Origin of the sequence: Sediminihabitans luteus, from assembly GCF_002797595.1 — a bacterium.
Lineage (GTDB): Bacteria > Actinomycetota > Actinomycetes > Actinomycetales > Cellulomonadaceae > Paraoerskovia > Paraoerskovia lutea.
Genome location: NZ_PGFE01000001.1, coordinates 629,316 through 685,448, shown reverse-complemented (window position 1 = coordinate 685,448; position 56,133 = coordinate 629,316). Strand labels below are relative to the sequence as shown.

At 73.7% G+C, this 56,133-nt stretch carries 51 protein-coding genes (2 of these 51 running past the window's edge); 28 read left to right on the top strand and 23 right to left on the bottom strand.

Annotated elements, in window-relative coordinates:
- The 3 genes from CLV28_RS03160 to CLV28_RS03150 form a co-directional block, all read left to right on the top strand.
- On the top strand, window positions 1-633 hold the 3' portion of the coding sequence (locus CLV28_RS03160) for an ABC transporter substrate-binding protein (RefSeq protein ID WP_100421803.1). 723 nt of this gene lie to the left of the window's left edge; the window shows 633 of its 1,356 coding nt (coding positions 724-1,356); its start codon lies beyond the left edge, outside the window; it ends in the stop codon at window positions 631-633.
- A 124-nt stretch (window positions 634-757) separates the two neighbouring features.
- Window positions 758-2,200 (top strand): Gfo/Idh/MocA family protein, encoded by a 1,443-nt coding sequence (locus CLV28_RS03155; protein WP_100421802.1) that lies wholly within the window; start codon window positions 758-760, stop codon window positions 2,198-2,200.
- Window positions 2,197-3,801, top strand: coding sequence for a UxaA family hydrolase (locus CLV28_RS03150; protein WP_100421801.1), 1,605 nt, complete (start codon window positions 2,197-2,199; stop codon window positions 3,799-3,801). The genes CLV28_RS03155 and CLV28_RS03150 overlap by 4 nt, the downstream gene beginning before the upstream one ends.
- A 115-nt stretch (window positions 3,802-3,916) precedes the next feature.
- On the opposite strand, the gene CLV28_RS03145 is transcribed toward CLV28_RS03150, so the two are convergent.
- The 5 genes from CLV28_RS03145 to CLV28_RS03125 form a co-directional block, all read right to left on the bottom strand.
- Window positions 3,917-4,708 carry an ABC transporter ATP-binding protein gene (locus CLV28_RS03145; RefSeq protein WP_100421800.1) on the bottom strand — a complete coding sequence of 264 codons (792 nt, stop codon included), beginning with the start codon at window positions 4,706-4,708 and terminating at the stop codon, window positions 3,917-3,919.
- Window positions 4,709-4,912: 204 nt separating this feature from the next.
- Entirely contained in the window at window positions 4,913-5,794 is an 882-nt protein-coding gene (locus CLV28_RS03140) for a sugar phosphate isomerase/epimerase family protein (protein ID WP_100421799.1), read from the bottom strand.
- A complete protein-coding gene (locus CLV28_RS03135) occupies window positions 5,791-6,999 on the bottom strand; it encodes a dihydrodipicolinate synthase family protein (RefSeq protein ID WP_100422366.1) in 1,209 nt (402 codons plus the stop codon). The genes CLV28_RS03140 and CLV28_RS03135 overlap by 4 nt, the downstream gene beginning before the upstream one ends.
- 92 nt (window positions 7,000-7,091) lie before the next feature.
- Entirely contained in the window at window positions 7,092-8,267 is a 1,176-nt protein-coding gene (locus CLV28_RS03130; RefSeq protein WP_100421798.1) for a Gfo/Idh/MocA family protein, read from the bottom strand.
- A gap of 182 nt (window positions 8,268-8,449) precedes the next feature.
- Entirely contained in the window at window positions 8,450-9,499 is a 1,050-nt protein-coding gene (locus CLV28_RS03125; RefSeq protein ID WP_100421797.1) for a LacI family DNA-binding transcriptional regulator, read from the bottom strand.
- Between the two features lie 120 nt (window positions 9,500-9,619).
- On the opposite strand from CLV28_RS03125, the gene CLV28_RS03120 reads away from it, so the two are divergent.
- Window positions 9,620-10,597: a beta-ketoacyl-ACP synthase III gene (locus tag CLV28_RS03120; RefSeq protein WP_100421796.1), complete on the top strand. Its 978-nt coding sequence runs from the start codon at window positions 9,620-9,622 to the stop codon at window positions 10,595-10,597.
- Window positions 10,598-10,717: 120 nt separating this feature from the next.
- Entirely contained in the window at window positions 10,718-11,125 is a 408-nt protein-coding gene (locus CLV28_RS03115) for a RidA family protein (RefSeq protein ID WP_100421795.1), read from the top strand.
- 31 nt (window positions 11,126-11,156) lie between these two features.
- On the opposite strand, the gene CLV28_RS03110 is transcribed toward CLV28_RS03115, so the two are convergent.
- Window positions 11,157-11,732 carry a DUF3887 domain-containing protein gene (locus tag CLV28_RS03110; protein WP_100421794.1) on the bottom strand — a complete coding sequence of 192 codons (576 nt, stop codon included), beginning with the start codon at window positions 11,730-11,732 and terminating at the stop codon, window positions 11,157-11,159.
- A 100-nt stretch (window positions 11,733-11,832) separates the two neighbouring features.
- On the opposite strand from CLV28_RS03110, the gene CLV28_RS03105 reads away from it, so the two are divergent.
- On the top strand, window positions 11,833-12,894 hold the full coding sequence (locus CLV28_RS03105) for an aldo/keto reductase (protein ID WP_100421793.1): 1,062 nt from the start codon (window positions 11,833-11,835) through the stop codon (window positions 12,892-12,894).
- A gap of 9 nt (window positions 12,895-12,903) precedes the next feature.
- On the opposite strand, the gene CLV28_RS03100 is transcribed toward CLV28_RS03105, so the two are convergent.
- The gene (locus CLV28_RS03100) at window positions 12,904-14,208 is read right to left on the bottom strand and encodes an ROK family transcriptional regulator (protein ID WP_100421792.1); all 1,305 of its coding nucleotides are present in this window, start codon (window positions 14,206-14,208) and stop codon (window positions 12,904-12,906) included.
- 87 nt (window positions 14,209-14,295) lie between these two features.
- Between CLV28_RS03100 and xylA the strand changes: the two genes are divergently transcribed.
- Window positions 14,296-15,465 (top strand): xylose isomerase, encoded by a 1,170-nt coding sequence (xylA, locus tag CLV28_RS03095; RefSeq protein WP_100421791.1) that lies wholly within the window; start codon window positions 14,296-14,298, stop codon window positions 15,463-15,465.
- 96 nt (window positions 15,466-15,561) lie between these two features.
- Window positions 15,562-17,061, top strand: coding sequence for a xylulokinase (locus CLV28_RS03090; protein WP_100421790.1), 1,500 nt, complete (start codon window positions 15,562-15,564; stop codon window positions 17,059-17,061).
- Window positions 17,062-17,198: 137 nt separating this feature from the next.
- Here CLV28_RS03090 and CLV28_RS03085 read toward each other — a convergent pair whose 3' ends face one another.
- Window positions 17,199-17,663: a tRNA (cytidine(34)-2'-O)-methyltransferase gene (locus CLV28_RS03085; RefSeq protein ID WP_100422365.1), complete on the bottom strand. Its 465-nt coding sequence runs from the start codon at window positions 17,661-17,663 to the stop codon at window positions 17,199-17,201.
- Between the two features lie 185 nt (window positions 17,664-17,848).
- On the bottom strand, window positions 17,849-19,771 hold the full coding sequence (locus CLV28_RS03080) for a phosphoenolpyruvate carboxykinase (GTP) (protein WP_100421789.1): 1,923 nt from the start codon (window positions 19,769-19,771) through the stop codon (window positions 17,849-17,851).
- Window positions 19,772-19,888: 117 nt separating this feature from the next.
- On the opposite strand from CLV28_RS03080, the gene CLV28_RS03075 reads away from it, so the two are divergent.
- A complete protein-coding gene (locus tag CLV28_RS03075; protein WP_100421788.1) occupies window positions 19,889-21,334 on the top strand; it encodes an XRE family transcriptional regulator in 1,446 nt (481 codons plus the stop codon).
- Here CLV28_RS03075 and CLV28_RS03070 read toward each other — a convergent pair.
- From CLV28_RS03070 to CLV28_RS03055, 4 genes are all read right to left on the bottom strand, one after another.
- Window positions 21,325-21,879: a TetR/AcrR family transcriptional regulator gene (locus CLV28_RS03070; RefSeq protein WP_100421787.1), complete on the bottom strand. Its 555-nt coding sequence runs from the start codon at window positions 21,877-21,879 to the stop codon at window positions 21,325-21,327. The two genes, CLV28_RS03075 and CLV28_RS03070, sit on opposite strands and share 10 nt — an antisense overlap.
- A 141-nt stretch (window positions 21,880-22,020) precedes the next feature.
- Entirely contained in the window at window positions 22,021-23,538 is a 1,518-nt protein-coding gene (gene glpK, locus CLV28_RS03065) for a glycerol kinase GlpK (protein WP_100421786.1), read from the bottom strand.
- 57 nt (window positions 23,539-23,595) lie between these two features.
- Window positions 23,596-24,342 carry an MIP/aquaporin family protein gene (locus CLV28_RS03060; protein ID WP_100421785.1) on the bottom strand — a complete coding sequence of 249 codons (747 nt, stop codon included), beginning with the start codon at window positions 24,340-24,342 and terminating at the stop codon, window positions 23,596-23,598.
- A 211-nt stretch (window positions 24,343-24,553) separates the two neighbouring features.
- The gene (locus CLV28_RS03055) at window positions 24,554-26,302 is read right to left on the bottom strand and encodes a glycerol-3-phosphate dehydrogenase/oxidase (RefSeq protein WP_100421784.1); all 1,749 of its coding nucleotides are present in this window, start codon (window positions 26,300-26,302) and stop codon (window positions 24,554-24,556) included.
- 181 nt (window positions 26,303-26,483) lie between these two features.
- On the opposite strand from CLV28_RS03055, the gene CLV28_RS03050 reads away from it, so the two are divergent.
- Together CLV28_RS03050 and CLV28_RS03045 are read left to right on the top strand one after the other, a co-directional pair.
- The gene (locus CLV28_RS03050; protein ID WP_100422364.1) at window positions 26,484-27,428 is read left to right on the top strand and encodes a sugar-binding transcriptional regulator; all 945 of its coding nucleotides are present in this window, start codon (window positions 26,484-26,486) and stop codon (window positions 27,426-27,428) included.
- A gap of 82 nt (window positions 27,429-27,510) precedes the next feature.
- Window positions 27,511-28,032, top strand: a complete 522-nt coding sequence (locus tag CLV28_RS03045) for an amino-acid N-acetyltransferase (RefSeq protein ID WP_100421783.1) — start codon at window positions 27,511-27,513, stop codon at window positions 28,030-28,032.
- Between the two features lie 3 nt (window positions 28,033-28,035).
- Here the strand turns inward: CLV28_RS03045 and CLV28_RS03040 are convergent, their stop codons facing one another.
- Window positions 28,036-28,944, bottom strand: a complete 909-nt coding sequence (locus CLV28_RS03040) for an HhH-GPD family protein (protein ID WP_100422363.1) — start codon at window positions 28,942-28,944, stop codon at window positions 28,036-28,038.
- Between the two features lie 115 nt (window positions 28,945-29,059).
- Between CLV28_RS03040 and CLV28_RS15355 the strand changes: the two genes are divergently transcribed.
- Entirely contained in the window at window positions 29,060-29,812 is a 753-nt protein-coding gene (locus CLV28_RS15355; RefSeq protein WP_157802462.1) for a hypothetical protein, read from the top strand.
- Between the two features lie 25 nt (window positions 29,813-29,837).
- Here CLV28_RS15355 and disA read toward each other — a convergent pair whose 3' ends face one another.
- Window positions 29,838-30,917 (bottom strand): DNA integrity scanning diadenylate cyclase DisA, encoded by a 1,080-nt coding sequence (gene disA, locus CLV28_RS03030; protein ID WP_373314262.1) that lies wholly within the window; start codon window positions 30,915-30,917, stop codon window positions 29,838-29,840.
- A gap of 98 nt (window positions 30,918-31,015) precedes the next feature.
- Window positions 31,016-32,413: a DNA repair protein RadA gene (radA, locus tag CLV28_RS03025; RefSeq protein ID WP_239073112.1), complete on the bottom strand. Its 1,398-nt coding sequence runs from the start codon at window positions 32,411-32,413 to the stop codon at window positions 31,016-31,018.
- Between the two features lie 121 nt (window positions 32,414-32,534).
- Between radA and CLV28_RS03020 the strand changes: the two genes are divergently transcribed.
- Both CLV28_RS03020 and proC read left to right on the top strand, forming a co-directional pair.
- Window positions 32,535-33,254, top strand: a complete 720-nt coding sequence (locus CLV28_RS03020; protein ID WP_100421780.1) for a hypothetical protein — start codon at window positions 32,535-32,537, stop codon at window positions 33,252-33,254.
- A gap of 39 nt (window positions 33,255-33,293) precedes the next feature.
- On the top strand, window positions 33,294-34,169 hold the full coding sequence (gene proC, locus CLV28_RS03015; RefSeq protein WP_100422362.1) for a pyrroline-5-carboxylate reductase: 876 nt from the start codon (window positions 33,294-33,296) through the stop codon (window positions 34,167-34,169).
- A gap of 45 nt (window positions 34,170-34,214) precedes the next feature.
- On the opposite strand, the gene CLV28_RS03010 is transcribed toward proC, so the two are convergent.
- The 3 genes from CLV28_RS03010 to CLV28_RS03000 all read right to left on the bottom strand — a co-directional run bounded on the left by CLV28_RS03010 (window position 34,215) and on the right by CLV28_RS03000 (window position 37,970).
- Window positions 34,215-35,777, bottom strand: a complete 1,563-nt coding sequence (locus tag CLV28_RS03010) for a Na+/H+ antiporter (RefSeq protein WP_100421779.1) — start codon at window positions 35,775-35,777, stop codon at window positions 34,215-34,217.
- 75 nt (window positions 35,778-35,852) lie between these two features.
- On the bottom strand, window positions 35,853-36,524 hold the full coding sequence (locus CLV28_RS03005; protein ID WP_100421778.1) for a potassium channel family protein: 672 nt from the start codon (window positions 36,522-36,524) through the stop codon (window positions 35,853-35,855).
- 69 nt (window positions 36,525-36,593) lie between these two features.
- The gene (locus CLV28_RS03000) at window positions 36,594-37,970 is read right to left on the bottom strand and encodes a TrkH family potassium uptake protein (protein WP_100421777.1); all 1,377 of its coding nucleotides are present in this window, start codon (window positions 37,968-37,970) and stop codon (window positions 36,594-36,596) included.
- A 147-nt stretch (window positions 37,971-38,117) separates the two neighbouring features.
- Here CLV28_RS03000 and CLV28_RS02995 point away from each other — a divergent pair, with 147 nt between their 5' ends.
- The 3 genes from CLV28_RS02995 to CLV28_RS02985 all read left to right on the top strand — a co-directional run bounded on the left by CLV28_RS02995 (window position 38,118) and on the right by CLV28_RS02985 (window position 40,187).
- Window positions 38,118-39,314 (top strand): acetoin utilization protein AcuC, encoded by a 1,197-nt coding sequence (locus tag CLV28_RS02995; protein ID WP_100421776.1) that lies wholly within the window; start codon window positions 38,118-38,120, stop codon window positions 39,312-39,314.
- A 252-nt stretch (window positions 39,315-39,566) separates the two neighbouring features.
- Window positions 39,567-39,665 (top strand): 30S ribosomal protein bS22, encoded by a 99-nt coding sequence (locus CLV28_RS02990; protein WP_003792170.1) that lies wholly within the window; start codon window positions 39,567-39,569, stop codon window positions 39,663-39,665.
- Window positions 39,666-39,908: 243 nt separating this feature from the next.
- Entirely contained in the window at window positions 39,909-40,187 is a 279-nt protein-coding gene (locus CLV28_RS02985; RefSeq protein WP_100421775.1) for a hypothetical protein, read from the top strand.
- 15 nt (window positions 40,188-40,202) lie between these two features.
- On the opposite strand, the gene CLV28_RS02980 is transcribed toward CLV28_RS02985, so the two are convergent.
- The gene (locus CLV28_RS02980; protein ID WP_100421774.1) at window positions 40,203-41,021 is read right to left on the bottom strand and encodes an HAD family hydrolase; all 819 of its coding nucleotides are present in this window, start codon (window positions 41,019-41,021) and stop codon (window positions 40,203-40,205) included.
- A gap of 70 nt (window positions 41,022-41,091) precedes the next feature.
- On the opposite strand from CLV28_RS02980, the gene CLV28_RS02975 reads away from it, so the two are divergent.
- Both CLV28_RS02975 and CLV28_RS02970 read left to right on the top strand, forming a co-directional pair.
- Window positions 41,092-41,406, top strand: a complete 315-nt coding sequence (locus CLV28_RS02975; RefSeq protein WP_308440373.1) for a glutaredoxin family protein — start codon at window positions 41,092-41,094, stop codon at window positions 41,404-41,406.
- Window positions 41,407-41,527: 121 nt separating this feature from the next.
- Window positions 41,528-42,175 carry a redox-sensing transcriptional repressor Rex gene (locus CLV28_RS02970; protein WP_373314261.1) on the top strand — a complete coding sequence of 216 codons (648 nt, stop codon included), beginning with the start codon at window positions 41,528-41,530 and terminating at the stop codon, window positions 42,173-42,175.
- Between the two features lie 247 nt (window positions 42,176-42,422).
- Here CLV28_RS02970 and CLV28_RS02965 read toward each other — a convergent pair whose 3' ends face one another.
- Window positions 42,423-42,971 carry a YceI family protein gene (locus CLV28_RS02965; protein ID WP_100421773.1) on the bottom strand — a complete coding sequence of 183 codons (549 nt, stop codon included), beginning with the start codon at window positions 42,969-42,971 and terminating at the stop codon, window positions 42,423-42,425.
- A 207-nt stretch (window positions 42,972-43,178) separates the two neighbouring features.
- Here CLV28_RS02965 and CLV28_RS02960 point away from each other — a divergent pair, with 207 nt between their 5' ends.
- The 8 genes from CLV28_RS02960 (at window position 43,179) to CLV28_RS02925 (ending at window position 52,387) form a co-directional block, all read left to right on the top strand.
- The gene (locus tag CLV28_RS02960) at window positions 43,179-43,670 is read left to right on the top strand and encodes a MarR family winged helix-turn-helix transcriptional regulator (RefSeq protein ID WP_100421772.1); all 492 of its coding nucleotides are present in this window, start codon (window positions 43,179-43,181) and stop codon (window positions 43,668-43,670) included.
- Window positions 43,671-43,722: 52 nt separating this feature from the next.
- Window positions 43,723-44,373, top strand: a complete 651-nt coding sequence (locus tag CLV28_RS02955) for a histidine phosphatase family protein (RefSeq protein ID WP_100421771.1) — start codon at window positions 43,723-43,725, stop codon at window positions 44,371-44,373.
- Window positions 44,374-44,421: 48 nt separating this feature from the next.
- Entirely contained in the window at window positions 44,422-45,054 is a 633-nt protein-coding gene (locus tag CLV28_RS02950; protein WP_100421770.1) for a TlpA family protein disulfide reductase, read from the top strand.
- Between the two features lies 1 nt (window position 45,055).
- The gene (locus tag CLV28_RS02945; RefSeq protein ID WP_100421769.1) at window positions 45,056-45,841 is read left to right on the top strand and encodes a cytochrome c biogenesis CcdA family protein; all 786 of its coding nucleotides are present in this window, start codon (window positions 45,056-45,058) and stop codon (window positions 45,839-45,841) included.
- Window positions 45,841-47,658, top strand: coding sequence for a cytochrome c biogenesis protein ResB (resB, locus tag CLV28_RS02940; RefSeq protein WP_100421768.1), 1,818 nt, complete (start codon window positions 45,841-45,843; stop codon window positions 47,656-47,658). The genes CLV28_RS02945 and resB overlap by 1 nt, the downstream gene beginning before the upstream one ends.
- A gap of 3 nt (window positions 47,659-47,661) precedes the next feature.
- Complete coding sequence (ccsB, locus tag CLV28_RS02935) at window positions 47,662-48,732, top strand: c-type cytochrome biogenesis protein CcsB (protein ID WP_100421767.1); 1,071 nt, start codon at window positions 47,662-47,664, stop codon at window positions 48,730-48,732.
- A gap of 150 nt (window positions 48,733-48,882) precedes the next feature.
- Window positions 48,883-50,307, top strand: a complete 1,425-nt coding sequence (locus CLV28_RS02930) for an aldehyde dehydrogenase family protein (RefSeq protein WP_100421766.1) — start codon at window positions 48,883-48,885, stop codon at window positions 50,305-50,307.
- A 118-nt stretch (window positions 50,308-50,425) separates the two neighbouring features.
- A complete protein-coding gene (locus CLV28_RS02925; protein WP_100421765.1) occupies window positions 50,426-52,387 on the top strand; it encodes an FAD-dependent oxidoreductase in 1,962 nt (653 codons plus the stop codon).
- Between the two features lie 67 nt (window positions 52,388-52,454).
- On the opposite strand, the gene CLV28_RS02920 is transcribed toward CLV28_RS02925, so the two are convergent.
- Entirely contained in the window at window positions 52,455-53,705 is a 1,251-nt protein-coding gene (locus CLV28_RS02920; RefSeq protein WP_100421764.1) for a PucR family transcriptional regulator, read from the bottom strand.
- Window positions 53,706-53,972: 267 nt separating this feature from the next.
- On the opposite strand from CLV28_RS02920, the gene CLV28_RS02915 reads away from it, so the two are divergent.
- Window positions 53,973-55,463: a class I adenylate-forming enzyme family protein gene (locus CLV28_RS02915; protein ID WP_239073110.1), complete on the top strand. Its 1,491-nt coding sequence runs from the start codon at window positions 53,973-53,975 to the stop codon at window positions 55,461-55,463.
- Window positions 55,464-55,822: 359 nt separating this feature from the next.
- Here the strand turns inward: CLV28_RS02915 and CLV28_RS02910 are convergent, their stop codons facing one another.
- Window positions 55,823-56,133, bottom strand: partial view of a hypothetical protein gene (locus CLV28_RS02910; RefSeq protein WP_100421762.1) — the 3' portion only. It continues 301 nt past the right edge of the window; 311 of the gene's 612 nt are visible here — the last part of the coding sequence; its start codon lies off the right edge, out of view; it ends in the stop codon at window positions 55,823-55,825.

The following is a 56,133-nucleotide window of genomic DNA, read 5'->3' as shown; positions in this document are numbered from 1 at the left end:
AAGCTCGGCTACAGCGAGCAGACGCTGACCGACTGGAACCAGATGATGCTCGACATCATCGACGGCGGTGGCGAGCCCGACGCGGCCCGCAGCGTCGAGATCGCCGAGGGTGGCCCGGAGCAGTCGCTGCTCGGCACCAACAAGGGCGCCATGGGCTTCTGGTGGTCGAACCAGCTGTCCGCGATCAGCGCGGCCGCGGGCCGTGACCTGGTCCTGCTGCGCGCCCCGGGCGAGTCCGAGGCCGAGCGCACCGGCATGTACTTCAAGCCGGCCATGTACTACTCGGTCTCGAAGACGACCGAGCACCCCGCGGCCGCCGCGAAGTTCGTCGACTTCCTCCTCAACGACCCCGAGGCCGGCGCTCTGATCCTCTCGGACCGTGGCCTCCCGGCCAACACGGACGTGCGTGAGGCCGTCGCGGGCGACCTGGCCCCGGCCGACCAGCAGGCGGCGGACTTCCTCGCCAGCCTGTCCGACGACATCGTCGACGGCCCGGCCGTGCCCCCGGAGGGCGCTGCCGACATCCCCGAGATCACCTCGCGCATCAACACCGAGCTGATCTTCGAGCGCATGAGCGCCGCGGACGCGGCGAAGCAGTTCACGCAGGAGGCCGCTGCGGCCATCGGTCAGTGACCCGACGGGCGGGCGGACGGCGCGACGCGTCGTCCGCCCGCCCCGCGTCGTCCGCGGTGGGTACTCCCGCCACGGACGACGAGACGCCCGCAGCACAGCCCGGTACAGACCCTGGAGACCTCGCATGACCGACACCCGCCCCGACCAGCCGAGCCCGCTGGGCTCGCGGACCCGCTACGCCGTCGTCGGCACCGGGCACCGGGCCCAGATGTACGTCGACGCCCTGTGCGGACCGCACGAGGACGTCGGGCGCATCGTCGCGTGGTGCGAGCCCAACCCCGAGCGCGTCGCGTACTACGACGAGCTCGTCGCACGGCACGCCCCCGAGTGGGCGGCCGGCCCGGACGGCGTCGCGCCGCAGGCCTACGCCCCCGAGGACCTCGAGCGCATGATCGCCGAGCAGCACGTCGACCGCGTGATCGTGACGACCCCCGACGCGCTGCACGCCGACGTCGTGGTGCGCGCGCTGCGCGCGGGCGCCGACGTCGTGCTCGAGAAGCCCATGACGACCTCGGTCGAGGGGTGCCGGGCGATCTCGGCGGCGCTCGCCGAGACAGGCCGCGACCTCGTGCTGACCTTCAACTACCGCTACTCGCCGCGCAACAGCGCGCTGCGTCGCGTGATCGCCTCGGGCGAGATCGGCGAGGTCACGGCGGTGCACCTCGAGTGGGTGCTCGACACCGTGCACGGCGCCGACTACTTCCGTCGGTGGCACCGCGACCGCGAGGTCTCGGGCGGCCTGCTCGTGCACAAGGCGTCGCACCACTTCGACCTCGTGAACTGGTGGGTCGGCGACGAGCCGGTCTCGGTGACCGCGCACGGCCGCCGCCGGTTCTACGGACCCGAGAACGCGCCGTCCGCCGACCGGCCCGTGCGGGGCACGCCCGGCGCGCCCGACGGCCCCGACGCAGGCGCCCCGGGCGACCCGTTCCTGCTCGACCTCACGGACGACCCGCGCCTCGCGGCGCTGTACCTCGGCGCCGAGCAGCACGACGGCTACCGCCGCGACCAGGACCCGTTCGCGCCCGGCGCGACGATCGACGACACGATGGCGGTGCTCGTCGGGTACCGGCGCGGGGCGATGCTCTCGTACTCGCTCACGGCGTACGGGCCGTGGGAGGGGTACCGCGTCTCGGTGACGGGCACGCGCGGGCGCGCCGAGCTCGAGGTCGTCGAGCGCGCGGCCGTCGAGCTGCGCGACGGCTCGCGGCCCGTGGTCGACCCGTCCGCGGTCGAGGATCTCGCGACCGACGCGGTGCGTCGGCGCGGCGACCGGCTCGTGGTGCAGCAGCACTGGGGCCCGGCGCGCGAGGTCGAGATCCCCGCGGGGGCCGGCGCGCACGGCGGCGGCGACGCCGAGATGCTGCGCGACCTGTTCCGCGGCGTGCGCGTCGACCCGCTCGGGCGCGCCGCCCGGTTCGTGGACGGTGTCGCGGCGACCGCGGTCGGCCTCGCCGCGAACGTGTCCGTCGCGCGCGGCTCCTCGGTGCGCGTGCGGGATCTCGCGCTCGACCGTCCGCCGTCGCTCGCCGCGGCGGGGGAGCGGACCCCCGAGGCCGCACGATGAGCCCCGAGAGCGCGACGCCCGTCGCTCACGCCCCCACGCCCCTTGACGGGTCGTGCACGCCCGGGACCGCGGCCGCGCCGCTGCTCGTGCTGCGCGCGGGCGACGACGTCGCGGTCGCGACGCGGGACCTCGCCCTGGGCGAGGTGCTCGACGCGGGGGACGCGGCGGGCGACGTCGTCCGCGTGCTGGACGACGTGCCGCGCGCCCACAAGGTCGCGCTGCGCGACGTGCCCGCCGGGGCGCAGGTGCGCAAGTACGGCCAGTCGATCGGCGTCGCGACGCAGGCGATCAGCGCGGGCCAGCACGTGCACGCGCACAACCTCGGCATGGACGACGCCGAGCGCGAGCACCCCGTCGCGACCGTGCACACCGAGCTGCCGGCACCGACCGGGCCGCGGCCCACGTTCCGCGGCTACCGCCGTGCGAACGGGAAGGTCGGCACGCGCAACTACGTCGCGATCCTGACCTCGGTGAACTGCTCCGCGACCACGGCGCGCATGATCGCGGACCAGTTCCGCGGGTTCGCGATGGACGCGTACGACGACGTGGACGGGGTGGTCGCGCTCACGCACGCGAGCGGCTGCGGGCTCGTGCCCACGAGCCCGGGCGCGCAGACGCTGCTGCGCACGCTGCGCGGCTACGCGCAGCACCCCAACGTCGCGGGCGTGCTCGTGCTCGGGCTCGGCTGCGAGATGATCGCGGTCGACACCGTGCTCGCCGGCGCGGATCTCTCGCCCGACACGCTGGTGCGCACCCTCACCATCCAGGACGAGGGCGGGATCCGGGCGACCGTGCGCGCGGGGGTCGAGGCGGTGCGCGAGATGCTCCCCGAGATCGACCGGTGGGAGCGCGAGGAGTGCGACGCGGGCGAGCTCGTGCTCGGGCTCAACTGCGGCGGCTCGGACGGCTACTCGGGCATCACCGCGAACCCGGCGCTCGGTCTCGCGTCCGACCGCCTCGTCGCGCTCGGCGGCACGTCGGTGCTCGCCGAGACGCCCGAGGTGTTCGGCGCCGAGCACCTGCTCACGGCCCGCGCGACGACGCCCGAGGTCGCGCAGCGGCTGCTCGACCGGCTCGACTGGTGGCAGGAGTACGCGGCGCAGGGCGGCGGGAGCCTCGACAACAACCCCTCGCCGGGCAACAAGGCGGGCGGTCTGACGACCATCCTCGAGAAGTCCCTCGGGGCGGTCGCCAAGGGCGGCCAGGCCGACCTCGCCGCGGTGCACGAGTACGCCGAGCCGCTCGACACCCCGGGCTTCGTGTTCATGGACACCCCGGGGTACGACCCGGTGTCGGTCACGGGCATCGTCGCGGGTGGCGCGACGGTGGTGTGCTTCACGACCGGCCGCGGCTCGGTGTTCGGCTGCAAGCCGACGCCGTCGATCAAGCTCGGCACGAACTCCGAGCTCTACGCGCGCATGGGCGACGACATCGACATCGACTGCGGTCGGATCGTCGACGGCGTCGCGAGCCTCGAGCAGGTGGGCGACGAGATCTTCGCGCGCATCCTCGCGGTCGCGTCGGGCGAGGCGACCGCGAGCGAGGACCTCGACGTGGGCGGCGAGGAGTTCGTGCCGTGGCAGCTCGGCACCGTCACGTGAGCTGAGCCCGGACGGAACGCGGCCGAGCACGGGGTTGCGCACACGATCAGCGTCGATCGTGTGCGCTGCCCCGTGCTCGGCCTTTCGCGTGCCCGCGTTCCGGGGGCGGACGCCGTCAGCTCCAGCGCTGGACGGCCAGCGGCGCGGCGTCCGCCAGGTCCTTGACCGCGGGGTGCGCAGGCTGCGCAAGGACGTCGCGCAGCGGGCCGGACTGCACGAACACGCCGTCGGCGAGGATGTGAACCGTGGGGCACAGGCGCTCGAGAAGCTCGAGGTCGTGCGACACGACGAGCAGCGCGATGCCCTCGGACTCGACGATCGCGCGCAGGCGGCCCACGACCTCTGCGCGCGTGTTCGGGTCGAGCGCGGTGAACGGCTCGTCGAGCAGCAGCACCTCGGGGCGGGTCGCGAGCGCGAACGCGAGCGCGAGGCGCTGCTTCTCGCCGCCCGAGAGGGTGCGCATCACGCGGTCGAGGTGACGGTCGGCGAGGCCCACGAGCTCGAGCAGCTCGACCGCGCTGCGCGACGACGAGCGGCCGGCCTTGCGGGCGTCGGCGAGCGCGCGCGCGACGGCCTTCTCGACGCTCTTGTGCGGGTCGACGCCGTCGGCGCCCTCGATCCCGTACTGGCGCACCGCGCGCACGTGCGCCTTGAACTGCTTCTTGGTCGCCCCGACGCGGCCGATCCGCGAGACGGTCTGGCCGCCCCAGCTGACGTTCCCGCGCGAGGGCTTGATCGTGCCGAGCAGCGCCTGGACGATCGTCGTCTTGCCCGAGCCCGACTCGCCGGCGATGCCGACCGGCGCGGCGCCCGGCACGAGCTCGAGGTCGACCCCGCGCACCACGTCGCGGCCGACGTGCCCCGCCCAGAGGTCGCGGGCGCGCAGCGGGGTGGGTTCCTTGGCCATGCTCTGCCTTCCGTCGGTCGCGGGACCGTGCGCCCCACGCCTCTCCAACGTCCGACGGTACGGCACGCGTTCCCCGGTCCGCCCGGCCGCCCGGCCCTCCGGACCGCGGCGTCCCGGCAGACGGACGTGCCGCCGCCCGGGGGAGGAAGGCACCCTTCCCGGGCGGCGGCACGGTGGTCCGACGCCGTCGTCGGCCCCGGCGCGTCAGCCGACGTACGGCTGGACGTGCCGGAGGTAGCGGTCCGCGATCGTCGCGACGGTGTCGTCGAACGGTGCGTCCCAGATCTCCTGGTTGAACAGCTCGGTCTCGACGTCGCCGCGGTACCCCGCGGCGGCGACCCACCGGCTGATGGTCGGGAAGTCGACGTAGCCGTCCCCGACGTGCCCGCGCGAGTTGAGCGCGAGAGGTGCGAAGGGCAGCGCCCAGTCGCACACCTGGTACGAGGCGATGCGCTGCTCGGCGCCGGCCCGCGCGATCGACGCCTCGAGCGCCGGGTCCCACCACACGTGGTACGTGTCGACGACGACGCCCACGACGTCCGCGGGGTGCGGCGCGGCCAGGTCGAGCGCCTGCCCGAGCGTCGAGATCACGGCACGGTCGGCCGCGAACATGGGGTGCAGCGGCTCGAGCACGATCCGCACGCCGTGCTCGGCCGCGAACGGCGCGAGGTCGGCGATGCGGTCCGCGACGCGTGCCCGCGCGGCGACGACGTCGCGGTCGGTGCCGGGGGCGGGCGCGGTCTCGGGCGCCGAGCCGGGCAGGCCGCCCACGACGAACACGAGCTCGCTCGTGCCGACGGTCGCGGCCTCGACGATCGCGGCGCGGTTGTCGTCGAGCGCCGCGGCGATCCCCGCCTCGTCGGACGCCGTGAGGAACCCGCCGCGGCACAGCGACGAGACCCGCAGGCCGGCGTCCGCCACGAGCTTGGCGGCCTTCTCGGCGCCGGTCTCCTGGACGCGGTCGCGCCACAGCCCGATCGCGCCGTAGCCGGCGCGTGCGGCGGCGTCGACGGCCTCGGGGAGAGTCGCGCGCTTGATGCTCGCGGTGTTGAGCGAGCACCGCGACAGGTCGCGGTCCGCGCTCATCGGGTCACCCCCGCGACCTCGAGCAGGCTGCGCATCCGGTGCGCGGCGAGCGGCGGGTCGAGCAGCAGGCCCGCGCGGTCGGCGAGCCGGAACAGCTCGACCAGGTGCGGCACGCTGCGGCCCGACTGCAGGCCGCCGACCATCTGGAACCCGGTCTGGTGGCCGTTGAGCCAGCTCAGGAACGCGATCCCGGTCTTGTAGTAGTACGTCGGCGCGGCGAAAATGTGCCGGCCGAGCGCCTCGGTCGACGCGAGGATCTCGTGGCCGCGCGCCGGGTCGCCCGCGTCGAACGCCTGGAGCGCGGTCGACGCGGCCGGGTAGATCGCCGCGAAGATGCCCAGGAGCGCGTCGGAGTGTCCCTGCTCGTCGCCCGCGATGAGCTCGGGGTAGTTGAAGTCGTCGCCCGTGTAGAGGCGGACAGCACCCCCGGCCTCGGGGTCGAGCGTCGCGAGCTCGCGCCGCAGCGCGATCTCGTGCGCGGCGTCGAGCAGCGAGACCTTGACGCCGTCGATCCGGCCCTGGTGGGCCCGGATCAGGTCGGTGAACGTGCGGGTCGCGGCCGCGACGTCGTCCGACCCCCAGTAGCCCTCGAGCGCCGGGTCGAACATCGTCCCCAGCCAGTGCAGGACGACGGGCCGGTCGGCCTCCGCGAGCACCGCGTCGTAGACCCGGGCGTAGTCGTCCGCGCCGCGGGCGACACGGGCGAGGGCGCGCGAGGCCATGACGATGACCTGCGAGCCCGCGTCCTGGACCGTGCGGACCTGCTCGCGGTACGCGTCGATCACGGCGGCCAGGCCGGCCTCGCCCTCGGGGAGGGTGTCGAGGTCGAGCTGGTCGGTGCCCGCGCCGCACGCGATGCGCGCGCCGACGCTCGCGGCTTCGGCGGACGAGCGGCGCACGAGCTCCTGGGTCGCGACCCAGTCGAGCCCCATGCCGCGCTGCGCGGTGTCCATCGCGTCCGCGACGCCGAGCCCGTGCTCCCAGATCCGGTGCCGGTACGCGAGCGTCGCGTCCCAGTCGACGACGGCGGGGCGGCCGGGCGTGCTGTCGGCACCGACCACGGGCACCACGTGCGCGGCGGCAAAGGCCACGCGCGAGGTGATCGGCGCGGTCGGCGTCGTCCACGGCCCGGGCTCGGCGAGCTCGAGGACCTCGGTGCCCGCGACGCGGCCCGCGTCGTCGAACCGCGGAAGGTGAGCGAGCACGCCCGAGGCGCCGAGGGGGAGGGCGACGTGCCGGCCGAGCGTGCCGGTCGTGGGGGTCGTGCCGGTCGTGGGGGTCGTGCCGGTCGTCGGGGTCACAGCGAGATCTCCGGCACGTCGAGGCGGCGGCCCTCGGCCGACGACTGCAGGCCGAGCTCGGCGAGCTGCACGCCGCGCGCGGCCGAGAGCAGGTCGAAGCGGTGCTCGCGCCCGGCGACGACGTCGCGCAGGAACTCCTCCCACTGGAGCTTGAACCCGTTGTCGAGGTCGGCGTTCGCGGGGACCTCCATCCACTGCTCGCGGAACGACTCGGTGACCGGCAGGTCCGGGTTCCACACGGGCTTGGGGGTGTGGGCGCGCTGCTGGGCGACGCACTTGTTGAGGCCCGCGACGGCCGAGCCGTGCGTGCCGTCGACCTGGAACTCGACGAGCTCGTCGCGGTACACGCGCACGGCCCAGGACGAGTTGATCTGCGCGACGACGGGGTCGCCGTCCGGCGTCTCGATGCCGAAGATCCCGTAGGCGGCGTCGTCGGCGGTCGCGTCGTACGCGTCGCCGTTCTCGTCCCAGCGGGTCGGGATGTGGGTCGCGGTCTGCGCCGAGACGGTCGTGACCTTGCCGAGGATGCCCTCGAGCACGTAGTTCCAGTGGCAGAACATGTCGGTCGTCATGCCGCCGCCGTCCTGCGCGCGGTAGTTCCAGCTGGGGCGCTGCGCGGCCTGGTGCTCGCCCTCGAACACCCAGTAGCCGAACTCGCCGCGCAGCGACAGGATGCGGCCGAAGAACCCCTCGTCGACGAGGCGGCGCAGCTTGACCAGGCCCGGCAGGTAGAGCTTGTCGTGCACGACGCCGGCGGTCACGCCGGTCTCCTCGCGCAGCCGTGCGAGCTCGACGGCCTCGGCGAGGGTCTCGGCGGTGGGCTTCTCGGTGTAGACGTGCTTGCCGGCCTCCATGGCCTTGGTGAGCGTCTTGGCGCGCAGGCTCGTCATCGAGGCGTCGAACACGATGTCGACGCTCGGGTCGGCGATCGCGCCGTCGAGGTCGGTGGTCCAGTGCTCGACGCCGTGCAGCGCGGCGAGCTCGCGGATCTTGGACTCGTTGCGGCCGATCAGGATGGGCTCGACCTGGACCTTGGTGCCGTCCTCGAGCGTGACGCCGCCAGCGTCGCGGATCGGGAGGATCGAGCGCACGAGGTGCTGGCGGTAGCCCATGCGGCCGGTGATGCCGTTCATGGCGATCCGCAACGTGCGGGTGGGGGCGGGGCTCGTCATCGTGCTCTCCTGCTCGTCGTCGGGCGCGCGGCCCGACGACTGCCGGAATGCGCTTTCCCACAGCGTAGGGAAAGTGCTTTCCGTTCGTCAAGGGGTGCGCGCGGGTCGGTACGTCAGGCGGCAGGCGTCGGTACGTCAGGCGTCGGACGGCGGACGTCGGGCGTCGGACGGCGGGGCGCGCGCTATCGCTGCGGCGTCGAGTCGCGCAGCACGACCTCGCCGCGCACGACGTCGCTCCCCGCGGTCCTGCCCTCGCCCGCGGTCCCGCCCTCGCCCGCGGTCCCCGGCTCCGCGAGCGCGAGCCGCGTGGCCCGTGCCCCGACCTCGGCGAGCGGGATGCGCACCGTCGTGAGCCCGGGCGACACGTCCCGCAGGGTCACGATGTCGTCGAACCCGGCCACCGCGACGTCGTCCGGCACCCGCAGGCCCGCGTCGCGCACCGCGGCCATCGCGCCCACGGCCATGACGTCGTTCGCGGCGAACACGAGCTCGGGCCGCTCGGGCAGGGTCAGCGCCTCCTGCATGCCTGCGTACCCGCCGTCACGCGTGAACGCCGAGCCGAGCACCACGGGCGGCAGGCAGCCGAGGGCCGCGAGCGCGTCGGCGAACCCCTCGCGCCGGTCGCGTCCCGTGAGGTGCCCGTCCGGCCCGCCGAGCACGGCGAACCGGCGGTACCCCCGGCCGTGCAGCGCCCGGGCGAGGTCGCCCGCCCCCGCGCGGTTCGCGATCTCGATGGTCGGCAGGTCGCTGATCCGCTGGCCGACGAACGCGACGCCCCCGCCGTGCGCGCGGTACGCCTCGAGCGCTGCGACGAGCGCCGGGGTCGACTCCCCGCCGTCGAGCCGTCCGCCCGCGACGATCACGGCCCGCGCGCGCTGGCGCTGCACGAGGTCGACGAACGCGAGCTCGCGCTCGGCGCTGTGCTGGGTCGAGGCGAGCGTGACGACGAGCCCGGCGGCGTCCGCGGCCTCGGTCACGCCCGCCGCGATCGACGAGAAGTACGGGTCGGTGATGTCGTGCACGATCAGCCCGACCGACGTCGTGCGGCCGCGCGCGACCGCCTGGGCGTTCGCGTCGGGCGTGTAGCGCAGCCGCCGCGCGGCCTCGAGCACGCGCTCGCGCAGGTCGGGCCGCACCACGCGGGTCGCGCTGCCGTTGATCGCGCGGGACGCGGTCGCGAGCGACACCCCCGCCTCGCGCGCCACCTGGCTCAGGGTCACGGGACCGGTCATGGCGACCACCGTAGCGGGAACGCCCTTTCCGCGGACGTCGCAGCCGGCCGCGCGTCGTCCGACCGGCCCGAGTCGTGGGCGGCGTTTGGCATCCACGCGCGCCGGGGGAATGATCGGGCCATGCAGATCCCCACCGGCGCCCCCGGCTCGCGCATCGTCGGCCTCGGCCACCACCAGCCCGAGCGCGTCATGACGAACGACGACGTCGCGCAGCTCGTCGAGACGAACGACGAGTGGATCCAGTCGCGCACCGGCATCGTGACGCGGCACGTCGCCGCGGACGACGTCACCGTCGCCGACATGGCCACCGCGGCCGCGCGGCACGCGCTCGACGACGCGGGCGTGGCCGCCGCCGACGTCGACCTCGTGGTCGTCGCGACCGCGACCGCCAAGGAGATCTCGCCGAACACCGCGGGTCGCGTCGCGTACGCGCTCGAGCTCGGCGACCCGGCCACGGGCCGCCCCGCGATCATCGACGTCAACACCGCGTGCTCTGGGTTCGCGCACGCCATGGGCATCGCCGACCAGGCGATCCGCGCCGGCTCGGCGCGCACCGCGCTCGTCATCGGGGCCGAGAAGCTCACGGCCGTGACCGACTGGACCGACCGCGCGACCTGCATCCTCACCGCGGACGGCGCGGGCGCAGCCGTCGTCCAGGCGTCCGAGACCCCGGGCATCGGTCCCGTCCACTGGGGGTCGGAGCGTGACATCACGCCGGCCGTGCGCATCGAGCCGCCGCACGGGACCTTCGAGCAGGACGGTCGCGCGGTGTTCCGCTGGGCCATCACGCGCGCCGCGGACCGTGCGCGCGAGATCGTGGCGCGCTCGGGCCTCGAGCTCTCGGACATCGAGGTGCTCGTCGCGCACCAGGCGAACCTGCGGATCATCGAGCCGCTCGCCAAGGCGCTCGGCATGGAGGACAAGGTCGTCGTCACCGACATCACCGAGTCGGGCAACACCTCGGCCGCGAGCATCCCGCTCGGGCTGTCGAAGTGGTGGCACGCGGGCAAGATCCCCGCGGGCGTCCCGGCGCTGCTGTTCGGGTTCGGCGGCGGCTTCGCCTGGGCCGGCCAGGTCGTGGAGACCCCGCAGCGCTGACTGTCTCCATGAGCGCCGCCCCGCACCGTCGCGACCGGTGTCGAGCGTCCACGCGCACGAGGCGCTCCCACCGGGGGAAATGCCTGGCGGGAGGCCGCCTGGGTGCGCCATCCTGCGGGCATGACCTCCTCCGTCGAGCTGATCCGCGCCGCCGCGCTGTCCGACGTCGCCCAGTACGCCTACGCGGCGACCGCCCCGAAGGAAGCCCGGCTGATCTTCCTCGCAGGGGCTTGCCCGCTCGACCCCGACGGGTCGACCGTCGCCGTCGGCGACTTCGCGGGCCAGGCGGCCGCGTGCATCGAGACGATGACCCGCGCTCTCGAGGCGGCCGGAGCGACGATCGAGGACGTCATCAGCACGCGTGTGCTCGTCGCGTCGAGCCGCCAGGCCGATCTCGTCGCAGCCTGGAACGTCGTGCGCGACGCGTTCGGCACGCACGACGTGCCCAGCACGCTCCTGGGCGTGACGGTGCTCGGTTACGTCGACCAGCTCGTCGAGATCGAGGCCGTGGCCGCCGTCGTCGACTGATGCCGCGAACGGGCGATCGCCGAGGCCAGGTCTACTCCGTCACCGGAACGAAGTAGAGGCCCGCGAGCGTTCCGTCGGTGTTCCACGCGGTCCGCAGCGTGACGGACCCCGCCTCGAGCTCGAGGCGCATCTCGCAGACCACGACCTCACCGGTCTGCAGCACCACGGGATCCCCGGTGCTCTCCAGGCGGCCGAAGGACCTGCCGATCCCGGTCCAGGCCTCGGCGAGCGCGTTCGCGTCCAGCGCGTCGGCGAGCGTGGGGTCGAACACCTCCCTGGCCGCGTCATACCGCTCGGCGACGAGCAGCTCGATCAACGCCTGTGCTCGTGCGGGCGCCTCCGTCAACATGTCCACCTGCATGGGTCCTGCCCTCTCGTCCGTCTTCCTGGTCCCAAACCTCTGGAACGCGGCCTGTCTCGTGACGCCCAGGACGCTTCCGATGGCCGCCCACGTGACGCCGCTCTGCCGCGCCGCTTCGACCTCGGCAGAGAGGAGGCTCTCCGACAGTGCGCGCAGGCGATCGAGGGTCGCGACGCGGGCGGTGCTCGCGGGCGTGGTGCGCGTGAGCTGCTCGAGGGCCTCGGCCAGCCGCTCCTCAGGGGTCATGTGTAAAGGTTCCCTTTACGCGGTCCTTCTGTCAAGACGCGGATGGTCCTGACGTCGCCCGCATTGTTCGGTCCCGTTCGCCGATGGCAGGATGTGTTGCATGCCCGCCACCCCGTACCTCGCTGCCGAGGACCGCTACGAGTCCATGACCTACCGTCGCTGCGGTCGCAGCGGCCTCGACCTGCCCGCCCTGTCGCTCGGGCTGTGGCACAACTTCGGTGACGTCGACCCGTTCGAGAACCAGCGTGCGACGCTGCGCCGCGCGTTCGACCTCGGGGTCACGCACATCGACCTCGCGAACAACTACGGGCCGCCCTACGGCTCGGCCGAGGAGAACTTCGGGCGGCACCTCGCGAAGGACTTCGCGCCGTACCGCGACGAGATGGTCATCTCGTCCAAGGCGGGCTACGACATGTGGCCCGGACCGTACGGCGACTTCGGGTCGCGCAAGTACCTGACGGCGTCGCTCGACCAGTCCCTGCAGCGCATGGGCCTCGACTACGTCGACATCTTCTACCACCACCGCCCGGACCCGGCGACGCCGCTCGAGGAGACGATGGGCGCGCTGCACTCGATCGTGCAGCAGGGCAAGGCGCTGTACGTGGGCGTCTCCAACTACTCGCCGGCCCGCACGCGCGAGGCGCACCGCATCCTCGCCGACCTCGGGACGCCGCTGACGATCCACCAGCCGAGCTACTCGATGTTCAACCGCCACGTCGAGGACCCGGCGCACCACGACGGCTACGACGGTCCGCAGTCCGAGTCGCTGCTCGACGTCGCGGGCGACCTCGGGGTCGGCGTCATCACGTTCTCGCCGCTGCAGCAGGGCCTGCTGACCGACCGTTACCTCTCGGGCAGCGCGCCCGAGGGGTCCCGCGCCGCGCGGTCGTCGTCGCCGTTCCTGTCGGGCGACAACCTCTCGGGCGAGTACCTCGAGCGTGCGCGGGCGCTGAACGAGATCGCGGCGGGTCGCGGGCAGTCGCTCGCGCAGCTCGCGCTCGCGTGGCTCCTGCGCGACGGCCGCGTGACGTCGGCGCTCGTGGGCGCGTCGAGCGCGCGTCAGCTCGAGAACAGCGTGCGGGCGCTCGAGGCGCCGCCGCTCACGGACGACGAGATCGCCGCGATCGAGCCGTTCGCGGTGGACGGCACGGGCCGCCGCTGACCCGTCGCGTCAGTCGGCGAGCAGCCGCGCGGGGTGGTCGACGACGCCCCGCAGCACGGTCCGGGCGGCGCCCGTGATCGCGGCCCAGGTCGCGACGGGTGCCGCCTCGACGCTCACGGGCGCCCACGGCCACCCGAGCACCCGGCCGGCGAGCTCGGCGCGCAGCTCGTCGACGAGCCAGGGCGCGAGCTCGGCGTAGGTGCCGCCGAGCAGCACGGCGTCGAGGTCGAGCATGTTGATGGCACCGGCCACGGCCGTGCCCAGCGCGCGACCGGCCGCGCGCACGGCGGCGAGGGCGGGGGCGTCGTCCGCGGCGAGGGCGTCGACGAGCGTGGCGAGCGGGGCGGACGGCGTGAGCCCGGCCGCGACCAGCACGGACTCCTTGCCCGCGACCTGCTCGAGGCACCCGTGCGCGCCGCACCGGCAGCGCGGCCCGGCGGGGTCGACGACGACGTGCCCGAGCTCGCCGCTCCAGCCGTGCCGCCCGAGGTAGGGCTCGTGGTCGAGGACGATCGCGGAGCCGATGCCGACGTCGCCGGAGACGTAGAGGTAGGACGTCGGGGCGTGCGGCGCGTCGTCGGCGCCGGCGGGGTGGTCGGCCGGGACGGTCGGGGGGCTCGTGCGCGGTAGCTGCGCGAGGCCCGCGTAGTTCGCCTCGTTGCCGATCTCGACCGTGATGCCGGCGGGCAGGCCGAGCAGCGGCACGGGGTCGAGCGTGGTCCAGCCGAGGTTGGGGGCGACCTGGAGGCGGCGCGCGTGGACGTCGACGAGCCCGGGGAGCGCGAGCGCGGCGCCCGTGACGGTCATGCCCTGGGCCTCGACCTCGGTGACGAGGGCGCGGGCGATCTCGCCGAGGCGTCCGAGGGCGTGCGCGGGCGGTGCGTCGTGCAGGCGTGCGGCCTCGACGTGCTCGGCGACGACGTCCCCGCGCAGGTCGACGACGCGCGCGCCGAGGTGTCCGACGTTGACCTCGAGCCCGAGCCCGACGAGCGTGCGGCCGGCGGGGGCGAGGGGGACGGCGGGGCGTCCGGCACCCGTGGGCGTGGCGGGTGCGAGCTCGGTGACGACGCGGGCGCGCACGAGCTGGTCGACCAGGGTCGAGACGGTCGCGCGGGTGATGCCGGTGCGCGCTGCGACCTGCGCGCGCGAGATCGGGACGGGGGAGTCCAGCACGGCGTGCGCGACGAGCGCGACGTTGTGCTCGCGCAGGGACTCCTGGCGCGCGGAGGCGCCGCGTGCGGTGCGGACCGTGGCGCGCGGCGGGCGCGCGGATCCGGGGTCGCCCGCGCGGAGGGGCTGCGGCGGCGTGGTCACGGGTTGACCCTACCGCCGTTGCGCTATAAATTCATCGGTACAACTAATAGGGCGCCCGACGGGCGCGTCTCGACGAGGAGAGCAGCCGTGGCTGGAAGCACCCAGGACATCAAGTACTCGTTCGGCCTCTGGACGGTCGGCTGGAACGCGGGCGACCCGTTCGGCACCCCGACGCGCCCCGAGCTCGACCCCGCGGAGTCGGTGCGCAAGCTCGCCGACCTCGGCGCGTGGGGCTTCACGTTCCACGACAACGACGTGTTCCCGTTCGGCTCGGGCGAGACCGAGCGCCGCGCGCACATCGACGCGGTCAAGAAGGCCGCCGCCGACACCGGCATGGTCTGCGAGATGGTCACGACCAACACGTTCACCCACCCCGTGTTCAAGGACGGCGCGTTCACGTCCAACAACCGCGAGGTGCGCCGCTACGGCCTGCGCAAGGTGCTCACCAACGTCGAGCTCGCCGCCGAGATGGGCGCCAGCACGTTCGTCATGTGGGGTGGCCGCGAGGGCACCGAGTACGACAACTCGAAGGACCTCAACGCCGCGCACGCGCGATACGCCGAGGGCATCGACACCGTCGCCGCCTACATCAAGGCCAAGGGCTACGACCTGCGGATCGCGCTCGAGCCCAAGCCCAACGAGCCCCGCGGCGACATCTTCCTGCCGACCATCGGGCACGCGATCGCGCTCATCGACTCGCTCGACAACGGCGACATCGTCGGCCTCAACCCCGAGACCGGGCACGAGCAGATGGCGGGCCTGAACTACACGCACGGCCTCGCGCTCGCGCTGCACCTCGGCAAGCTGTTCCACATCGACCTCAACGGCCAGCACGGCCCCCGCTACGACCAGGACCTCGTGTTCGGCCACGGCGACCTGCTCTCGGCGTTCTTCACGGTCGACCTGCTCGAGAACGGGTTCCCCAACGGCGGCCCGCGCTACGAGGGCCCCCGTCACTTCGACTACAAGCCCTCGCGCACCGAGTTCCTCGACGGCGTGTGGGAGTCGGCCAAGGCCAACATGGAGACGTACTCGATGCTCGCCGCCAAGGCCGCCGCGTACCGCGCGGACGCCGAGGTCCAGGCCGCGTTCGAGCACGCCGGGATCTTCGAGCTCGGCGAGTCGACCCTCGCCGAGGGCGAGACGCCCGAGGCGTTCCTCGCGTCGCAGGACACGTTCGACGTGACTGCCGCCGCCGAGCGCGACTACGGGCTGGTCAAGCTCCACCAGCTCGCGCTCAAGCACCTCATCGGCTGACCCGGCCGGGCGGGTGGCCGGGCGATCCCCGGCCGCCCGCCCGCCGTCGTCCGACACCCGCCCGCACCGCCGCCCGACCCGCACCCTGGAGCACCGATGCCCCTCGTCGCCGGCGTGGACTCGTCCACGCAGTCCTGCAAGATCGTCGTCCGCGACGCCGACACCGGAGCCCTCGTGCGCTCGGGCGCCGCGCAGCACCCGGACGGCACCGAGGTCGACCCCGCGGCCTGGTGGGCCGCGTTCCGCGAGGCGTCGGACGCCGCGGGCGGCCTCGACGACGTCGCCGCGATCGCGGTGGGCGGGCAGCAGCACGGCATGGTCGTGCTCGACGCGGACGGCGAGGTGATCCGCCCCGCGCTGCTGTGGAACGACACCCGGTCCGCGGACGCCGCAGCCGACCTGGTCCGGGAGCTCGGGGCACCCTCGGGCGAGGGCTCGTCGGACGCTGACGGCGCGCAGGCCTGGGCCGACGCGGTCGGCTCGGTGCTCGTCGCCTCCCTCACGGTCACCAAGCTGCGCTGGCTCGCCGACGCCGAGCCCGAGAACGCTGCTCGCGTCGCGGCGGTGGCGCTCCCGCACGACTGGCTCACCTGGCGCGTCGCAGGCTTCGGGCCGCGCAGCGAGGGCCTCGAGCCCGACCTCTCGGCGCTCGTGACCGACCGGTCGGACGCGTCCGGGACCGGGTACTTCGACGCCTCGGCCGCGGGTGGTGCGGGGGAGTACCGCCGCGACCTGCTCGCGCTCGCTCTGCGCGTGGACGTCGAGGCCGCCGAGCGGATCGTGCTGCCGCGCGTGCTCGCCCCGGGCGCCTCGGGCGGTGTCGCGGCGCAGGACGTCGCAGGGTCGGCCGTCGACGGCGGCGCGCTGATCGGCCCCGGCGCGGGCGACAACGCGGGTGCCGCGCTCGGCCTCGGCATGGTCACCGGCGACGTCGCGGTCTCGATCGGCACCTCGGGCGTGGTCTCGGCGATCGCCGCCGAGCAGACCGCGGACGGCTCGGGCATGGTCACCGGGTTCGCCGACGCGGCGGGCGCCTACCTGCCGCTCGCCTGCACGCTCAATGCCTCGCGCGTGCTCGACGCCGCGCGCCGCATGCTCGGCGTCGACCACGCGGGTCTGTCCCGGCTCGCGCTCAACGCCCCGGCGGGCGCCGAGGGGCTCGTGCTCGTGCCGTACCTCGAGGGCGAGCGCACCCCGAACCGCCCCGACGCGACCGGGACGTTGCACGGCCTGCGCCTGGCGACCACGCGGCCCGAGCACCTCGCCCGCGCGCACGTCGAGGGCATGCTGTGCGGGCTCGCGGACGGTCTCGACGCGCTGCGCGCGCAGGGCGTGCCCGTCGAGCGGCTGCTGCTGATCGGTGGCGGGGCGCAGTCCGAGGCCGTGCGGCGCATCGCCCCGCAGGTGCTCGGCATGCCCGTCACGGTGCCCGAGCCGGGCGAGTACGTGGCGGACGGCGCCGCCCGCCAGGCCGCGTGGGTGCTCTCGGGAGCCGACTCCGCGCCGTCCTGGAGCACGTCGCAGGCGCAGGTCTACGAGGCCGAGCCGGTCCCGGCGATCCGGGAGCAGTACGCCGCGGTCCGCGACCTCGTCTGACCCCCGCGACCGCCCCGTTCCCGGCCACCCAACCCCCACCGCCGACCGCGCCATCGGTCACGGATTTTCGCCGAAACCCGTGACAGATGGCGCGGTCGCCGGTGGAGCTGCGGCGGGCCGTGGAGCTGCGGCGGGCCTCAGGCGCCGCCCGCGAACCCTGTCTGGCGCCACGCCTCGTAGGCCACGATCGACGCGCTCGACGTGAGGTTGAGCGAGCGCCGTCCGGCGAGCATCGGGATGCGCACCTGGTCGGTGACGCGCGCGTGCCCGAGCACCTCGGGCGGCAGCCCCGTGGGCTCGGGGCCGAACAGCAGGACGTCGTCCGCCCGGTACTCGACGTCGGTGTACCGGGTGGTCGCCTGGGTCGTGAACGCGAGCACGCGCGAGGCGGGCAGCGCGGCGAGCAGCGCCTCGAGGTCGGGGTGCACGACGACGCTCGCGAGGTCGTGGTAGTCGAGCCCGGCCCGCTTGAGCTTGGGTTCCGACAGGTCGAACCCGAGCGGCTCGACGAGGTGCAGCGTGCTGCCCGTGACCGCGGCGAGGCGGATCGCGTTGCCCGTGTTGCCCGCGATCCGGGGTTCGAAGAACGCGAGGTGCGGCACGGGCGTGGCGCGGTCCGCGTCGTCCGGCAGGCGGGTCAGGTCGAGGACGGCGCGCGCGTCGTCGGCGGGGATCTCGGGGCTGCTCACCCGTCCATTCTCCCCGACGGCGGCCCGACGGACGGTCGGGCAGGCGGTCGGCGCCCGAGAACCCGTGTCCCTGGGCGCCGACCCTCTGCGCGGTGGGCTCAGCCGAGCCGCTCGCGCAGCGCGTCGAGCTCGGCGCGCAGCGCGGCCGGGACCCGGTCGCCGAACCGGTCGAAGAACTCCTGCGTCAGGTCGGCCTCGGCCCGCCACGACGCGACGGGCACGTCGAGCAGGGCGTCGAGCGCGCCGTCGGGCAGGTCGAGGCCGCCGACGTCGAGCGCGCCGGGCGCCGGGACGCGCCCCACGGGAGTGGCCGTGGCCGTGGCTGCCGACCCCGTCGTGGCGGACGACGCGCTCGGCCCCGCGCCGCGCGCCCGGTCCACCTGGTCGACGATCCACGCGACGACGCGCGCGTTCTCCCCGAACCCGGGCCACAGGAACGACCCGTCGGGGCCCTTGCGGAACCAGTTGACCTGGAAGATCTCGGGCCGCTTCGCGGCGTCGAGCGCGGCCCCGACGCGCAGCCAGTGCGCCCAGTGGTCGGCCATGTTGATGCCGCAGAACGGCAGCATCGCGAACGGGTCGCGGCGCAGCTCGCCGACGGTGCCCTCGGCGGCGGCGGTCTGCTCGGACGAGATGGTCGCGCCCATGAACACGCCGTGCTCCCAGCCGTAGGCCTGCGCGACGAGCGGCACGTTGCTCGCGCGGCGTCCGCCGAACACGATCGCGTCGATCGGCACGCCGGCCGGGTCGTCCCAGGTGTCGGCGATGGTGGGGCACTGCGACGCGGCGACGGTGAACCGCGAGTTGGGGTGCGCGGCCTTGCGTCCGTCGGCGCCGTCGGCGGGGGTCCAGTCCTGGCCCTGCCAGTCGACGAGGTGGGTCGGCGGCTCGGGCGTGAGCCCCTCCCACCACACGTCGCCGTCGTCGGTCAGCGCGACGTTGGTGAAGATCGTGTCGCGGTCGAACGTCGCGACGGCGTTCGGGTTGGTGTCGACGCCGGTGCCGGGCGCGACCCCGAAGAACCCGGCCTCGGGGTTGATCGCGCGCAGCGTCCCGTCGGGGCCCTGGCGCAGCCAGGCGATGTCGTCGCCGATGGTCTCGACGGTCCAGCCGGGCAGGGTGGGCCGCAGCATCGCGAGGTTCGTCTTGCCGCACGCCGACGGGAACGCGGCGGCGAGGTGGTAGCGGCGGCCCTCGGGCGACGTCACGCGGATCACGAGCATGTGCTCGGCGAGCCAGCCCTCGTCGCGTGCCATGGCCGAGGCGATGCGCAGCGCGAAGCACTTCTTGCCGAGCAGCGCGTTGCCGCCGTACCCGGAGCCGTACGACCAGATCTCGCGGCTCTCGGGGAAGTGCACGACGTACTTGGTGTCGTTGCACGGCCACGCGACGTCGTCCTGCCCGGGCGCGAGCGGCGCCCCGACCGAGTGCACGGCGGGCACGAACGGCGCGCCCGCGTCGATCAGATCCATGACCTCGCGGCCCACGCGCGTCATCACGCCCATGCTCACCACGACGTACGGGGAGTCGGTGACCTCGATGCCGACCTGCGAGATCGGCCCGCCGACCGGCCCCATGGAGAACGGCACGACGTACATGGTGCGCCCGCGCATCGACCCGGCGAACACCTCGCGCAGCTCGGCGCGCATCGCGCCCGGCTTGCGCCAGTTGTTGGTGGGGCCGGCGTCGGCCTCGTCCTTCGAGCAGATGAACGTCCGTGACTCGACGCGCGCGACGTCGGACGGCGCGGACCGGGCCAGGTAGCTTCCCGGCCTGCGCTCGGGGTCGAGGGGGAGCAGCGTGCCGGCCTCGACCAGCAGGTCGAGCAGCTCCTGCTTCTCGGCCGCCGAGCCGTCGCACCACACGATCCGGTCGGGCTGCGTGAGCGCGGCGACCTCGCGCACCCACTCGCTCGCGCGCCGGGCGCCCTCGAGCCGTGCCCCGGCCGTGAACGCGGACGGCGCGAGGTCGGCCTCGGCGGTCGTGGCTTGCCGGGTGCGGCGGGGGGTGGTGATGCTCATCGGGTCCTCCGGTGTCGGCGTACGGGAGCGGGTACCTCTTCACCGTCTCGTGCCAGAGGGCCCTCTGCGGCCCGATTCGCCCGTGAGGAATCGCTGATCTTCACATACAGTCAAGGAATGGCCGACGAACCGACCGACCTCATGACCCTCGGACGCCGGATCCGGCATCTGCGCACCGCGCGCGGCCTCACGCTCGACGCGCTGGGCGAGACGGTGGGGGCGGCACCGAGCCTGCTGTCGATGGTCGAGAACGGCCGCCGCGAACCGCGGCTGAGCCTGCTACAGCACCTCGCGGGCGCGCTCGGCACGAGCGTGGCCGACCTCCTGGCCCCCGAGGCCCCGTCGCGGCGTGCGGCTCTCGAGATCGAGCTCGAGCGCGCGCAGCGCGGACCGCTCTACGGCACGCTCGGGCTCGCGCCGGTCAAGGCCTCGACCCGGCTGCCGTTGCCGGTGCTCGAGAACCTCGTCGGCCTGCACCGCGAGCTCACGCGCCGGGCGACCGAGGCGATCGCGACGCCCGAGGAGGCGCGGCGCGCCAACACCGAGCTGCGTCTCGAACGGCAGGCGCGCGACAACTACCTGGGCGAGATCGAGGCGCTCGCCGAGCGCATGGTCCGCGACGCCGGGTACACCGTCGGGCCGCTCACGCACCGCACGGTCGCGCGCATGGCCGAGCAGCTCGGGTTCACGATCTACCACGTGACCGACCTGCCGCACTCGACGCGCACGGTCACGGACCTCAAGCACGGCCGCATCTACCTGCCGCCCGCGTCGATCCCGGGCGGGCACGGGCTGCGCTCGCTCGCGCTCCAGGCGATCGCGCACCGCGTGCTCGGGCACGAGCGGCCCACGTCGTACGCGGACTTCCTGCGCGAGCGCGTCGAGATCACCTACTTCGCGGCGTGCTGCCTGCTGCCCGAGTCGGCCGCGGTCGAGTTCCTCGAGGCGCGCAAGCGGGCCAAGGACCTCGCGGTCGAGGACTTCCGCGACGCGTTCGGCGTGACCCACGAGGCGGCGGCGCAGCGCATGACCAACCTGGTGACGCACCACCTCGGCATCCCCCTGCACTTCCTGCGCGTGGGCGACGACGGCGCGCTGTTCCGCGGCTACGCCAACGACGGCCTGCCGCTGCCGGCCGACGCGACCGGGGCGATCGAGGGGCAGCTCGTGTGCCGCCGGTGGGCCGCGCGCGAGGCGTTCGCCTACCGCGACCGCGCGACCGAGCAGTACCAGTACACCGACACCCCCGCGGGCACGTTCTGGTGCTCGACGCAGACCGGCACGACCGCGGGCGGGCAGTTCTCGATCACGGTCGGCGCGCCCTTCGCGCACGCCAAGTGGTTCCGGGGCCGTGAGACCACGACCCGGCGGGTGTCCACGTGCCCGGACGAGGCCTGCTGCCGCCGTCCGCCCGCGCAGGACGCCGCCCGCTGGGAGGATGCCGCGTGGCCGAGCGCGCGCATGCACCAGCAGGTCCTCGCGGCGCTACCGCGCGGCACGTTCCCCGGGGTCGACGACGCGGAGGTGTACCGGTTCCTGGCGCGTCACGCGCCTCAGGACTGACCGGTCAGGAGCTGCCACATCCAGCCGACCGCGACCTCGGCGGACGGCATCGGGTCCATCTCGAGCCAGGCGATCGCGACGCCCGTGACCGAGCCGGCGATCCCCGCGGCGGCGATCTCGACGGGCATGCCAGAGCGGACCACCGCGTGGCCGTGCATGCGGATCGACGCCTCGGCCGTGCGGCGCATGCGGGCGCGCAGGCGGGTCGTCGCGACGGGCGAGCCGGCCGGTCCGAGCGCCCGCCGGTAGACGCCGGCGTGCTCGGCGAGGTGCTCGAAGTACCGCACGAGCACGGGGAGCACGGCCGCCGGGTCGGCGGCGTCCTGGATCGCCGCGACGTCCGCGTCAGAGCGTGCCGCCTCGCGGTCGAGCGCGTCGGCGAGCAGCGTCTCGACGTCCGCGTAGTGCTGGTAGAACGTGCTGCGGTTGACGGTCGCGCGCTCGGTCACGTCGGCGACCGTGATGGTGCGCAGGTCCTGCTCGGCGGCGAGCGCGAAGATCGCGTCCTGGAGGAGGGCCTGGGTGCGGGCGGCGCGGGGGTCCATCGATCCATCGTCCCAGGTGGGCGCTGCGGAGGGTAGGTATCCGCCTGCGCGGGCCTTGCCCCCGGGGACGACGGACGGCCCCGCCGCGCGTGCGACGGGGCCGTCCGGTGGTGCCCGGGCGAGGGCTACGTGCGAGGTCGGCTACTGCTCGACGTCGTCGTCGACCCAGTCCATCGTCTTGGTCACGGCCTTCTTCCAGTTGCGGTAGAGGCGGTCGCGCTCGGTCTCGTCCATGGACGGCGACCAGCGCTTGCCCTCGTTCCAGTTGTCGATCACGTCCTGCTCGCCGTTCCAGAACCCGACCGCGATGCCGGCCGCGTACGCGGCGCCGAGCGCGGTGGTCTCCGCGATCTGCGGGCGCACGACGTCGACGCCGAGCTGGTCGGCCTGGAACTGCATGAGCAGCTCGTTGGCGATCATGCCGCCGTCGACGCGCAGCTCGGTGAGGTCGACCCCCGAGTCGGCGTTCATCGCGTCGAGCACCTCGCGCGTCTGGTAGGCCGTGGCCTCGAGAGCGGCGCGCGCGATGTGGTTGCGGTTGACGTACCGGGTCAGGCCGACGAGCGCACCGCGTGCGTCCGAGCGCCAGTACGGCGCGAACAGGCCCGAGAACGCAGGCACGAAGTACGCGCCGCCGTTGTCGTCGACCTTGCCCGCGAGCCACTCGACGTCCGGAGCGTCCTCGAACAGGCCCAGGTTGTCGCGCAGCCACTGGATGAGCGAGCCCGTGACGGCGATCGATCCCTCGAGCGCGTACACGGGGGCGTTGTCGCCGATCTTGTAGCAGACCGTCGTCAGGAGGCCGTTCTTGCTCATGACCTTCTCGGTGCCCGTGTTGATGAGCATGAAGTTGCCGGTGCCGTACGTGTTCTTGGCCTGGCCGACCTCGAAGCACGCCTGCCCGAACGTCGCCGCCTGCTGGTCGCCGAGGATGCCCGCGATGGGCACGCCGGGGACCGCCCCGCGGGGACGGCCGTGGCCGTACACCTCGGAGGACGACTTGATCTCGGGGAGCATCGACAGCGGGATGCCCATGTCCGCCGCGATGTCCTCGCGCCAGCTCAGCGTGTCGAGGTCCATGAGCATGGTCCGCGACGCGTTGGTCACGTCGGTCACGTGGACGCCGCCCTCGGGGCCGCCCGTCATGTTCCACAGCACCCAGGTGTCGGTGTTGCCGAACAGCAGGTCGCCCGCCTCGGCCTTCTCGCGCGCACCCTCGACGTTGTCGAGGATCCACTTGACCTTGGGGCCCGAGAAGTACGTCGCCAGCGGCAGGCCCACGATCGACTTGTACTTGTCGGCTCCCTCGTCGCCGCCGAGCTCGTCGACGATCTTCTGCGTGCGGGTGTCCTGCCACACGATCGCGTTGTAGACGGGCTTGCCGGTGTTCTTGTCCCAGACCACCGCGGTCTCGCGCTGGTTGGTGATCCCGACCGCGGCGACGTCGTCCGACGTCGCGTTGGCGCGGGTCAGGGCGAGGGTCACGACCTCGCGCACGTTGTTCCAGATCTGCTCGGGGTTGTGCTCGACCCAGCCCGCCTTCGGGAAGATCTGGTCGTGCTCGAGCTGACCGGTCGAGACGATCTCGCCGGAGTGGTTGAAGACGATCGCGCGGGAGCTCGTGGTTCCCTGGTCGATCGCGAGGACGTAGTCGGCCATGTGTGTCTCAGTCCTTCGTTCGTGTGTCGTGTCGTGCCTGCCGGGGTCGGGTCGCGGTCAGCTGATCGCCTGGAACAGCAGGCCGGCGATCGCACCACCGGCGAGGGGGCCGGCGATCGGGACCCACGAGTACGCCCAGTCGCTCGAGCCCTTGCCCTTGATCGGCAGCAGGGCGTGCGCGATGCGGGGGCCGAAGTCACGTGCGGGGTTGATCGCGTAGCCCGTGGGGCCACCGAGGCTCGCGCCGATACCGACGACGACCAGGGCGACCGCGAGGGGGCCGAGGCCCGAGGGCGTCCCGCCGAACATGAGCACCGCGAACACGAGCACGAAGGTCGCGATGACCTCGGTCACGAAGTTCCAGCCGTACGAGCGGATCTCGGGGCCGGTCGAGAACACGCCGAGCTTGACGGCCGGGTCGGCCTGCTCGTCGAAGTGCTTCTTGTAGGCGAGGTAGGCGAGCGCCGCACCGATCGCGGCACCGGCGATCTGTGCCGTGACGTAGTAGAAGCCGTTGGCGGCGGTCACCGGGATCGCGGCCTGGCCGTCGACCGCGGCGAAGTTCTCGGCGCCGGACGCCCAGATGCCGATGGTCACGGCGGGGTTCAGGTGGGCTCCGGACTTGAAGGCCACGTACACACCGGTGAAGACCGCGAGGCCCCAACCGAAGTTGATCATGAGCCATCCGCCGTTGAAGCCCTTGGTCTTCGGGAGGATCGCGTTGGCGACGACGCCTGCACCACCGAGGAGCAGGACCATCGTGCCGAGGAACTCGGGGACGATCAGATCGGACCAGACGTCCATCGTCGGACTCTCTTTCTGTTCGGGACTGCGCTGTCGCAAACCGTCGGCGCAACCGTGCGCCGAGTCGTGTGTCCGGTCACCGCGCCTGCCGCGTCCGCTGCCCCACGGGGTGCGTCGGCCGGTGCCGGGGATTCAGTTGTGCTCGGGCCCGCCCCGGGCGGGGCGGGCGGTGGGTGCTCGGTCGGTGGGTGGGCCGCGGGTGCGGCCCCGGTCAGGTGGTCCGCAGCGGCTGGAGGGGGCGGACGTCGTCCGCGGCCAGGCGCGTCTGCTCGGCCGAGACGTCGTCGGGCTCGTCCTCGGCCGCGGCCTCCGCCTCGGCGCGCGCGGTGTACGCGGCGATCTCGGCGGCCCTGGTCGCGTCGTCCCAGCCGAGGACGGGGGCGACGAGGTCGGCGATCTCGTCGAGCGCCGACAGGCCGCGGTCCGGCACCTCGTAGTTGAGGCGCGTGCGGTGCAGCAGCACGTCCTCGAGGTGCAGGGCGCCCTCGTGCGTCGCGCCGTAGACGATCTCGGCGCGCAGGTACGCGGACGTCGCGTCGAGCGGCTGCGCGAGGCTCGGGTCCTGCTGGCACAGCTCGACGATCTCGCGCAGGTTCGACCCGTACCGGTGCAGCAGGTGGTCGACCATCGAGGGCTTCCAGCCGTACTGCTGCGCCCAGGTGCGCGCCTGGCGCTGCACGGCCTTGAGGCCGACGGCGCCGAGCAGCGGGATCTGGTCGGTGATCGAGGGCAGCGCGGACGCGCGCTGGCCGATCGCGAAGTCGACGGCGTCCTTGGCCATGACGCGGTAGGTCGTGAGCTTGCCGCCCGCGATCACGGTCAGGCCGGGCGTGGGGCTCGCGACGGTGTGCTCGCGCGAGACCTTGGCGGACGACGTGCCCTCCTTGGTCCCGGGCTGCAGCAGCGGGCGCAGGCCGGCCCAGGTGCCGATGATGTCGTCACGGGTGAGCGGCTTGGCGAGCACCGCGTTGGCGTGCTCGAGCACGTAGTCGATGTCGGCGGCCGTGGCGACGGGGTGCGTGAGCTCCTGCTCCCAGGGCGTGTCGGTCGTGCCGATGACCCAGTACCGGGACCACGGGATCACGAACAGCACCGACTTCTCGGTCTGCAGGATGAGGCCGACCTGGCCCTTGATGCGCTCGCGCGGCACGACGATGTGGATGCCCTTGGACGCGAGCACGCGCAGGCCACCCTCGTCGCCCGCGAGCGCCTCGGTGTCCTCGGTCCAGACCCCGGTGGCGTTGATGACCGACCGTGCGCGCACGGTGATCTCCTTGCCGGTCTCGAGGTCGACGACGACGGCGCCGTTGACGGTCCCGGTCGCGCCCTTGGTGAGCTGGACGAGCTGGGTGCGGGTCGCGGCGTGCGCGCCGTAGGAGGTCGCGGTGCGCACGAGGGTCGCGGTGAGGCGGGCGTCGTCGACGTTGGCGTCCCAGTACTGCACGGCGCCGATCGCGGCGTCGTGCGCGAGGTCGGGGAACTTGCGCACCATCTGGGACTTGCTGAGGTGGCGGTGCAGGGGGAGTGCGCGCTTGCCGGGGGCGAGGCTCGCGAGGGTGTCGTAGAGCGCGATGCCGGCGCCGACGTAGCCGCGCTCCCAGACCCGGTGCTCGAGGGGGTAGAGGAACGGCACGGGGCGCACGAGGTGGGGCGCGATGGTCTTGAGCAGCAGGTCGCGCTCGGTGAGCGCCTCGTGCACGAGGTGGAAGTCGAGCATCTGCAGGTAGCGCAGCCCGCCGTGCACGAGCTTGGACGAGCGGGACGAGGTGCCGGACGCCCAGTCCTGGCCCTCGATGATGGCGGTCGACAGGCCGCGGGTCGCGGCGTCGAGGGCGATCCCGGCGCCGGTCACGCCGCCGCCGACGACGAGCACGTCGAGCTCGTTCTTGGGGTCGGCGCTCGCCTCGAGCGCCTCGAGCGCCTGGCGGCGGGTGTCCGCGGTGAGCCGGGTCGATGCCATGAGCTGCCTTCCGTCGTCGTCCACTTCCGTCCCCTCGCCCCATCCTTGACCGGATACGCACTTCGTGCAGGGCTACTGGTCGGTACGGGTCAACGGGACCACGAAGGGAACGTTCGCGCAACCTGGATGAACAAACGTGCAAGGATGGGTGGTCATCGTCGCCGACCGACCAGGGGGACCCGTGCAACGCGAGCAGGACGTGCTCACCGCAGCCTCGATGTACTACCTGCAGGACATGACGATGGAGGCGATCGCCAAGCACCTGCACACCTCGCGCAGCACAGTCTCGCGGCTCGTCAAGCGTGCGCGGGAGACGGGGGTCGTCGAGATCACGCTCCGCCCGCCGCAGGGTCGGGCCCCGGGCCTCGGGCAGCAGATCACCGCTCGGTACGGGATCGACGCGTGGGTCGTGCCCGTGCCCGACGTCACGTCCCAGATCGATCGTCTCGACCAGGTGTCCATGACCGCTGCACGTCTGCTCAGCACGTGGTTCGACTCCGAGATGGTGCTCGGGGTCGCCTGGGGCACGACGCTCGCCGCGGTCGCCCAGCACCTGACCCGTAAGCCCACGCGAGGCTCGGCGGTCGTGCAGCTCAACGGTGCCGCGAACACGCGCACCTCGGGCGTGCACTACGCGGGCGACCTCATCGCGGCGTTCGCCGACGCATACGGCGCGCACGCGCACTACTTCCCGGTGCCGGCGTTCTTCGACTACGCCGAGACCCGGAGCGCGATGTGGCGCGAGCGGTCGATCAGCCGGGTGCTCGACGTGCAGCGCCGGGCCGACGTCGCACTGTTCTCGGTCGGTGCGATCTCGGGCGGCCTGCCGAGCCACGTCTACTCCGCCGGATACCTCGAGCCCGGTGACATCGAGACGCTCGACGCCGAGGGGGTCGTGGGTGACGTGTGCACGGTGTTCCTGCGCGCCGACGGCACCTACAGCGACATCGCGCTCAACGACCGCGCGACCGGGCCCACGCCCGCCGAGCTGCGGCGCATCCCGCAGCGCGTGTGCGTCGTCGCCGGCGACAACAAGGTCGCGCCCCTGCACGCCGCGCTGCGCGCCGGGGTCGTGACGCACCTCGTGATCGACGAGGTCACCGCGCGGGCGCTCGTCGAGCGGTAGGTCGCGACGCGGACCGGCTCGTGCATGGATTATCGTTGGCTCGTATCAGTATGCGCATCAGCGCACGGCGCGAGGAGGCCGCATGTCGACGACGGGAACCATCACGCTGCGCCCCGCGCGCCCCGCGGACGTGCGTGCGATCAGCCGCCTCGTCGAGCCCTACGCGGTCGACCGCATCCTGCTGGCCAAGGAGATGGTCGGGTACTACGAGGCCGTGCAGGAGTTCGTCGTGGCCGAGGTCGTGCACGACGGCGTCCCCGCGGTCGTCGGGTGCGGTGCGCTGCACGTCATGTGGGAGGACCTCGCCGAGGTGCGCACCCTCGCGGTCGACCCGGCGTACCGCGGCCACGGCGTCGGGCACAAGCTCCTCGCCGCGCTGCTCGACCGGGCACGGGACCTGGGCCTCGCGCGGGTCTTCTGCCTGACGTTCGAGGTCGACTTCTTCGCGGCGCACGGCTTCGAGGAGATCGAGGGGACGCCCGTCACGACCGAGGTCTACGCGCAGCTCCTGCGCTCGCACGACGACGGCGTCGCGGAGTTCCTCGACCTCGCCCGGGTCAAGCCCAACACCCTCGGCAACACGCGCATGCTCGTGCGGCTCTGAGGCTCACGCGGGCAGCCGGTACACCTCGCCGTCCTGCTCGACGAGGCCGTCCTCGACGAGCGACGCGACGCACCGCTCGCGTTGGGCGGCGTCGGGCCACACCTCCTCGACGAGCGCCTGGTGCACCGGCCCGTCCGCGCCGCGCAGCAGCGCCATGACCCGGCCCCGGACCTGCCGGTCCGTGCCCTCCCAGGCCTGCGTGCGTCGTCGGGCACCGTGCTCGTCCGGGGGAGAGCCCGCGAGGCGCCACGCGCACGCCGCCCGCACCGGGCACACGTCGCAGCGCGGTGCCCGCGCGGTGCAGACGACGGCACCCAGCTCCATCGAGGCCGCGGCCCACCGCGCAGCGCCGGTGGCGTCGTCCGGCACGAGGGACGCCGCGAGCCGCAGCTCGGCCGCGCGCGGGGACGGCGGCGGGAGCGCGGTGCCGGCGACGGTGCGGGCGAGCACCCGGCGCACGTTGGTGTCGACCACGACGCTGCGCCCCCCGAACGCGAACGCCACCACGGCCGCCGCGGTGTACGTGCCGACGCCCGGCAGCGCGAGCAGCTCGGCCTCGGACGACGGGACCACGCCGCCGTGCCGCTCGACCACGGCGCGCGCGCACTCCTGCAGGCGCAGCGCGCGGCGCGGGTACCCGAGCCGGTCCCACGCGCGCAGCACGTCCGCGGTCGACGCCGCCGCGAGGTCGGCCGGCGTCGGCCAGCGCTCCATCCACGCACGCCAGCGCGGCTCGACCCGCACCACGGGCGTCTGCTGGAGCATGACCTCGCTCACGAGCACGCCCCACGGCGTGCGGTCCGCGGCCCGCCAGGGCAGGTCGCGCGCGGCGTCGTCGAACCAGGCCGTGACGTCGCGCCGCAGGCCCGCGTAGGTGTCGGACGCCGCAGCCGGCGTCGGGTGAACAGGCATCCGGGCCATTGTGCCCGGTGCGTGGCGAGGCTCCCGCACCGGGCGCCGCGCACGCCGTACCGTGACCTGGACGAGCCCGGCCGGGCACCGCACGACCCCAGCGAGGTACGCCGCAGTGAGCACCACGTCCAGCGCACGCCCGGGCCGCGGCACGTACGTCGCCCGCCGCATCGGGGTGCTCGTCGTGCTCCTGCTCGTGCTCGGCGGGATCGTCGCCGGCGTCGTCGTCGCGGTGGGGCTCGCGTCGCCCGCCCCCGCGACCGTGATGAGCGCGGCCGTGAAGTCGGCGCCCCCGACCCCGCTGCCGCCCGGCAGCCCCGAGCGCTGCGGCCCCGACGACCTCTCGCTCGAGCTCTCCACGAGCGAGGGCACCTACGTCGCCCCCGACAAGCCGCTGTTCTCGGTGACGATCACCGGGCAGGGGCGGCACGCGTGCATCGTCGACGGTGCCGACGCGACCCGCGCCGTGACCGTCGCGACCGCCGACGGCGAGCACGTGTGGTCGAGCGCCGACTGCGGCACGGGTCAGCGGCTCCTGCTCGTCGCGCACGGCGACGTCGACGCGCGCACCCTCCAGTGGGACCGGACCACCTCGACGCCCGGGTGCAAGGGCAAGCCCGCGGCGGCGCCCGCCGGGGACTACGTCGCGACGCTCACGGTCGCGGGCGTCGACGGGCTCACGAGCGACGCCGTGCGGTTCACGTTGAGCGACCCGGCGCCTGAGCCGACGGCGACACCGGAGCCCAGCGCGACGGCCGGCGAGACCGCGAAGGCCACCGAGACCGCGACGCCGACGGATGGCTCGACGGAGAAGGACGCGACGGAGAAGGGCGCGACGGAGAAGGACGCCGGGACGGCGAAGGACTGACGGCGAGACGGGTCAGGCGTACCGGTCAGACGTACCGCTCGAGGATGCTCGACTCGGCGAGGCGCGAGAGTCCCTCGCGCACCGCGCGGGCGCGCTGCTCGCCCACGCCGTCGACCGCCATGAGCTCCTCGACGCCGGCGGCGAGCATCTTCTGCAGGCTGCCGAAGTGCACCACGAGGCGGTCGAGGATCGCGCCGGGCAGGCGCGGCACCTTCGACAGCAGGCGGTAGCCGTGCGGCGCGACGGCCGCGTCGAGCGCGTCGCCGCCGCCCGGGAGCTCGAGCACGCGCCCGATGAGGCTGAGGTCGAGCAGCTGCGTCGAGCTGAGCACCGCGAGGGAGTTCTTGACGTCCGCGATCGAGCGGCTGTTCTTGCCGATGTCGACGTAGTCGCGGATCACGAAGTCACGGTCCGCGCCGATGCCGCCGATCAGCTCGTCGAGCTGGAGCGAGAGCAGGCGGCCGTCGGTGCCGAGCTCGGTCACGTACCCGGCGATCTCGTCGGAGATGCGGCTGACCATCTCGAGGCGCTGCACCACGGCGCACACGTCGCGCACCGTCACGAGGTCCTCGATCTCGAGGGCCGAGAGCGTCCCGCTGACCTCGTCGAGCCGCGAGCGGTAGCGCTCGAGCGTCGCGAGGGCCTGGTTGGCGCGGCCGAGGATCGTGTCGGAGTCCTCGAGCACGTAGCGCTGGTTCTCGAGGTACACCGCGACGATCTTCATCGACTGGCTGACCGAGATGACGGGCAGCCCGGTCTGCTTGGCGACGCGCTCCGCGGTGCGGTGGCGCGTGCCGGACTCGGTGGTCTCGATGGTCGGGTCGGGCAGCAGCTGCACGGCCGCGCGCAGGATCTTCGACGCGGCGGCGTCGACGACGACGGCGCCGTCCATCTTCGACAGCTCGCGCAGACGGGTCGCGGAGAACTCGACGTCGAGCACGAACCCGCCCGAGCAGATCTCCTCGACCACGCTGTCCAGGCCGAGCACGATGAGTGCGCCCGTGCGCCCGCGCAGGATGCGTTCGAGCCCGTCGCGCAGCTCGGTCCCGGGCGCGACAGCGGCCAGGGTCTCGCGGAGGCGGTCGTCGTGGGGCGAGGGGGTGATCGGCACAGGCGAATTCTACGGCCCGGCGCCGACGAAGGCCCCGGTGGGGCGGGCGCGGCGGCAGGGTGTGGCCGGACCGTGACCTAGCAGGACGTCGCTCAGCGCGGCGGGCGGCCCCCGCGCGCGAGCTCGACGGCCTCGGCGAGGTGGTGCGCGGGCAGCAGCGTGATCGACGCGGGCGCGCGCACGTCGGCGCCCGCGGGCACCACGGCGCGCGTGAAGCCGAGGCGTGCTGCCTCGCTGAGCCGCCGCTCGAGCCCCGTCACGGGCCGGATGTCGCCCGCGAGCCCGACCTCGCCGATCGCGAGCGTGCCCTGCGGCAGCACCTGGTTCTCCTTGGCCGAGAACGTCGCGACGGCCATCGCGAGGTCGGCCGCGGGCTCGGTCACCTTGGCCCCGCCGATGGTCGAGACGTACACGTCGTGGTCCCCGAGGCGGGCGCCGGCGTGCCGGTGCATCACGGCGAGGATCATCGCGAGCCGGCTCGACTCGACGCCGCTCGTGGTGCGCCGGGGGTTGGCGAGCGGGCTCGGCACGACGAGCGACTGGATCTCGAGCGCGAGCGGCCGGCGACCGTCGAGCGTGACCGTGAGGCACGTGCCCGGCGCGGGCGTCGCGGCGTGCGACAGGAACAGCCCGCTCGGGTCGGGCAGCCCCACGATCCCGGCCTCGTTGAGGTCGAAGCAGCCGACCTCGTCGGTCGGGCCGTACCGGTTCTTGACGGCGCGCACGAACCGCAGCCGCGAGTGGCGGTCGCCCTCGAACTGGCACACCACGTCGACCAGGTGCTCGAGCGTGCGCGGGCCCGCGACCGCGCCGTCCTTGGTCACGTGACCCACGAGGATCACGGGCAGGTCGCGCTCCTTGGCGGCCGCGATGAGCGCGCCCGCGACCTCGCGCACCTGCGACACCCCGCCCGGGGCGCCGTCGACCTCGCCCGAGGCGATGGTCTGGACCGAGTCGACCACGAGCATCGCGGGCTCGGTGGCCTCGATGTGCCCGAGCACGGTCGCGAGGTCGGTCTCGGCGGCCAGCAGCAGGCCGGGCGCGAGCGCTCCGATCCGCTCGGCGCGCAGCCGCACCTGACCCGCGGACTCCTCGCCCGTCACGTACAGCACGCGGCGCCCGCCGCCCGAGGTCGCGACCTTGCTCGCGACGTCGAGCAGGAGCGTCGACTTGCCCGCGCCCGGCTCGCCCGCGAGCAGCACGACCGCGCCGGGCACGAGGCCGCCGCCGAGCACCCGGTCGAGCTCGCCGACGCCGGTCGGTACCGCGCGCGCCGTGTCGACCGCGATCTCGCCGATGGGCCGGGCCGGGCTCCGGGTCGGGGCCGTGGCCGTCGTCCGCGGCCCGGACGGAGCCGCGCCCGCCTCGCTCACCGAGCCCCACTCCTGGCACTCGCCGCAGCGGCCGACCCACTTGGCGGTGGTCCACCCGCACTCGGTGCAGCGGTAGGCGGGGCGTGCCTGCTTGGGGGCGGTGCGGGTCGTCGTCACGGCGACGACGCTAGCGCCGGGCACCGACACGGGCCCGGACCCTGCGCCGGGCGGCACACCGCACGACCTGGCCGGTCGCCGCGGGCGACCGCACTAGGCTGGCGCCCGACGAGGGAGGACCATGAGCGAGCACGGACCGGGGGGCACGCGCACCGCACCGCGCCCTGCGCCGTCGGGCGAACGACCCGGGCGCCCGGCCCGGACGCCGGAGCGACCCGCGCCGAGCCGCGCCGTCTACCGACGCCGCCGCCTCGTGGTGCTCACGCTCGCGCTTCTGCTCGTCGCGGGGATCGTCGCGCTCGTCGTCGCCCTCCTGCCCGGGGGGTCGGACGCCGCAGCCGACCCCGCGCCGTCCGCTACCTCGGCCGCGGTGCTGCCCACCACGCCCACGCTCGAACCGGTCGAGCGGCCCAAGGACGCGACCCGCTTCGAGCTGTCGCTGCCCGACAAGGTCGGCCGGTTCGCGCTCGTCGCCGAGGACGACTCGCCCGCGTTCGACGTCGACGAGCCGAACGAGGCCTGGGCGCTCACCTACGCGGACGGCGCCGGGCCCGAGGCCACGCGCGTCACGCTCGACGCCGGGCAGTGGATCGACGAGGGCCAGGCCGCGGGCGCGTTCGACACGGCCGCCGACGCGCTGCGCGAGGCGACCGGCCCGTCCGTCGAGAAGGGCGACGTGAGCGTCGCGCAGCCCGAGGGTGATCCGCTCGTCACGGGCACCTACGAGCGGTACACCGACGGCCCGACGACGATCGTGCTGTGGCGCAACGGCACCGCGGTGCTGCGCGCGAGCGGCCCGAGCGCCGAGATGGAGTCGTTCTACGCACGGTTCCCGTTCTAGGGTCGGACGACCCCGCACACGAGACGAAGGATGCGCACGATGACGACGGTGACCACGCACGGCCAGCAGGACGACGCGACGACGGGGGCGCCGTCCGACCAGCCGCGGGTCGCCGTGCTCGGCACGGGGGTCATGGGCGAGACCGTCCTGACCGGGGTGCTCGCCGCGGGCTGGGACCCGCAGCGCGTCGTCGCGACCGCCCGCCGCTCCGAGCGCGCGGCCGAGCTGCGCGAGCAGCACGGCGTGCGCACCACGGACGACAACGTCGCCGCGGCGGCCGAGGCCGACGTCGTCGTCCTCGGCGTCAAGCCCAAGGACATCGGCGCGCTGACCGAGCAGATCGCGGGCGCGCTGCGGCCCGGGACGCTCGTCATCACGGTCGCCGTGGGCCTGTCGTGCGCGTTCTACGAGAAGCGGCTGCCCGCGGGCACGCCGTTCGTGCGCGTCATGCCCAACACGCCGTCGTCGATCGGGTCGGGCGTCTCGGCGATCAGCCCGGGCGTCGCGGCGACCGAGGAGCACCTCGCGCTCGTCGAGACGCTGCTCGCCTCGACCGGGCTCGTGATCCGGGTCGCGGAGAAGGACCAGGACGCGGTCGGCGCGCTGTCCGGCTCGGGCCCCGCCTACGTGTTCTACGTGCTCGACGCGCTCTCCGAGGCCGGCACCCTCATGGGGCTGCCGCGCGCGACCGCGAGCAGGCTCGCGACCGCGACCGTCCTGGGTGCGGCCCGGCTCGCCGAGGAGACCGGCGAGCACCCGGCGATCCTGCGCGAGAAGGTCTCCTCGCCCGGTGGCACGACGATCGCCGCGCTGCGCGAGCTCGACCGCGGGGGCGTGCGCGCGGCGTTCGTCGACGCGCTGACCGCGGCCAAGGCGCGCTCGACCGAGCTGTCCGCGCAGCTCGAGGCGGAGTAGCTACCCCGCGCGACGGGTCGGGGTGTTCGCCCGCGACGACCGCGGTCAGTCGAGGTCGCGCACCGCGCGGGCCTCGACGTCCTCGAGCACCGCGTCCGCGACCTCGGGGCTCACCTCGCCCGCGTTGCGCGCCGTGATCACGACCGCGCGCTCGACCTCGTTGGCGCGCCGCAGCAGCGCGTCGACGTAGCGGCCGTACTCGTCGTCGTGGTCGCGGCCCGCCGCCCGGGCACGACGCAGCGTGATCTGCGCGCGCAGGTAGCCCTCGTACTGCTCGGCGACCGAGTCGCGCACGGCCTCGGGCACGTCGTCGGTCTCGCGCACCGACGCGAGCGCGGCCCGCGACGCGCGCTCGCGCAGCGCGGCGACCTCGCGCGCCTCGTCGACCTCGCTGCCCACGCCGAGCCGCTTGACCAGGGGCGAGAGCGTGAGGCCCTGGAGCACGAGCGTCGCGAGCACCACCACGAGCCCGATGAAGACCAGGTCGTCGCGGTGCGGGAAGTCCTCCCCGCCGTCCGCCAGGTAGGGCAGCGCGAGGGCCGAGGCGACCGTGACGACGCCGCGCATGCCCGCCCACGAGATGACGGTCGTCTCCTTGTTGGTGAACGTGTCGCCGTGGCCCTCGCGCCGGGTGCGCGCACGCACGAGCAGCACCGCGGGGAACATCCACACGAACCGCAGCACGACGAGCAGCGCGACGATCCCGAGCGCGAGCGGCAGCGCCTCGCGCGCGACGGGGCTGCTCTCGAGCACCTCGGTCAGCTCGAACCCGATCAGCACGAACACGAACGCGGTGATCAGGTAGTCGGCGTACTCCCACACCGCACGCCCGAGCAGCCAGCCGCCCGACGTGATCGACGTGTGGCTCACGGTGCGCAGCAGCAGGCCGAGCGTGAGGACCGCGAGCACCCCCGAGCCGTGCACCTCCTCGGCCACGAGGTACGCCGCGAAGGGCAGCGCGAGCGTGACCGTCGTCTCGGCCGCCGCGATGTGCAGCCGCCCCAGCACGAGGTGCCCGAGCCAGCCCCCCACGAGCCCGACGACGATCCCGCCGACCACCGCCAGGAGCAGGTCGAGGCCGACGCCGCCCGCGGTGACCTCGCCCGTCACGACCGCCGCGACGGCCACGTGGTAGAGCACGAGCGCGGTCGCGTCGTTGAACATGCCCTCGCCCTCGAGCACGGTCACGATGCGCCCCGGCAGCTTGAGCCGCCGCGCGACCGCGGTCGCCGCGACCGGGTCGGGCGGCGCGACGATCGCGCCCAGCACCCACGCCGGCCCCCACGGGATGCCGCCCAGGTGTGCGAGCCACGCCACGGCGCCCGCCGACGCGATCGTCAGGCCGACCGCGAGCAGCAGGATCGGCCGGGCGTTGTCCTTGAACTCGCGCGCGGTCGAGCGCTGCGTCGCGGCGAACAGCAGCGGCGGCAGCACGAGCGGCAGGATGTACTCGGGGTCTACCCGGATCGCGGGGGTGGCCGGCACGAGCGGCACGAGCAGGCCGAACACGGTCAGCAGCACGGGCAGGGGCACGCGCAGCCGGTCGGCGAGCGGCGTGAGCACGACGATCCCGGCGAGCAGCACCGCGAACAGCAGCAGCGTCGACATGCGTCTCCTCGTCGTCCGGGTCGGGCCTGACCCGGTGCCCCGCCGGGTGGTCGTGGTCAGTCTGGCGCGCGGCCCCTACGGCCGCGCGGCGAACCGTTCGAGCAGCTCGGCGTGCCCGCTCACCACGAGCAGGTCGTTCTGCGCGATCCGCGTCTCGGGCGTCGCGTACACGAAGTCCTCGCCGGGCGACTTGACCCCCATGACGGTCACGCCGTAGCGCTCGCGGATCTTCGACTGCGCGAGCGTGAAGCCCTGCGTCTCCTTGGGCGGGCGCATCTTGACGATCGTGAACCCGTCCTCGACCTCGATGTAGTCGAGCAGCTTGCCCGAGACGAGGTGGGCGACGCGGTTGCCCGCGTCGGCCTCGGGGAACACGACGTGGTGCGCGCCGATGCGCTGCAGGATGCGCCCGTGCTCGGCCGAGACGGCCTTGGCCCAGATCTGCGGCGTGCCCATGTCGACGAGGTTGCCGGTGATCAGCACGGACGCCTCGAGCGAGGTGCCGACCCCGACGACGGCGACGGGGAAGTCCTTCGCCCCGAGCTGGTCGAGCGCGGTCGGGTTCGACGCGTCGGCCTCGACGAGCGGGAACTGCCCCGAGTACTGGGCCACGAGGTCGGCGTCGCGCTCGACCGCGAGCACGTCCTGGCCGAGGCGTTCGAGCGTCTTGGCGAGGGACGAGCCGAACCGGCCGAGGCCGATCACGAGCACGCCGGCGTCCTTCTCGGTCGCCTTCTTGTCGGGCATGTGCGGGCCTTCCTGGCTGTGTCGTTCCGGCCCGGCGGGCCGTGGGGTGTCGGACGTCGGGTGGCGGGCTCAGCCGATGATGGGCCGTTCCTCGGGCATGCGGATGATGCGGCGGCGGTCGCGCAGCGCGAGCGCCGCCGCGAACGTCATGGTGCCGGTGCGCCCGATGAACATGAGCACGACGAGCACGTACTTGCCGGCCTCGGGCAGCGACTCGGTCACGCCGGTCGACAGGCCCACGGTCGCGAACGCGGAGATCACCTCGAACAGCACGACGTCGAGCGTCCAGCCGGTGATCTCGAGCAGCAGGATCGACGACAGCAGCACCGCGGTCGCGCCGATGAAGGTCACGGCGATCGCGAGCCGGAGCGTGTCGCGGGGGATCCGGCGCCCGTAGACGTCCATGTCGCGGTCGCCGCGCGCCTCGGCGACGATCGCGATGAGCATGACCGCGAGGGTCGTGACCTTGATGCCGCCCGCGGTCGACGCGGAGCCGCCGCCGACGAACATCAGGGCGTCGGTGATGAGCCAGCTCGACTCGTGCATCGAGCCGACGTCGATGGTCGAGAAGCCGCCCGAGCGCGGCATGACGCCCGCGAACAGCGACGCCAGCAGCTTGGTGTGCCAGTCGAGCGGCCCGAGGGTGCCCTCGTTGCGCCACTCGAACGTCGCGAACAGCACGGTCGCGATCACCACGAGCGCGACGCTCATGGTCAGCGTGAGCTTGGTGTGCAGCGACCAGCCGCGCGTCCCGCGCCGGGCGCGCGCGACGTTGAGGATCACCGGGAACCCGAGCGACCCGATGAACACGCCGATGATGATCGGCAGGCACAGCATCCAGTCGCCGACGTGCGGCGCGAGGCCCTCGGCGGTGGGCACGAACCCCGCGTTGTTGAACGCCGAGATGCCGTAGAACACCGCGTGCCAGGCCGCCTCGCCGGGGGACTCCTCGAGCACGAGGAACCGGGGGAACAGCAGCAGCGCGATGAGCAGCTCGAGCGCGGTCGAGGTGATGATGACGACCCGCACGAGCGAGCCGACCTCGCCGAGCTTCGCGGTCTTGGTCTCGGCGGCGGTCAGCAGCCGCTGCGTGAGCCCGATGCGGCGCGAGACGGCCATGCCGAGGATCGACGCGAGCGTCATGATCCCGAGCCCGCCGATCTTGATGCCCAGCAGGATCACCACGTGCCCGTACGTCGACCAGTACTCGCCGGTCGGCACGACGACGAGCCCCGTCACGCACACGGCCGACGTCGCGGTGAACAGCGCGTCGACGAGCGAGGCACCCTTGCCGGTCTCGGTCGCGAACGGCGGCATGAGCAGCGCCGTGAACAGCAGCACGACCGCCCCGAACACCGTGACCGCGAGACGCGCGGGGGCCTGGCGGGCGATGCGGTCGACGAGCTCGCGCCCGGCGAAGAGCCGGGTCGAGAGGTTCAACGCCATCGGTCCTCCCGCCGCTCGCGCCGGGTCGCCGTCCCCGGGTCGTCACCGACCGGCAGGGCGCCGCCGATCGGCACAACTCTGCCATGAACGGGTGGCGGCGGCACGGACCGTCCGTCGCCGTGCGCGCGGTGCGCGCTACCGTGAACCATGCCTTCGTCGCCCTCCGGCCCCCCGTCGCGGCTCGCGGTCCTGTGGACCCCGGAGTTCCTGGGCTACGACTTCGGCCCCGGGCATCCGATGGCACCGACCCGGCTGGACCTGACGGTCCGCCTCGTGCGCGAGCTCGGGATCATCGACACCCCCGGCATCGTGCTGGTCGAGCCCGAGGTCGCGGACGACGCCGCGCTGGCCCGGGTCCACGAGCCCGAGTACGTCGCGGCCGTGCGGGCCGCCGCGGCGGGCGGGGTGCCGGACGCCGCGCGCGGCCTCGGCACGCAGGACGACCCGGTCTTCGGCGCGATGCACGAGGCCGCCGCGCGGATCTTCGGCGCCTCGCAGGAGGCGGCGCGGCTCGTGTGGTCGGGCGAGGTCGACCACGCGGTCAACGTCGCGGGCGGCATGCACCACGCGATGCCGGGCGCGGCGTCGGGCTTCTGCATCTACAACGACGCGGCCGCGGCCGTGCGTCGTCTGCTCGACGACGGCGCCGAGCGCGTCGCGTACGTGGACCTCGACGCGCACCACGGCGACGGGGTCGAGGCCGCGTTCTGGGACGACCCGCGCGTGCTCACGGTCTCGGTGCACCAGAGCCCCATGACGCTGTTCCCGGGCACGGGCTACGCGACCGACACGGGCGGCCCGCGCGCGCCGGGCAGCGCCGTCAACGTCGCGCTCCCGCCCCGCACCGACGCCGCGGGCTGGCTGCGTGCCGTCGACGCCGTGGTCCCCGAGGCGCTGCGCGCGTTCGCGCCGCAGGCGGTGGTGAGCCAGCACGGGTGCGACGCGCACTCGCTCGACCCGCTCTCGGACCTGCGGGTCTCGGTGCCCGCGCAGCGCACGGCCGCGCGCTGGGTGCACGAGCTCGCGCACGAGCTGTGCGACGGGCGCTGGGTCGCGCTGGGCGGGGGCGGGTACGCCGTGGTCAAGGTCGTGCCGTTCGCGTGGACGCACGTGCTGGCGGAGGCCGCGCACCGCCCGATCGCGGACGGCACGCCCGTGCCCGAGGCGTGGCGCGCGTACGTCGAGGAGATCTCGGGCGAGAGCGCGCCCGCGACGTTCGACGCCGGCGAGGTCGGGTTCGCGTCGTGGTCGTCCGGGTACGACCCCGACAAGGACCTCGACCGCGTGGTGCAGGCGACGCGCAACGCTGCGTTCCCGCTGCTCGGGCTCGACCCGCTGCACTGACCGGGGGCCGCGGCGCGGTCGCCGGCGGGTCCACGGGCGGGCTCGCGGTCGGTCCACGGCAGGCCCTGGGCGAGTCCATGGCGGGTCCCCGGGCGGGTCCACAGGCAGGTTCACGCGGGTGTTCACCGGCACCTCGCGCCAGCAGGTAGAATGAACGCTGGACTTCTCACGGTCGGGCATCCGACCGAGATCCGTGACCCGGTCATCACCGACTCGGTTCGACCGACTGCCGACCAGTATTGCGAGGGACCTATGGGCTCCGTCATCAAGAAGCGCCGCAAGCGTATGGCGAAGAAGAAGCACCGCAAGCTGCTTCGCAAGACGCGCCACCAGCGCCGCAACAAGAAGTAGTCGACCCCCGGCACGGCCGGGACGACAGCACGAGCCCGGTCCCTCCGCGAGGGTCCGGGCTCGTTCGCGTCCGGGCTCGTTCGCGTCCGGCCCCGTTCGCGTCCGGCCCCGTTCGCGTCCGGCCCCGTTCGCGTCCGGCCCCGTTCGCGTCCGGCCCCGTTCGCGTCCGGGGCTCGTGCGCGCGCGGGGGTCGGGCTGCGGCGACCAGTCGTGCGCCGGGGCGGGGCATGGCACGATCCGACGGTGAGCACCGATCCGACCGTCATCACCGATCCGACCGTGAGTGACTGCCGGACGGTGCCCGACGCCCTCCGCGCCCGCCCCGTCGACGTGAGCGTCTACGTCGAGCCGCAGCGCAGCACGGACCCTGCGACGGTGCGCGAGGTGGCCTGGTTCGGTGGCGTCCTGGGCGCGACCCTGGTCGCCGCCGCGATGGCCCCGGGCACGTGGACGCCCGTCGTGCTCGCCCTGGGGGCGTTCGCGCTCGGTGTGCGCGAGACGCTCGCCCGCCGGCGCGGCTGACGACCTCGCCGACGCTCAGCGGCCGCGCAGCGTGCGGTGCAGCTGACGCACCACGAGGCCCGCGGCCCACGCGGCGCCCGCCCAGCTGAGCGTCGTCGCGCTGCGGCGTGCCGCACGGTTGCGCACGCCGCGGAACTCGCGCACGGGCCAGCCGAGCCGTGCCGCGTGCCGACGTAGGCGCGCGTCGGGGTTGATCACGCACGGGTGCCCGACGGCCTGCATCATCGTCAGGTCGTTGAGCGAGTCGCCGTAGGCGTACGACGCCGCGAGGTCGATCCCGCGGCGTTCGGCGAGCGCCGCGACGCCGAGGGCCTTGGCGCGACCGTGCATCATGTCGCCGACGAGCCGGCCGGTGTAGATGCCGTCCTCGTGCTCGGCGATCGTGCCGAGGGCCCCGGTCGCCCCGAGCCGCCGCGCGAGCAGGTCGCCGATCTCCAGCGGCGTCGCGGAGACGAGCCACACCTCGTGGCCCGCGGCGAGGTGCTCGTCGAGCAGTCGCTTGGTGCCGGGGAAGATCCGCAGCTCGAGGACCTGGTCGTAGACCTCTTCGCCGATCGCGACGACCTCGGCGACCGAGTGCCCCGCGACGATCGACAGGGCGCGCGAGCGCACCCGGTCGATCTGCCGCTTGTTCTCGCCCATGAGCAGGTAGCGGCACTGGTGCGTGGCGAGGGCGACGAGGTCGAGGATCCCGAAGAACTCGCGCTGGTACAGGGCGCGGGCGAGGTGGAACGCCGACGCGCCGCGGATGATCGTGTTGTCGACGTCGAAGAACGCGGCGACCGTGGGCTCGTCACGGGGCCCGGGCGCGGGATGCTCGGGTGTGACGGCCATGACATCACCCTAGTTGCTCCGGGCCGTGCCGCGGGCACGGCGGCGGGGCCGCGGCGCCTAGTCTGGTCGGGTGACCCTCCCGACCTTCCCGGACCAGACCTCGGTCGACGCCCGCGTGCACCTGTTCTCCCGCGAGGGCTGCCACCTGTGCGACGACGCGCGCGAGGTCGTGCGCGAGGTGTGCGCCGCGGCGGGGGAGCGGTGGGCCGAGACCGACGTCGACGCGGACCCGGCGCTGCGGGCCGAGCACGGCGAGCACGTGCCGGTCGTGACGGTCGACGGCGTGCAGCAGGGGTTCTGGCGCGTCGACGCGACCCGGCTCGCGCGGGCGCTCGCTCGCGGGCGTGGCGCCGGGGGCGTCGTCCGCGGCCGGGACGGGATGTGAAGAACGGCGCAAGCCTGCGATGATGCGACGGAGCAGCGGCAACGGTGCCGCGAGCGGGGAAGGTGGGACGGTGGAGAGCAACGAGACGGTCGACAGGGCTGACGCCGAGGCGTCGGCGGAGGTGGTCGACGTCGTGCCGGCCCCCGTCCCGGCGGCGACGGTCGACCGGCTGCCGTCGTACCTGCGGGCGCTGCACCAGCTCGTCGCGGCGGGCGTCGAGCGCACCTCGTCGGTCGAGCTGGCAGAGCTGTCGGGCGTCGGGTCGGCGCAGCTGCGCAAGGACCTGTCGTTCCTCGGGTCGTTCGGCACGCGCGGCGTGGGGTACGACGTCGGGTCGCTGACCGACTCGATCACGCGGCGCCTCGGCCTCGAGACCGAGCACAAGGTCGCGATCGTGGGCATCGGCTCGCTCGGTCAGGCGCTCGCAAACTACCGCGGCTACGCCTCGCGCGGGTTCCAGCTCGTCGCGCTGTTCGACACCGCGGCGGACGTCGTGGGGACGACGGCCGGCGGGCTGGTCGTCGAGCACGCGGACGACCTGGCCGCGGTGCGCGAGCGCACGGGGTTCACGATGGTGCTGCTCGCCACGCCCGCGCCCGGTGCGCAGGAGGCCGTGGACCGCGTCGTGGCGGCGGGGGTGCGCAGCGTGCTGAGCTTCGCGCCGATCGCGCTCCAGGTGCCCGAGGAGGTCGACGTGCGGGCGGTCGACGTGGGCTCCGAGCTGCAGATCCTCGCGTTCCACTCCCAGGCGCGCGAGCTGCGGCCGTAGCCGGTCCTTCAGACGCAGCGGACCCGCCTGACTCTGGGGTGGTCGTTTCTCGGGGTGGTCACGCTCGGCGCTGAGCCCGGGCACGGTCCGGCGTCGCGGCGGGTTCCCCGGGCACAAAAAAGGACGAACGCCGGCAACCAGGGGGTGCTGCCGGCGTTCGTCCTGACGATCCTATCCCGTGCGGCGGGGTGCTCCGCACACGGTGGGACCGCTCCTGTGCCCGGCGGGTGCGCCGGGCCGCGGGAGGTCAGGCCTGCTTGATGGCCGAGAGGTCGAGCACGATCTTGATCTTGTCGCCCACGAGCACGCCGCCGGCCTCGAGCGCGGCGTTCCAGGTGAGGTCGAAGTCCTTGCGCGAGATCTCGGTCGTGGCCTCGAACCCGGCGCGGGGGTTGCCGAACGGGTCGGTCGCGGTGCCGGTGAACTCGGTCGCGAGGACGACGGGGCGGGTCACACCGTTGATCGTCATGTCGCCGTGGACGGCGAACTCGTCGTCGTCGGACTCGACCTTGGTCGAGGTGAAGGTCCAGGTCGGCTTGTTCTCGGCGTCCCAGAAGTCGGCGGAACGCAGGTGGTTGTCGCGGTTCTCGTCGCCGGTGGAGACCGAGGCGGCGTCGATCTCGGCGGTCACGGAGGACGTCGAGAGGTCGTCGCCGACGGTGATCGTCGCGCCGGTGATCGCGAGCGTGCCGCGCACCTTCGAGATGCCCGCGTGGCGGACGGTGAACGCCGCCTGCGAGTGGGACGGGTCGATGGCGTAGGTGCCGGCGGTCAGGCCTGCGGGAAGGGTCGTCATGATGGTCTCCTCGAAGTCGGTTGAACGTTCAACTACGTACGACTGCACAACACCACCCGAGCGGACTTTGTTCCCGACCGCACGCCGACCGCGCGCCGTGGCGCTCGTCACGTCTCGCCGAGACGTGTCGCCGTGGCCGGGGCAGGATGTGCTGATAAAAGTTGGCCGACACGAATCCCGACCGGGACCGGACGACCGAGGAGCCCCATGAGTGACCCCGTGACCGGGACCGGAGCCGAGCCCCGCTGGCTCGACGCCGAGCAGCAGCGGCACTGGCGCACCTACCTCGAGGGCGTCTCCCGGTTCATCGAGGCCCTCGGACGCGAGCACGAGCGGCACCTGAGCGTCTCGCTCAACGAGTACGAGCTGCTCGTGCGGCTGTCGGAGTCGCCGACCGGCACGGTCCGCATGTCGGTGCTCGCCGACGGACTCGCGCACTCGCGCAGCCGCGTGACGCACACGGTGGGCCGCATGGAGGCACGAGGGCTCGTCAAGCGCGTTGCCACGCCCGGCGACCGGCGCGGCGTCGACTGCGTGCTGACCGACACGGGCCGCCGCACGCTCGTGTCCGAGGCGCCCGCGCACGTGGCGGCGGTGCGCCGGCTCATGGTCGACGCCCTCACGCCCGAGCAGTTCGCGGCCCTCGGCGACGCCATGGCCGTGGTCGCGCGCACGTGCCGCGAGGCCGAGCCCGACTGACGTCACACGCCCGCGGTTCGGCGCCGGGGTCGAGGTTTGGGACACTGGTCGCATGGTCACCACGACGGTCCACCTCATGCGCCACGGCGAGGTCCACAACCCCGAGGGAATCCTCTACGGACGGATCCCCGGCTACCACCTGTCCGAGCGCGGTCACGAGATGGCCCGCCGCGTCGCCGCGCACCTCACCGACCCCGAGACCGAGCGCGACATCGCCGCGGTCATCGCGTCGCCGCTGCAGCGCGCGCAGGAGACCGCGACCCCCATCGCGCAGGCCGCGGGCGTCGAGCTGCTCACCGACGGACGCCTGATCGAGGCGGGCAACCACTTCGAGGGCATGACGTTCGGCGTCGGCGACGGGTCGCTCCGGCACCCCGAGCACTGGCGGTTCCTGTGGAACCCGTTCCGCCCGTCGTGGGGCGAGCCGTACCGGGCGCAGGTCGCCCGCATGCACGAGGTCGTCCACGCGGCCCGCGACGCCTACCGCGGGCGCGAGGTCGTGCTCGTGAGCCACCAGCTGCCCGTGTGGGTCACGCGCCTCGCGTTCGAGGGTCGCCGCCTGTGGCACGACCCGCGCAAGCGCGAGTGCACCCTCGCCTCGGTCACCGCGTTCCGGTTCGACGGTGACGAGCTCGCGGGGATCCACTACACCGAGCCTGCGGCCGACCTCCTCCCGGGCGCCGCGACCACCGCCGGCGCCTGACCCGTGCGTTCACAGGTTCGGCCCAGGATCGTCGAGGAACCTACTCGCATGGCCCACCTCCGAGACGCGTCCGCGCGCCCGCGCGCGCGCCGTGCCGTCGCCGACCGTGCGCTCGCCGCCGCGGCGCTCGTCGGGGTGCTCGCGCTCGCCGGGTGCTCCCAGTCCTCGGGCGTGACGAACGAGGGCAGCGACGTCACCGGTCAGGGCTACGTCTCGGGCGACGGCTCGGTCAAGACGTGGGCCCCCGACGACCGCTCCGACCCCGTGACCGTGACCGGCACCGACTTCGCGGGCGATCCCGTCGACACGAGCGACCACCAGGGCACGGTCGTGCTCCTGAACACCTGGTACGCGGGCTGCGCGCCCTGCCGCGCCGAGGCGCCGACACTCGTCGCGCTCGCCGAGGAGCACCCCGACGACGTCCAGATCATCGGGATCAACGGCGTGGACGACGCCGGGGCCGCGCAGGCCTTCGAACGGACCTTCTCGGTGCCGTACCCGTCGATCGCCGACACCACGGGCGCCGCGGTCGCGACGCTCCAGGGCACGGTGCCGCTCCAGGCCGTCCCCACGACCGTCGTCCTCGACCAGCAGGGCCGCGTCGCGGCGCGCGTGATCGGCGAGGCCGAGGCGTCGACGCTCGACGCAATCGTCGGCGACGTCCTCGCCGAGGACGCCTGACGTGGACCCGGCCGCCACCGCCTACTCGGGCTCCCTGCTGCTCGCGATCCCCGTCGCCGCCCTCGCCGGGCTCGTCTCGTTCGCGTCGCCGTGCGTGCTGCCGCTCGTGCCCGGCTACGTCGGCTACGTGAGCGGCATGGCCGCGGCCAACGCCGGCGGCCCGTCGGGCACGGCGTCGGACGGCGGCACCGCGGTCGCGACCGCACCGCACCGTCGGCGCGTGGTCGCCGGGGTCGCGCTGTTCGTCGCCGGGTTCGCCGTCGTGTTCGTGAGCCTCTCCGTGGTCGCGGGCGCGCTCGGCTCGTGGCTGCTGCGGTACGAGGACACGCTCATGCGCGTGCTCGGCGCCGTGGTCGTGCTCATGGGCCTGGTATTCCTCGGCGCGTTCTCGTTCCTGCAGCGCGAGGCGCGCTTCCACGTGAGCCCCCGCGCGGGGCTGTGGGGAGCTCCCGTGCTCGGCTTCGTGTTCGGCCTCGGCTGGGCCCCGTGCATCGGCCCGACCCTCGCCGCCGTCATGGCGCTCTCGCTCGACGGCGGCAGCCCCGCACGCGGCGCCACGCTCGGGCTCGCCTACAGCATCGGCCTCGGCCTGCCGTTCCTCGGGATCGCGCTCGGCCTCGAGTCGTCGAAGCGCATGGTCGGGTTCCTGCGCCGGCACCGCCTCGCCGTGATGCGCGCGGGCGGCGGACTGCTCGTGCTGCTCGGGCTCGCGCTCATGACCGGCGTGTGGCAGGAGTGGACCTCGCAGCTGACGGTCTGGATCTCCGGGTTCGAGCCGGTGCTGTGATGGGCGACAAGACCACGAGCACGGGCGGCTACCGCCCCGAGGGCATCGACGACGCGTTCAGCGACGGCACCAGCATCCCCGAGCCCGGCACCCCCGAGCCCGGCACCCCCCAGCCCGGCACCCCCCAGCCCGGCGGCTCCGGCGCGCCCGGGAGCGGCAGCACGACCGCCCCCGTGCTCCCGGCGCTCGGCTGGCGCGGCACGCTGCGCTGGACCTGGCGACAGCTCACGAGCATGCGCGTCGCGCTCATGCTCCTCATGCTCCTCGCGGTCGCCGCCGTGCCCGGGTCGGTCCTGCCGCAGAACGCGCAGGACCCGGCCGCCGTCGTCCAGTACGTCGCCGACCACCCCACGACCGGACCGTGGCTCGACCGTCTCGGGTTCTTCTCGGTCTACTCGTCGGTGTGGTTCTCGGCGATCTACATCCTGCTGTTCGTCTCGCTCGTCGGCTGCATCCTGCCGCGCGCGCTCGCGCACGGGCGGGCGCTGCGCAGCACCCCGCCGCGCACCCCGCGCACGTTCGGGCGGTTCCCCGCCCAGGCCGCGGCGACGACCACGGCCACGCCCGACGCGGTGGTCGAGGGCGCCGTCCGCCACCTGCGCTCGCGGTTCCTCGGGCTGCCGCGGTTCCGGGTCGTGGAGGACACCACCGACGCGGCGCGCGAGCGCGGCGAGCGGACCGTCACCGCGGAGCGCGGCTACCTGCGCGAGACCGGCAACCTCGTGTTCCACCTCGCGCTGCTCGGGCTGCTCGTGTCGGTCGCCACGGGCCAGCTGCTGCACTTCCGGGCCCAGGCCATCGTGATCGAGGGCCGCGGGTTCGCGAACTCGGTCGTCGACTACGACACGTTCGAGAACGGCGCGCTGTTCGACCCGTCGTCGCTCGAGCCGTTCACCATGACGCTCGACTCGTTCGAGTCGGAGTTCACCGAGACGGGCGAGGCGCGCGACTTCACGGCGCACGTCGGCGTGACCGACCCGGACGGCACCCAGCACGAGGAGTCGATCAAGGTCAACCACCCGCTCGACGTGGGCGGGGCCAAGATCTACCTCCAGGGCAACGGGTTCGCGCCGTCCGTCACGGTGACCGACGGCGCGGGCGAGGTCGCGTTCGAGGGCGCCGTCCCGTTCATCCCCGAGGACCAGGTCTACACCTCGCGCGGCGTCGTCAAGGTCCCCGACGTCTCGCCGGGCCAGGAGCAGCTCGGGTTCGTCGGGTACTTCCTGCCGACCGCGCAGGTCTCGGACGACGGTGCCGTGTCGCTGTTCCCGCAGCCCTACAACCCGATGCTCGTGCTCGACGTCTACGAGGGCGACCTCGGGCTCGACGACGGGCTGCCGCAGAACGTCTACCGGCTCGACACGAGCGAGATGACGCCCGTGCTCGACGACGACGGCGAGCGCCTCACGGTCGAGCTCGCACCGGGCGACACCGTGACGCTGCCCGACGGGCTCGGCACGATCTCGTTCGACGCGCTGCCGCGCTACGTCGCGCTCGACCTGCGGCACGACCCGGCGCTCACCTGGATCCTGGTGTTCGCGCTCTCGGCGCTCGGCGGGCTCGCGCTGTCGCTGTTCACGCCGCGCCGGCGCGTCTGGGTGCGGGTCGCCGCCGGGACCGGCGACGCGACCGGGCGTACCGTGATCACGGCGGCAGGTCTCGCACGGCACGACGACGCGGGCCTGCAGGCCGAGGTCGACGCGCTCGTCGCGGCGCTGCCCGGCGCCGGGACCGACGAGCAGCAGGGTCCCGCCGTGGGCCCGGCACAGGACAAGCCCGCCGCGGACGCCGCGTCGGACCGTACGAAGGAAGGCTGACCCATGACCGTCGCGGAGCTGAGCTACGACCTCGTGTGGGCGGCGGCGACCGTCCTCGCGATCGCGCTCGTCGCGTTCGCCTGGGACCTCGCGTCGCTCTCGAGCAGTCGGCAGGCGGTCAAGGACGCGGAGGCCGCACGGGCCGAGTCGGAGGAGCTGGCCTCGTCGGGGGAGTCGGAGGGTCTTGCTGCGTCGGCCGCGTCCGCCGAGGACGGCTCGTCGGTCGGTGGATCGTCGGTCGGTGGATCCTCGTCTGGCGGCTCGTCGTCGGGCGGCGTCGCGGTCGCCGAGCGCGCCCCGGCCGAGGGCCGCCGCCGCTCGAAGGCCGCGGGCATCGGCGTCTCGACGACGTTCCTCGCGACGGTGCTGCTGCTCGCGGCGATCGTCACGCGCGGCATCGCGGCGGGTCGTACGCCGTGGGCCAACATGTACGAGTTCTCGATGGTCGGCGCGTTCGTCGCGCTCGCGGTGTTCCTCGGCGTCAACGCGCGCCGCGACGTGCGGTACCTCGGTGCGTTCGTCACGGGGCTCGCGACCCTCTTCCTGGTGCTCGCGCAGAACGCGTTCTTCGTGCCCGCGAACGGCGTGCAGCCCGCGCTGCAGTCGTACTGGCTCGTGATCCACGTGGGTGTCGCGATCACCGCGACGGGCGTGTTCACGGTCGCGTTCGTGACGTCGGTGCTGCAGCTCCTGCGCGACTCGCGCGACAACGGCAGCGCGCTGCTCAACCGCAAGGCGTTCGGCTGGCTCGACGTGACGCCCGCTCCCACGCAGCTCGAGGCGCTGAGCTTCCGGATGAACGCGGTCGGCTTCGTGCTGTGGACGTTCACCGTGATCGGCGGCGCGATCTGGGCCGAGCACGCGTGGGCGCGCTACTGGGGCTGGGACCCCAAGGAGACGTGGAGCTTCATCGTGTGGGTCGTGTACGCGGCGTACCTGCACGCACGCACCACGCGCGGCTGGTCGGGCCGCCGGGCCGCGTACTTCGTGCTCGTCGGCTACGCGTGCGTGCTGTTCAACTTCACGGGCGTCAACCTGCTGTTCGACGGCAAGCACTCGTACTCGGGTCTGTGACCCGCGGCGCCCGGGTGCCCTGAGCGGCGGCCGGGCGCGACGAGCGCCCATCGGGGCGGTCCAGAGCAGGGCCTGTGCACATTGTGGCGCAGATCACGTCGGCTCAGGATGTCGGTGACAACGTCGTCACCACCGATCAGGAGTCGCTCCATGAGCTCGTACACCGCCCACTACGTCGACGGCCGTTGGCGCGAGGCCGAGAGCCCCGACACCTTCACCGTGACCGACGCCGCCCACGGCACCGTGATCGGTACGGTCCCCGCAGGCACGGCCCACGAGGTCGACCTCGCGGTGCAGGCCGCACGGGCCGCCTTCCCGGCGTGGGCCGCGCTCGACGTCGCGCAGCGCGTCGGCTACCTCAAGCTCGCGGCCGAGGAGCTCGCACGCCGGCAGAACGAGATCGCGGCTCTCGTGAGCCGCGAGGTCGGCATGCCGTACGCGACGTCGAACGTCGTCCAGGTGGGGCTGCCGCTGATGTCGCTCGCCGCGACCACCGAGCTCGCGCTCGAGCACCGGTTCGAGCAGCAGGTCTACAACTCGCTCGTCGTGAGCAAGCCCGTCGGCGTCGTCGCGACGATCACCCCCTGGAACTACCCGCTCCACCAGGTCGTCGCGAAGATCGCGCCCGCGCTCGCGGTTGGCTGCACCGTGGTCGCCAAGCCGAGCGAGGTCGCGCCCCTGAGCGCGTTCGTGCTCGCCGAGGTGCTCGACGCGGTCGGCCTGCCCGCGGGCGTGTTCAACCTCGTCAGCGGCGACGGCCCGACGGTCGGGGAGGCCATGGTCGCCCACCCGGGCGTCGACATGGTCTCCTTCACCGGGTCGACGCGGGCCGGGCGCCGCATCGGCGAGGTCGCGGCGCGCACCGTCAAGCGCGTCTCGCTCGAGCTCGGCGGCAAGTCGCCCCTGGTCGCGCTCGACGACGCCGACCCGCTCGCGGTCGTGACCACGAGCACGAGCGACTGCTTCCTCAACTCCGGGCAGACGTGCATCGCGCTGACGCGGCTCGTCGTCCCGGCGTCGCGCAAGGCCGAGTACGAGGCCATCGCGCGGGCCGCCGCCGAGGGCGTGGTCGTGGGGGACCCGTTCGACCCGGCGAGCGACATCGGGCCGCTCGTCTCGGCGACCCAGCTCGACCGCGTGCGCGAGTACGTGCAGGTCGGGATCGACGAGGGGGCCACCCTCCTCGCGGGCGGTCCCGACCCCGTCGAGGGCGTCGACGCGCAGGGCTACTACGTGCGACCGACGGTCTTCACGGACACGACGCCCGACATGCGGATCGTGCGCGAGGAGATCTTCGGTCCCGTCCTCGTCATCCAGACGTACGAGACCGAGGACGAGGCCGTCGCGCTCGCCAACGACACCGAGTACGGGCTCAACGCGGGCGTGTGGTCCGCGGACGTCGACCGCGCCGTCGCGTTCGCGCGCCGGCTCGACTCGGGGCAGGTCCAGGTCAACGACGGCGCGTTCAACATCCACGCGCCGTTCGGCGGCGTCAAGCAGTCGGGCAACGGCCGTGAGCTCGGGGTCGCGGGGATCGAGGACTTCCTCGTGACCTCCTCGCTCCAGCTCCCCTGACCGCACCGCCGGGCGGACGGCGGCCCCGCCGTCCGCCCGTGAGACACACCCCGCTGACGACGACGTCAGCCCGCCCGGCGACGACGCCGGGCCCTGAACCGAGGAGCGATGACGCACCATGCCTGAGACCCTGACCCCCGCCCGCCGCGCGACCCTCGCGGCGCTCGTCGACACGTTCGTCGCGGCCGTCCCGCACGACGGGGACGACCCGCACGGCTTCTGGGCGACCGCCGGCAGCGCGCTCGGCGCCGACGTCGCCGTCGAGCAGTACCTGACCACGCGGCTGCCCGCCGAGCAGCTCGCGGGGATCGTCGAGCTGCTCGACGCGTTCACGCTCACCGGGCTCAAGAACCAGCCGCAGCACGTGCGCGAGGCGACCGTCGGGGTCGTGTCGCGCATCGCCCCCGAGGCGGGGGTGGGCGTCGCGGCCGTGCGTCAGCTCGCGATCAACCTCGCGTACGCGATCACCGACGAGCAGGGTCGCAGCCCGCTGCTGACCGGCATGGGCTTCCCGGGCGTGCCCGACGTCGCCGACCGGCTCGGCCGCACGCTGACCGTGCACGAGACCACGCCGGGCGAGGTCGTCGAGTGCGACGTCGTCGTGGTCGGCTCGGGGTCGGGCGGCGGCGTCGCGGCTGCCGAGCTCGCCCGCGCCGGGCGTCGCGTCGTCGTCCTCGAGGCGGGCAGCTACTGGTCGGAGTCCGAATTCGGGGTCACCGAGCTCGCCGCCTACCAGCAGCTGTGCCTCAAGGGCGGCGTGTTCCCGACCGCGGACGGCATGGTCAACGTCGTCGCGGGCGGCGTCGTCGGTGGGGGCTCGACTGTCAACTGGTCGAACTCCGTCCCGCTGCCCGACCGCCTGCGCGAGCGGTGGGCGAGCGAGTTCGGGCTGACGGACGTCGCGGAGGACTCGTGGCTCGAGCACGCGCGCGCCGTCATGGACCGCCTCAAGGTCAACGACAAGGTCGCGTACCAGAACGGACCGCACACCAAGCTCGCGCAGGGGGCCGACCGGCTCGGGTGGTCGTACCAGACGGCCGCGCTCAACATCGACCCCGACCGGTACGTGCAGCACGCCGCCGGGTTCAGCGGGTTCGGCGACGCGACGGGGGCGAAGCAGGGCACGATGCGCACCTACCTGCAGGACGCGTCGGACGCGGGCGCGGTCCTCGTCCCCCGGGCGCGTGCGGTCGAGGTGCTCGTGGAGGACGGCGCGGCCGCGGGCGTCGCGGTCGAGATCCTCGACGACGCGGGCCAGGTCGCGCACACCGTCACGATCTCCGCACCGACCGTCGTGGTCGCGGCCGGCAGCATCGAGACGCCGGCGCTGCTGCTCCGCTCGGGCATCGGCGGCCCGGCCGTGGGAGCCGGGCTCAAGCTGCACCCGGCGGGCCTGGTCAGCGGCCTGTACGGCGACGAGGACCTCGCGCCCTACGACGGGCCCGCGCAGGCCGGGATCATGGACCAGTTCGGGGGCACGAGCACGGGCGGATCGGCGTTCCTCGTCGAAGGCGTGCAGCAGTTCCCGGGCCTGTACGCCTCGGTGACCCCGTGGACCTCGGCCGCCGAGCACAAGGAGCTCACGTCCCGGTACCGCTCGCGCGCCGACTGGGTGTTCATCATCGAGGACCTCGGCGGCGGCCGGATCAGCATCGACGACGACGGCCGCTCGGTCGCGACGTACCCGTTCGACCACGAGGGCGACCGCCGCACGTTCCGCAACGCGGTCGCCGCGTGCGTGCGCATGCACGCCGCGTCGGGTGCCGACACGATCTGGGTCGGTGGTCAGCCCGGCACGCCGTGGCACCGGGGCGAGGACGTCGAGGAGTTCGTCGCCCGGCTCGAGGAGCTCCCGCTCGGCGCGGGCGGGCTCGTCGCGTTCAGCGCGCACCAGATGGGCAGCGCACCGCTGGGCACGGACCCCGCGACGAGCGTCGCCGACGTCCGGGGCGAGCTGCACGACGTGCGCGGCGTGTGGATCGCCGACGCGAGCGGCATGCCGACGTGCTCGTCGGTCAACCCGATGATCACGGTCATGACGCTCGCGCGCCGCACCGCGCACCACGTGCTCGCCGGCTGAGGCGGTGGTCCCGGCCGTCCCCGGTGCGGGGCGGCCGGGACCGACGTCGACCGGCGGCTCCGTGGGGTCACGAGGTCGGGGTCAGCACGTCCCGTCCGAGCCGGTGCGCGAGCTCGAGCGCGAGGAACACGCGCAGGCGCCGCTGCGCGAGCGGCGCGCCCACGAGCGTGACCGCGCGGGCGACGCGCTGCAGCACCGTGTTGCGGTGCGTGAACAGCCGGGCCGCGGCGCGCGGCGCCGACTCGCCCTCCTCGAAGTAGACGAGGAGCGTGCGCCGCAGGTCGTCGAGCGTCGCGTCGTCGGCCGCGAGCCCGCCCAGGGCCTCGGCGACGAAGGCCCGGGCCCGCGCCGTGTCGGCGCCCGCGAGCGCGACCGGCCCGAGCTCGTCGCACCAGGTCAGGGCGCCGTGCTCGGCGTCCTGCATCGCGAAGCGCTGGACGTCCACGGCCACGTGGTGGCTCGTGCGGAACCCTTCGACGCCGCGCAGGGTCGGGCCGACCAGCACGTGCGGGGGCGCGTCGAGCGACGACCACGCCGTCGCGAGGGCGTCGCGCGCGACGTCCCCGGCCAGCCAGGCCCACAGCTGTCCCGCGCCGGCGCGAAGACCCACCCACCGGCACCCGAGCCGCGCCGCGATCGCGCTCGCAGCGGACTCGAGCGCGGCGTCGTCGGTGCGTCCGTCCCACAGCACGAGGCACGTGTGGCGTCCGCGCGCGTCGTAGCCGAACCGCGCGCTCACCGCGGCCGGGTCGACGGGCGCGGCGTCGAGCAGCAGCCGGATCGTCTCGGCGCGACGGTTGGTGCCGTGCGCGGCGATCTCGTCACGCTGGCGCTGGATCTCGGCGACCTCGAGCGCGAGCAGGTCGTTGACGTGGCCGAACAGCAGGTCGGACCCCTGCCGCAGCACGGCGGCGACCTCGGCGGGATCCTCGACGACGGCCCCGGTCGCGTCCATCCAGCGGTCCCAGATCGCCTGCTGGCCGTACCGGTACGCCTGGATCACGACGTCGACGTCGACGCTGCGCCGCACGAGGTTGGTGACCTTCTGCTGGATCTCGGGCAGCGGCTGCGCGGCGACCGGCCGGTCGGGGTGGGCGGCCACGGAGTGCAGGAAGTGCAGCACGGTGCGGCGGTTGCTCGCCGCGGTGTCGTCCGCGATGGCTCGGTCCGCCGCGAGCGCGGGGACGCGCGCGCCGACCTCGGCGTTGAGCTCGTGCACGACCGTCTCGACCGACCCGAGCAGCCGCTCGGCGACGGCCGCGACGAGCGCGGAGGTCCGGGCGAGGGGTGCGGGCAAGGGCGGGGACGTCGTCGTCATCCTTCGATGCTAGGACTCGTTCGTCGATGCCGGGTCGCGGAGCGGGGGCGCCGCCGATGTGCGATCGCACAGTCCGGTATCAGAGCGCGGGGCGGGCGCACATCGTCTGCGAGGTCTGCGGCTCCTAGCCTGAGCACGGGAGCGCCACGACCACGGGCGCCCCGAGGCGCTCGGGCGACGACGCACCGTGCGACCGGACCAGCACGAACGACCTGCACGAACCCACGAGCACGAACCCACGAGCACGAACCACAAGGAGGTGGACCCGTGGACGCGACCCTCGTCCCAGGCATCCCCGTCGCACGCATCCCCGACGCCCGCCGCGACGCCGACCCCACCGGCGCCTGCATCGCCGACGCCGGCACGACCCTCGACAACGCAGGCTTCGCGCGCGCGGTCGACGCGGCGGCAGCGCACCTCGCGACGCTCGGCGTCGCGCACGGCGGCACGGTCGCCGTCATGATGCCCAACCGGGTCGAGCTCGTCGTGACCATGTTCGCCGCCTGGCGCCTGGGCGCGGCGTGCACGCCGCTCAACCCCGCGCTCACGGCCGACGAGGCGCACTACCAGATCACCGACGCGCGCGCGGTCGTCGTCGTCGCGGACGAGCCCAGCACCGCCCGGCTCGGCGACGCGCCCGTGCCGGTCGTGCCGGCCGACGAGCTCGGCACGGTCGCGGGCGACGTCCCCGCGCCGAGCGCCGCCGACGACGACACCGCGCTGCTGATCTACACGAGCGGCACCACGGGCCGACCCAAGGGAGTCGTTCTCGACCACGCGAACGTCGCCGCGATGGGCCGCATGGTCATCGACTGGTTCGCGCTGACCGCCGAGGACCGGTCGCTGCTCATCATGCCGCTGTTCCACATCAACGGGATCGTCGTGAGCGTCGTCGCGCCGCTGCTCGCGGGCGGGACGTCCTACGTCGCGCCACGGTTCGACCCGACCGCGTTCTGGTCGCTGGTCGAGCGCGAGGGTGCCACGTACACCTCCGGGGTCCCGACCATCTACGCGATGCTGCTCGCCCTGCCCGACGCGCCGTCCTCGTCGACGCTCCGGTTCGCGGTCTGCGGGGCGGCTCCCATGCCGCCAGGACTGATCGAGCGGTTCGGGGCCCGCTACGGCGTGCCCGTGGTCGAGGGCTACGGCCTGTCGGAGACGACGGCCGCCTGCACCGCGAACCCGCTCGACGGCGAGCGCCGCGACGGGACGGTGGGCTTCGCGCTGCCGGGCTGCCGTATCCGCGTCGTGGACGCCGACGGTGCCGCGCTGCCCGTCGGGGAGGCGGGCGAGATCCAGGTGCAGGGGCCGAACGTCATGCGCGGCTACCTGGGCCGCCCGGAGGACACCGCGGCGGCGCTGCGCGACGGCTGGCTCGCCACGGGCGACGTCGGCGTGCTCGACGAGGACGGCTACCTGCGGCTCGTGGACCGGGTCAAGGACATGATCATCCGTGGCGGGGAGAACATCTACCCGATGGAGATCGAGAACGTCCTGCACCAGCACGACGCGGTGCAGGAGGTCGCGGTCGTCGGGCGGCCCGACGACATGTACGGCGAGCAGCCCGTCGCGGTCGTCGTGCTCGCCCCGGGGCACGAGCTGACGCTCGAGGACGTCGCGGAGTTCTGCTCGCAGCGGCTCGCGCGCTACAAGGTGCCGCGCGGACTGCTCGTGGTCGACGCGCTGCCGCGCAACGGCGTCGGCAAGGTCGTCAAGGGCGACCTGCGTGCGCTCGTGCGCGAGGGCGCGTCGGTCTAGGCGAGCTGACCCGGGACGTCCTCGACGCGGTCAGCCGGGCGCTGGCCCCGACCTTGATGTGTGTGCGTGGTTCACGCCCGAACGCCGCGGTGCTGGCTGCCATGATTCCGGCGGCGGTGATGGGGCGTGCCGCGTCGGCGGTGGCCGTCCACGGCGTGAAGCGGTGCAAGGGTGATCTCCCGAAAGGTGGAGAGCCGTGCTTCCCGTGCTCCGCGGCCGGGCGGCGTTGCCCGCGTGCGGTGTGCCGTCGCCGGCGTACGGGTGGCGTGAGCGGGCATAGCCGTGGACGTCCCCCTGCGACGTCCAGGACCGCGACCGTAGTTCACGGGCCACCGGGAACTTCGTCCAGGACAACTATGTTACGGACTGCGGTGGATCGCAATAGCCTCGTCGCCTGCTCGGGAGAGAATCACCCGCGCGACGCGGCCGAGGCGGTCCGGTGCTTCGTCCCAGGCATCCCGGAACTCGACGAGGTCCTTGGTGCCCATGCCTGCGGCGACGAGAGTCCATGCGAGGTGCTCCACCTCGACGTCAGCGCTGAGCCTTCCCGCTGCGCGCGCCTCGTGCAGCCGTGCAAGGACGAACGTCTCCCAAGTGCGGAACGGGTCGATCGAGCGCTCGGGGAAGTGGCGGTGCGACTCGGCGGCGAGCCGCATGCCCGCACGAACCT

What these genes read in the sequence shown, in the direction of transcription:
- CLV28_RS03155 (WP_100421802.1), top strand. Translation starts at nt 758, where the DNA reads ATGACCGACACCCGCCCCGACCAGCCGAGCCCGCTGGGCTCGCGGACC.
- CLV28_RS03150 (WP_100421801.1), top strand. Translation starts at nt 2,197, where the DNA reads ATGAGCCCCGAGAGCGCGACGCCCGTCGCTCACGCCCCCACGCCCCTT.
- CLV28_RS03145 (WP_100421800.1), bottom strand. Translation starts at nt 4,708, where the DNA reads ATGGCCAAGGAACCCACCCCGCTGCGCGCCCGCGACCTCTGGGCGGGG.
- CLV28_RS03140 (WP_100421799.1), bottom strand. Translation starts at nt 5,794, where the DNA reads ATGAGCGCGGACCGCGACCTGTCGCGGTGCTCGCTCAACACCGCGAGC.
- CLV28_RS03130 (WP_100421798.1), bottom strand. Translation starts at nt 8,267, where the DNA reads ATGACGAGCCCCGCCCCCACCCGCACGTTGCGGATCGCCATGAACGGC.
- CLV28_RS03125 (WP_100421797.1), bottom strand. Translation starts at nt 9,499, where the DNA reads ATGACCGGTCCCGTGACCCTGAGCCAGGTGGCGCGCGAGGCGGGGGTG.
- CLV28_RS03120 (WP_100421796.1), top strand. Translation starts at nt 9,620, where the DNA reads ATGCAGATCCCCACCGGCGCCCCCGGCTCGCGCATCGTCGGCCTCGGC.
- CLV28_RS03115 (WP_100421795.1), top strand. Translation starts at nt 10,718, where the DNA reads ATGACCTCCTCCGTCGAGCTGATCCGCGCCGCCGCGCTGTCCGACGTC.
- CLV28_RS03110 (WP_100421794.1), bottom strand. Translation starts at nt 11,732, where the DNA reads ATGACCCCTGAGGAGCGGCTGGCCGAGGCCCTCGAGCAGCTCACGCGC.
- CLV28_RS03105 (WP_100421793.1), top strand. Translation starts at nt 11,833, where the DNA reads ATGCCCGCCACCCCGTACCTCGCTGCCGAGGACCGCTACGAGTCCATG.
- CLV28_RS03090 (WP_100421790.1), top strand. Translation starts at nt 15,562, where the DNA reads ATGCCCCTCGTCGCCGGCGTGGACTCGTCCACGCAGTCCTGCAAGATC.
- CLV28_RS03080 (WP_100421789.1), bottom strand. Translation starts at nt 19,771, where the DNA reads ATGAGCATCACCACCCCCCGCCGCACCCGGCAAGCCACGACCGCCGAG.
- CLV28_RS03075 (WP_100421788.1), top strand. Translation starts at nt 19,889, where the DNA reads ATGGCCGACGAACCGACCGACCTCATGACCCTCGGACGCCGGATCCGG.
- CLV28_RS03070 (WP_100421787.1), bottom strand. Translation starts at nt 21,879, where the DNA reads ATGGACCCCCGCGCCGCCCGCACCCAGGCCCTCCTCCAGGACGCGATC.
- glpK (WP_100421786.1), bottom strand. Translation starts at nt 23,538, where the DNA reads ATGGCCGACTACGTCCTCGCGATCGACCAGGGAACCACGAGCTCCCGC.
- CLV28_RS03060 (WP_100421785.1), bottom strand. Translation starts at nt 24,342, where the DNA reads ATGGACGTCTGGTCCGATCTGATCGTCCCCGAGTTCCTCGGCACGATG.
- CLV28_RS03055 (WP_100421784.1), bottom strand. Translation starts at nt 26,302, where the DNA reads ATGGCATCGACCCGGCTCACCGCGGACACCCGCCGCCAGGCGCTCGAG.
- CLV28_RS03045 (WP_100421783.1), top strand. Translation starts at nt 27,511, where the DNA reads ATGTCGACGACGGGAACCATCACGCTGCGCCCCGCGCGCCCCGCGGAC.
- CLV28_RS03040 (WP_100422363.1), bottom strand. Translation starts at nt 28,944, where the DNA reads ATGCCTGTTCACCCGACGCCGGCTGCGGCGTCCGACACCTACGCGGGC.
- CLV28_RS03020 (WP_100421780.1), top strand. Translation starts at nt 32,535, where the DNA reads ATGAGCGAGCACGGACCGGGGGGCACGCGCACCGCACCGCGCCCTGCG.
- proC (WP_100422362.1), top strand. Translation starts at nt 33,294, where the DNA reads ATGACGACGGTGACCACGCACGGCCAGCAGGACGACGCGACGACGGGG.
- CLV28_RS03010 (WP_100421779.1), bottom strand. Translation starts at nt 35,777, where the DNA reads ATGTCGACGCTGCTGCTGTTCGCGGTGCTGCTCGCCGGGATCGTCGTG.
- CLV28_RS03005 (WP_100421778.1), bottom strand. Translation starts at nt 36,524, where the DNA reads ATGCCCGACAAGAAGGCGACCGAGAAGGACGCCGGCGTGCTCGTGATC.
- CLV28_RS03000 (WP_100421777.1), bottom strand. Translation starts at nt 37,970, where the DNA reads ATGGCGTTGAACCTCTCGACCCGGCTCTTCGCCGGGCGCGAGCTCGTC.
- CLV28_RS02995 (WP_100421776.1), top strand. Translation starts at nt 38,118, where the DNA reads ATGCCTTCGTCGCCCTCCGGCCCCCCGTCGCGGCTCGCGGTCCTGTGG.
- CLV28_RS02990 (WP_003792170.1), top strand. Translation starts at nt 39,567, where the DNA reads ATGGGCTCCGTCATCAAGAAGCGCCGCAAGCGTATGGCGAAGAAGAAG.
- CLV28_RS02980 (WP_100421774.1), bottom strand. Translation starts at nt 41,021, where the DNA reads ATGGCCGTCACACCCGAGCATCCCGCGCCCGGGCCCCGTGACGAGCCC.
- CLV28_RS02965 (WP_100421773.1), bottom strand. Translation starts at nt 42,971, where the DNA reads ATGACGACCCTTCCCGCAGGCCTGACCGCCGGCACCTACGCCATCGAC.
- CLV28_RS02960 (WP_100421772.1), top strand. Translation starts at nt 43,179, where the DNA reads ATGAGTGACCCCGTGACCGGGACCGGAGCCGAGCCCCGCTGGCTCGAC.
- CLV28_RS02955 (WP_100421771.1), top strand. Translation starts at nt 43,723, where the DNA reads ATGGTCACCACGACGGTCCACCTCATGCGCCACGGCGAGGTCCACAAC.
- CLV28_RS02950 (WP_100421770.1), top strand. Translation starts at nt 44,422, where the DNA reads ATGGCCCACCTCCGAGACGCGTCCGCGCGCCCGCGCGCGCGCCGTGCC.
- resB (WP_100421768.1), top strand. Translation starts at nt 45,841, where the DNA reads ATGGGCGACAAGACCACGAGCACGGGCGGCTACCGCCCCGAGGGCATC.
- ccsB (WP_100421767.1), top strand. Translation starts at nt 47,662, where the DNA reads ATGACCGTCGCGGAGCTGAGCTACGACCTCGTGTGGGCGGCGGCGACC.
- CLV28_RS02930 (WP_100421766.1), top strand. Translation starts at nt 48,883, where the DNA reads ATGAGCTCGTACACCGCCCACTACGTCGACGGCCGTTGGCGCGAGGCC.
- CLV28_RS02925 (WP_100421765.1), top strand. Translation starts at nt 50,426, where the DNA reads ATGCCTGAGACCCTGACCCCCGCCCGCCGCGCGACCCTCGCGGCGCTC.
- CLV28_RS02920 (WP_100421764.1), bottom strand. Translation starts at nt 53,705, where the DNA reads ATGACGACGACGTCCCCGCCCTTGCCCGCACCCCTCGCCCGGACCTCC.